Below are 44,682 nucleotides of genomic sequence, written 5' to 3' on the forward strand. Positions count from 1 at the left end.
GTCCAGCTTGTGGTCCAGGGCGTAGGCGTATTCGACATAGCTGATCGTGCCCATGGTGCCGGACATGATCTCGCTGATCCCGGCATTGCCCTTGCCGCCCAGACCGGTCGGCCAGTTCACCGTCTCGCCCGCGCCGGGGCCGGACTTCCATTCGGGGCTGACCGACGACAGGTAGCTGGTCAGCAGCAGGCTCATGCTGGCCGGGTCGTTGCGATGGGCCACGGTGATCGGCCAGTCGGGCAGCTCGAGGCTCGGATTGAGGGCCTTCAGCGCCGGGTCGTTCCACTTGGTGATCTTGCCCAGGAAGATCGCCGCCACGGCCGGGGCGTCCAGCTTCAGCTTGCCGCTCTCCAGGCCGGGGACATTGGTGACCAGCACCGTCCCGCTGATCACGAACGGGAACTGGCTCAGGCCCTTGGCCTTCAGGTCGGCGTCCGACAGCGGCATGGCGGTGACGCCGAAGTCGGCGGCCTTGCTTTCGATCTGGCTGATGCCGAAGGCGGAGTTCTGGCCCGTATAGGCGATCGGTTCGCCGCCGGCCTTCTGGTAACCGGCGATCCAGGCCTTGAACAACGGCGACTGGATCGAACCGCCGGATCCTGTAAGCGGCGCGGGCGCCGTCTGGGCGGATGCGGAGCCGACAACGGCCAAACTCAACGCGAACGCCACCGACGCAAAAGCCGACTTCATGGGGTTTCCTCCGACCGCGACGGGTTCATCCCATCGTCAGGCGGCGGACAGTGGGCTCACAGTCCAGCTCGCGGGAATGTGGCGCGAGGCCGCATTACCTAGAGGAAGCTGTAGGGGTCCACATCAATCACAACGCGAACGGAGTTCGGAACCTTGGCCCGCGCCCGCCAGGCGGCCATGAAGCCTTGCAGGTCGACGGTGCGCTCGGCGCGGACCAGGAAGCGCTTGCGACGGCGGCCGCGCACCAGGGCCAGCGGCGCGTCGGCCGGGCCGAACACCTCCACGCCCTCGGCGTTGGGGATCACGGCCGCCAGGGCCTCGACATAGGCGTCCAGCGCCGCGCCATCCGGGCCCGAGGCGATCACCGCCGCCAGGCGTCCGAACGGCGGCAGGCCGGCGTCCTGGCGCATGCCCATCTCGGCCTCGATGAAGGCGTCGCGATCCTGGGCCTTCAGAGCCTGCATCACCGCGTGGTCGGGGGAATAGGTCTGCAGCAAGGCCCGGCCCGGTTTCTCGTGACGCCCGGCGCGGCCGGCGGCCTGGGCCAGCAGCTGGAACGTCCGCTCCCCGGCCCGCAGGTCGCCGCCGCGCAAGCTGAGGTCCGCATCGACCACGCCCACCAGGGTCAGGTTCGGAAAGTTGTGGCCCTTGGCCGCCGCCTGAGTGGCGACCAGGATGTCGATCTCGCCCGCCGCCATGGTCGCGACCAGGGTCTTGGCCGCCTCGGCGTCCATCACCGTGTCGGACGAGAACACCGCGATCCGCGCGTCGGGGAAGATGTGCCGCGCCTCTTCTTCCACGCGCTCGACGCCAGGGCCGATCGAGACCAGCGAGTCCTTGGCCCCGCAGTGCGGGCAGGCCTCGGGCTTCTTCATCGAGAAGCCGGTCAGGTGGCAGACCAGCCGCCCGGTGTAGCGGTGCTCGACCAGCCAGCTGTCGGTGTCGGGCGACTTCATCTTCTCGCCGCAGGCCTTGCACAGCACCAGCGGCGCATAGCCTCGACGGTTCAGGAACAGCATGGCCTGCTCGCCGCGCTGCAGGGTTACCGCCATCGCCTTGATCAGCGGCGGCGACAGCCAGCGGCCCGGCTCCGGCGGCGTCTGGCGCATGTCGACCAGATCGATGTCGGGCAGCTGCGCCGCGCCGTGGCGAGCCGATAGCCGCAGCCAGCGGTAGCGACCGGCCTGGGCGTTGAACAGGCTCTCCAGCGACGGGGTCGCCGAAGCCAGCAGCACGGAAGCGCCCTCGATCTTGGCGCGGGCCACGGCCAGGTCGCGGGCCTGGTAGATGAAGCCCTCTTCCTGCTTGAACGAGCTGTCGTGCTCTTCGTCCACGACGATCAGGCGCAGCTTGCGGAACGGCAGGAACAGCGCCGAGCGGGCCCCGACCACGATGCGGGCGTTGCCGCTGGCCACCGCCTCCCACACCTGCCGGCGACGCGGCGGCGAGACGCCCGAGTGCCACTCGGCCGGCAGGGCGCCGAAGCGCTGCTCGAAGCGGGCCAGCACGGCCTGGGTCAGGGCGATCTCCGGCAGCAGCACCAGGATCTGGGCCTCGGGGTCCTCCAGCGCGGCGGCGACGGCCTCCAGATAGACCTCGGTCTTGCCCGAGCCGGTCACCCCGTCCAGCAAAGCCGCCTGGAAGCCGCCGGCGTCCAGCATGTCCTTGAGCACATCGACGCAAGCCGCCTGGCCGGGGTTCAGGGTGCGCGGCGGCAGGGAGAGGTCCGGCTGCGGCAGGCCGCGCTCGGGCTCCACATAGTCGGCGACCAGCGCGCCTTCGTCGACCAGGCCCTTCACGACGCCGGCCGAGACGCCGGCGGCCGAGGCCAGGGCCGTGCTCGACAGCTTCACGCCCTCGGCGGCGGCCAGCACCTTCAGGCGCGCCGGGGTCATGCGGGCTGGCTGGGTTCCGCTCAGGACCAGCACCTTATCGGGCTTGGGCGGCGGATGACGCAGGCCGCGCAGGGCCATGGCCAGCGGCCAGCCGGGCAGGTCCACGGAGTAACGCGCCGCCCACTCGACGAAGGCCAAGACGCCCGGCGGCAGGGGCGGATCGTCCACCCGGCCCTGGATCACCTTCAAAGGCCGATTGCCGCCGGTCCCATCGCGCAGGGCGGTGACCACGCCGCGAATCACGCGGGGTCCCAGGGGCACGGCAACGTGGTCCCCGATGCTCAGATCGAGTCCGTCCGGCTCGGCGTAGTCGAAGGCCTCCGGCAACGGCATCGGCAGCAGGACGGAAGCGATACGGGACATGACGGGATGCTTTTGCCGCCAAACGCTCCCCAGGTCGAGAGCGGCGTCGCGGTCGTCATCAAGCGGACATTAACCGTCTTGCCCGCTTCATCCGGGTGGAGTGCTTTTTACCGTGGGGACGACGATGAGCGACGCGACGAACGCGAGCAGGAAACCGGTCGACGCCGACAGCGTGCGCGACTTCCTGCGCGTCCAGCCCGAATTCCTGCGCCAGAACGAGGACCTGCTGGGCGAGCTGGGCCTGCGGATCGACGCCGCCAATGTCGTCGACTTCGGACCCCGGGCCCTGGCCCGCGCCGCCGCCGCCCACAAGCGCGAGGCCAGCGTCCGCCAGGCGATCGAGGCCAATGCTCGCGCCAACTACTCGGCCCAGGCCCAGACCCACGCCGCGGTCATCGACCTGCTGGACGCCCGCAACCACTCGGACCTGGCCCGCCGCGTCGACGAGATGGCCCGCGCCCGCTTCGGCCTCGCGGCCGGTGTCGTGGCCCTGGAAGGCCCGACCCGCGTCCCGGCCGGCTGGTACATCCTCGCCGAAGGCCAGGTCGACATGATCCTGGGTGAAGCCCCGATCGCCCGCATGGGCTTCTTCGCTCCGGCCCTGCCGCTGTTCGGCGACGAAGCCGAGACCATCCGCAGCATGGCCCTGGTCCGCATGGCCCTGTGGGAACCGCGCCGCGAGGCCTTGATCGCCTTCGGTTCCAAGGACCCGGAAGGCTTCTCGGCCGACATGGGCACCGAGCTGGTGAACTTCCTGGCCCGCGTGGTCGAGCGCACCGCCGAACGCTGGCCGGTGTTGTGACCCAAGGCGTCGGGAGCGCCCGCCAGGCCTATGCCGCCTGGCTGGACTACCTGACGCTGGAGCGCCGGGCCTCGCCGCGCACGGTGCGGGCCTATGGCGACAACGTCCTGGCCTATCTGAACTTCCTGGAGCGACACCGGGGCGAGGCCGTCAGCCTGTCGGCCATGGGCGAGATCTCGGCCGCCGATCTGCGCGGCTATCTGGCCTTCCGCCGCCAGGGTGAGGACGCCCTGGCCCCGCGCTCGATCAGCCAGGCCCTGTCGTCGATCCGCGCCTTCCACCGCTATCTCGACCAGCGACACGGCGTGGCCAACGCCGCCGTCGAGCTGGTGCGCGGCCCGCGCCTGAAGGTCGGCCTGCCGCGTCCCGTCTCCGAGGACCAGGCCCGCGACCTGATCACGCAAGCCGCCGACGACACCGAGCGCGATCCCTGGGAGACCGCTCGCGACGAGGCGGTGCTGACCCTGCTGTGGGGCTGCGGCCTCCGCATCAGCGAAGCGCTGTCCTTGACCTTCGGCGCCGCCCCGCTTGGGCAGGCTATCCGCATCACCGGCAAGGGCGGCAAGACCCGGATCGTGCCGGTGCTGGACGCCGTGCGCGAGGCGATCGACGTCTATCTGAACGAGCTGCCGTTCGTGCTGACCGCCGACGAGCCGCTGTTCCGAGCCAAGCGCGGCGGGCCGCTGTCGCCGCGCCACGTCCAGGGCCTGGTCCAGACCCTGCGCGGACGCCTGGGCCTTTCGGACCGCGTGACGCCCCACGCCTTCCGCCACGCCTTCGCCACCCACCTGCTGGGCGCGGGCGCGGACCTGCGGGCGATCCAGGACCTGCTGGGCCACGCATCCCTGTCGACGACCCAGCGCTATACCCAGGTGGACGCCGCCGGACTACTGGCCGCCTATGCCGCGGCGCACCCGAAAGCTTGACCACTCGCGCCCAGGCTGCGTCAGTCTGTCGCGATTATTCATTCAAGCCTGAGCATTAACCGCGATTTTACGGCGTTGGGGTCTTGTAGCGGCGAAACGTGTGTTTTCGCCGGGCCCTCCCCCCGTCGCCCGCGCCGCATGAGGCTGTGATGAAGTTCGACGACCTGAAGATTTCCACCAAGGTTATGACCCCGGCGATCGTGCTGGCCCTGGTCGCCCTGGCTTGCGTCGGCGCCGGCGTCTGGCAGGTCAAGCGCGTCGAGAAGGCCGCCCAGATCCTGGTCAGCCAGCGCGCGCCCACCGAGCTGAACGCCGCCCGCTTCAACCGTCAGGTCGCCACCGTCGGCTACGCGGCCTACCGCACCGTCGCCAATGACGGCGCGTCGGAAGCCGCCAAGTCCGGCTCGGAAGACATCGAGAAGGCCTTCGCCGGCGGCAACGCCTTCCTCGACAAGGCCGCCCAGGCCGATCCGAGCGCGGCCAAGGACCTGAACGCCTTCCGCGCCCGCTTCAAGGCCGTCCACGACAACGCCCGCGCCGGCGCCGACATGGGCCTGCAGAACGCCAACGAAGCCGCCGTCATGATGATGGGCGGCATCGACACCGACATCGCCAAGCTGACCAAGGACGTCGCCGCCTGGATCGACCATCACAGCGTCGAGACCCAGGCCATGGTCGACAAGGCCAAGAAGGACGCCGCCTCGGGCGCGATCGTCCTGCTGCTGTTCGGCCTGCTCTCGGCCGGCGGGGCGCTGCTCTACGCCATGTGGGTCGGCTCGGCCAAGATCGCCAAGCCGCTGACCAACCTGTCCAAGACCATGGAAATCCTGGCCCAGGGCAGCGTCGACGTCGACGTCACGGGCGCCGAGCGCAAGGACGAGGTCGGCGCCATGGCCCGCTCGGTCCAGGTGTTCAAGGACAACGCCCTGGCCCTGCGCACCGCCGAAGCCGCCCAGCTGCGCGCCAGCGCCGAGACGGAAGCCGAGCGTCGCCGCAACCAGGAAATCGCCGAGGCCTCGGCCAAGGAACAGGCCTTCGTCATGGAAGCCATCGCCGGCGGCCTGGCCAAGCTGTCGGACGGCGACCTGACCTACCGCCTCGATCAACAGTTCCCGGAAGCCTACAAGCGCCTGCAAAGCGACTTCAACGGCGCCATCGCTCAGATGGAAGAGGCCATGGGCACGATCGTCCATGCCGCCAACAGCATCGGCGCGGGCTCGGACGAGATCGCCTCGGCCGCCGACGACCTGTCGCGCCGCAGCGAGCAGCAGGCCGCCAGCCTGGAAGAGACCGCCGCCGCCCTGGACGAGATCACCGCCACGGTGCGTCGTTCGTCGGCCGGCGCCCAGGAAGCTTCGAAGGTGGTCGGCTCGACCCGTGGCGACGCCGAGCGCTCCAGCATCGTCGTGCGCAACGCCGTCGAGGCCATGAACCAGATCGAGAAGTCGTCGCAGTCGATCAGCCAGATCATCGGCGTCATCGACGAGATCGCCTTCCAGACCAACCTGCTGGCCCTGAACGCCGGCGTCGAAGCCGCCCGTGCGGGTGAAGCCGGTCGTGGCTTCGCGGTCGTCGCCCAGGAAGTTCGCGCCCTGGCCCAACGCTCGGCCGACGCCGCCAAGGAGATCAAGACCCTGATCTCGACCTCGTCGCAGCAGGTCAACCAAGGCGTCAGCATGGTCGGCCAGACCGGCGAGGCCCTGCAGTCGATCGTCGGCAAGGTCAGCGAGATCGACGCCCTGGTTTCGGAGATCGCGGCCTCGGGCCAGGAGCAGGCCACCGGCCTCAACCAGGTCAACGCCGCCGTCAACCAGATGGACCAGACCGTCCAGCAGAACGCCGCCATGGTCGAGCAGTCGACCGCCGCTTCTCACTCGCTGAAGGGCGAGGCGGGCGCGCTGATGCAGATGATCGGCCGCTTCCGCGTCAATGGCGCGGTCGCCCAGACCACGACCACCAACCGCTCGACGCATCGCCCGGCCGCTCCGGTGCCGCGCGCGGCGGCTCCGGCTCCGAGCCGTGGTCCGGCCGCCGCCAGCGCGAGCAGCCGTCCGGGCGTCAACCCGGTCGCCGCCGCCCAGGCCAAGCTGGCCAAGGCCGTCGGCGCCAGCGATGACTGGGAAGAATTCTAAGACCCGCCCCAGCCCCCAAGGGATTGGCGGTGATCCGAGGTTCAGTAAGCGTAGCGTAAGCGCCTGCCCCCCTCGGGCGTTCCTCCCCTCTAAGACGCGTACGAGCCCCGCCGGTCCGCCGGCGGGGCTTTTTCTTGGGATGCGCCAGCCCCATCTCAGCAGGGATGCAGCCCGACCTGTTCGCGCCCGTACCGCCGCCCAACCTGCCGGCGGGATTTCGCTACCACCCCGACCTGATCACGCCGGACGAGGAACGCGCCCTCGTCGCCGCGTTCGAGGGTCTGGCGTTCAAGCCGTTCGAGTTCAGGGGCTATACCGGCCATCGTCAGGTCGCGTCGTTCGGCTGGCGCTACGACTTCAGCCGCCGCAGCCTCGATCCCACCACGCCGATCCCGGATTTCCTGCTGCCGCTGCGGGACAAGGTCGCCGCCTTCACCGGCCATGCGCCGGAGGCCTTCGAGCAGGCCCTGGTGTCGCTGTACGAGCCCGGCGCGGCGATCGGCTGGCACCGCGACCGGCCGGAATTCGACCAGGTGGCCGGCGTCTCGTTCCTGACGCCCTGCCGCTTCAGGCTGAGGCGTCCGGTCGAGGATGGCTGGGAGCGCAAGACCTTCGAGGCGGCGCCGCGCTCGGCCTATCTGCTGTCGGGCCCGTCGCGCACCGACTGGGAGCACAGCATCCCGCCGCTGGAGGCGCGGCGCTACTCGGTGACGTTCAGGACGCGGGCTTAGTGCAGCGGGTCGTTCTGGGCGATCAGCACGGAAACGGGACAGCCGTCGACCAGACGCGCCACGGCCCGTTCGCCATGGGCCTTGGGCAGCTTTGAAAGGGGCTGGGCTTTCAGGTCCTCAGGGTGGCCGGCCCGCTGCATCGGGTTGCTCCCGCAGCCCGTTATATAAGGCATACGGACAACTCGCTTCTTGGGTGGCGGCGCGGAGGTCCGGCCGATACGCGGCGAGGTGCTCCACGGGATCGAGCCGCGTTCCGCCTCGTCCATGATCGGCTTGGCCTTCTTAGGGAACGGCATCCGCAGCTGATCCACCCGCTCGTCCGTTGCAAACGGCTTCTGCTGCAGCAGGTAGCCCTTCTGGCCGGCCACGGGCGCGGCTTGCAGCAGGGCGGCGAAGGTCAGAGCAGTCAAAAGCATGGCGGGGCTCCCAAGGAACCCCGCCACTCTACGTCCGATTGACGAACGTGGGTATCAACTATCGTTAAGGCCGGTTACGCCGGCCTTAAGCCTGCCCAGTTACGCCTGCATCGTCCAGCCTTCGACGCCCATCGCCGCCTGGCGGAAGGCTTCCGAACGCGTGGGGTGCGGGTGGCAGGTGCGGGCCACGTCTTCCGAGGCGCCGCCGAACTCCATGGCCACGCAGATCTCGGCGATCATGTCGCCGACGTTCGGGCCGACGGCGTGGGCGCCCAGGATGCGGTCGGTCTTGGCGTCGGCCAGCACCTTCACGAAGCCGTCGGTCTCGTGGTTGATCTTGGCGCGGCTGTTGGCCAGGAACGGGAACTTGCCGACCTTGTAGGCGACGCCCGCGGCCTTCAGCTCGTCCTCGGTCTTACCGACCGTGGCGACTTCCGGCTTGGTGTAGATGACGCCCGGGATGATGTCGTAGTTCATGTGGCCGGCCTTGCCCGCGATCAGCTCGATGCAGGCCACGGCCTCGTCCTCGGCCTTGTGGGCCAGCATCGGACCCGAGGTCACGTCGCCGATCACCCAGACGCCGTCCACGCCGGTCTTGTAGTGGTCGTTGGCGATCATGCCGCGCTTGTCCGGCGTGATGCCGACCGTTTCCAGGCCCAGGCCTTGGGTGAACGGACGGCGGCCGATGGCGACCAGCACGTAGTCGGCCTCGATCGTCGTGGCCTCGCCGCCGGCGACCGGCTCGTGGGTCAGCTTCACGCTCTTGGCCGAGGCCACGGCGCCGGTGACCTTGGCGCCCAGCGAGAACTTGAAGCCCTGCTTGGTCAGGATCTTCTGGAAGGCGGTGGCGACCTCGGTGTCGGTGCCGGGGACGATGCGGTCCAGATATTCGACGACGGTGACTTCCGCGCCCAGGCGCTTCCACACCGAACCCAGCTCCAGGCCGATGACGCCGGCGCCGACCACGATCAGGCTCTTGGGCACTTCCGGCAGCGACAGGGCGCCGGTCGAGTCGACGATGCGCTTGTTGTCGATCGTTACGCCCGGCAGCGGGGTCGGCTCCGAGCCGGTGGCGATGACGATGTTCTTGGTCTCGAGCACGGTTTCGCTGCCGTCCTCGGCCTTCACGACCACCTTGCCGGGTCCGTCGATGCGGCCCCAGCCCTTCACGTAGTCGACCTTGTTCTTCTTCATCAGGAACTCGACGCCCTTGGTCAGGGCTTCGACGCTCTCGGCCTTCTGGGCCATCATCTGCACGAGGTTCAGCTTCGGTTTTACTTCGATGCCCAGCTTGGCGAACTCGCCACCGCTGGCGGCTTCGTACATTTCCGAGGCGTGCAGCAGGGCCTTCGACGGCATGCAGCCGACGTTCAGGCAGGTGCCGCCCAGCTTGCCGCGACCTTCGACGATCGCGGTCTTCAGGCCCAGCTGGCCGGCGCGGGTCGCCGCGTTGTAGCCACCGGGACCACCACCGATGATGACGACGTCGTACTGAGCCATGGGTCTTTCGCCTTCAGGACGCGCCGATAGCGGCGCCGGACAAAATATAAGGCCTCGCCGGCCATATTGTCAGACCTCTGGAGGCGGGTGTTCCTTAGAGGTAAGCGGCCCAAAACGGAACCCGCTTTCGACGCGCGCGGCCTTGAAAATCAAGGGAAATGGCCGGTTTGTCCAAACGGGCCGCCCCATGGCCGCGTCGCCCTGCCGCAGGCTTTGCCACAAGCTTGACATCAGACCGCCTGGAGAGCGTCACCGCTTGGTGGCGTCTTACCAGCATGACCTTGCGCGCCCGCCTCCTCGCCGCCTTCGCCGCCGTCGCCTTGAGCGGCGCCGCCGCCCTGCCCGCCGCTGCTCTCCCAGGCTTTGCCGGCGACCAGATCCCGGTGGCCAGCAGCAAGGCCGGCGACACCCTGGCGGTGTTCTATTCGGGCGACGGCGGCTGGGCCGCGCTGGACCAGAACGTCACCCAGTACCTGGCCGACAACGGCGTGCCGACGGTGGGCTTCAACTCGCTGAGCTACTTCACGACCAAGCGCTCGCCCGCCGGCGCGGCCGCCGACCTGGCCCAGGCCCTGCGCCAGTACGAGCGCCAGTGGGGCCGCTCGAAGGTGACACTGATCGGCTATTCGTTCGGGGCCGACGCCCTGCCGGCGATCATCCCGCAACTGCCGGCCGACCTGCGCGGCCACATCGGCCGCCTGGTGCTGATCGGCACGGGCCCGAACGGCGACCTGCAGTTCCATCCGACCAGCTGGCTGAACATCGCCACGCCGGACTCCTATCCGGTGCGCCCAGCGATCGCCGCCCTGGCGGGGATGAAGATCACCTGTGTCTACGGCGACAAGGAGAAGGCTGACATCTGCGCCAGCCTGCCCGACGCCCAAGTCGAGAAGGTCCGCCTGGCCGGCGACCACCACTTCAACCGCGACTACGCCACGCTCGGCGCGGCGGTGCTGAAGGCCAGCCGCTAGGGCCCGTTCCCAACGCTTTGAGACCATGACCACCCGCGTTCCTTTCTCCGCCGCCCTCTTCGCCCTCGCCCTGACCGTCGCCGCGCCCGCCTCGGCCAAGACGGTGGTTGTCACCCCGAGCGACCGGGCCAGCGACAGCCTGGCGGTGTTCTACTCGGGCGACGGCGGCTGGGGCCCCTTGGACCAGAAGGTCGCCAAGCGCCTGGCCGCCGACGGCGTGCCGACCGTCGGCATCAACTCCCTCGCCTATTTCAGCGCCAGGCGCTCGCCCCAGGCCGTGGCCGACGACCTCGCCGCCGACCTGCGCGACTATGGCCGCCAATAGGGCCGCTCGAAGGTGGTGCTGATCGGCTATTCGTTCGGCGCGGCCGCCCTGCCGGCCATCATCCCGCGCCTGCCCGAAGACCTGCGCGCGCAGATCGGCCACGTGGTGCTGATCGGGACCGTGCCCCACGGCGACCTGCGGTTCCACCCGGCCAGCTGGCTGAACCGAGCCAGCCACGATTCCTTCCCGGTCGTCCCCGCCATCGCCGCGCTGAACGGTCCGAAGATCACCTGCGTCTACGGCGACAAGGAACGACACGACGTCTGCCCCGACCTGCCCTCCACAGAGGTCGCCAAGGTCCGCCTGCCCGGCGGCCACCACTTCAACGGCGACTACGCGGCCCTGGGTGAAGCGGTGGCGAGGGCTAGTCGCTAGGCGGACCAGTCTTCGAGTTGGAGACCCGGCACACGAGAGAACTCCCGGGTGTTGGACGTCACCAGCGTCCATCCTCTCGCCAAAACCTGACCAGCGATGAAGGAATCGGCCACCCCAATGACCTCGCCACGCCGCCGAAGGATCGCGCGCACCTCGGCTGCGACCCGAGCGTCATCGGTCGTCCAGTCTTCCAATCGAAACAGCGCGGCGAGCGCGAGCAGCCTTTCGCGCTGATAGTCGGGTCGGGCGCTAACCTCGACCCCGAGCATCAACTCATGGAACACAACAGCTCCCAGGTGAAGGGTCGTGTCACCACCGGCAAGCGCCTGTAGCCGCCCACGCAATCCCGCCTGGCGCTCCCTGAGAATATCGACCAGGACGCAGGTGTCGAAAGCCAGGGCCATCAGTCGAGGTCGATGATGTCGCGTTCGAAAGACGGCTGAGGCTCGCGCTCGGGGAATGGCTCATCGGTCATCGCGTCGATACGGTCCCAGAACGCCTTCCATTGCTCAGGTGTCTGGGGGCGCGTCGGGATTGGCTCCAGAATGACCTTGTCGCCTTCGCGGCGGACCGTCACTTCCGATCCTTCAAGCCGGAAAGCCTTGGGCAGGCGCACGGCCTGGCTACCGCCATGCATGAAGAGTTTGGCCCGAGTGGGCGTGATGTCGAGCTTTCCCATGGAGATGCCTCGTATCTATGAATTATAGATACATCATTTCCAGCCGAACCTCAACGTGGCCAACCGCTAGAGCGGCGCGGGCAGTCCGTACTTCGCCGCCAGCCAGCGCGTGATCGGGCGGGCGTCGCTCAGGAACGACAGGCCGTTAGCGGACTGGATTTCGCCGTGCGGGCCGGCGTCGGGCGCGGCCTGCGCCAGGATCAGGGTCGGGGCGTTCTGGTGCTCTTCGCCCAGGCGCTCGACCAGGGCCGGGCGCGGCTTGGGGTAGTCGACGCGGACGATGTCGAGCACGTCGCGCAGTTGCGGATAGGCGGCGAGGTAGCCTTCCATCATCGCGCAGTCGGGGCAGAAGCGTTGCTGGCCTTCTTTATCGAAGCCCATCGCCAGCAGGTAGAGGGTGTCCTTGGCCATCACCGGCTCCAGAAGCGAAGAAGCCCGCCGGTGAGGGCGGGCTTCTCGTTGGTTCTTAAAGGGTCTCTTAGAGGTCCAGCAGCAGGCGCTGCGGGTCTTCCAGGGCTTCCTTGACCTTGACCAGGAAGGTCACGGCGCCGGCGCCGTCGACGACGCGGTGGTCGTAGGACAGGGCCAGGTACATCATCGGGCGGATCTCGATCTTGCCGTTGACGACCATGGCGCGTTCCTTGATCGCGTGCATGCCCAGGATGCCCGACTGCGGCGCGTTCAGGATCGGGGTCGACATCAGCGAGCCGTAGATGCCGCCGTTGGTGATCGTGAAGGTGCCGCCCTGCATGTCTTCGATCGACAGCTGGCCGTCGCGGGCCTTCTTGCCCAGGGCGCCGATGGCCTTTTCGATCTCGGCCAGGTTCAGCGTGTCGGCGTCACGGACGACCGGAACCACCAGGCCCTTGTCGGTGCCGACGGCGACGCCGACGTCGTAGTGGTTCTTGTAGACGATGTCGGTGCCGTCGATCTCGGCGTTGACGTCCGGGATCGCCTTCAGCGCGGCCACGACGGCCTTGGTGAAGAACGACATGAAGCCCAGCTTCACGCCGTGGCGCTTCTCGAACACGTCCTTGTACTGGGCGCGCAGGGCCATGACCGCCGTCATGTCGACCTCGTTGAAGGTCGTCAGCATGGCGGCCGTGTTCTGGGCTTCCTTCAGGCGACGGGCGATCGTCTGACGCAGGCGCGTCATCTTCACGCGCTCTTCGCGCTCGTGGATCGGACGCGGCGCGGCCGGGGCGGCGGCCGGAGCCGGGGCGGCCGAGCGGGCTTCCAGGGCGGCCAGAGCGTCGCCCTTGGTCACGCGACCGTCCTTGCCGGTGCCCGCGACCTTCGACAGGTCGAGGTTGTTCTCGGCGGCGACGCGGGCCGGAGCCGGGCTGACCGGCGCGGCGGTCGGGGCGGCGGCGGCGACCGGAGCCGGCGCGGCAGCGGCCGGAGCCGGGGTCGGCGCGGGCGCGGGAGCAGCGGCCTTCGGCGCGGCGGCGGCCGGAGCGGCCGACGCGGTCGCGCCTTCGGTCACGACGCCCAGGATCGTGCCCGGAACGACGGTCGCGCCTTCTTCGGCGCCGATGGCCGACAGCACGCCGTCAGCGGGCGAGGCCACTTCCAGCGAAACCTTGTCGGTTTCCAGCTCGACGAGGATCTCGTCCTTCTTCACGGCCTCCCCGACCTTCTTGGTCCAACGGGCGACCGTCGCTTCGGTGACGGATTCGCCGAGGGCGGGGGTGTTGATGTCGGCCATGGGGCTTTCCAGGTCTCTCTTGTTTGGTCCGGCGGATGTCTAGAACGAGGGCGCGACGCTTACGCGAAGGCCTCGTTGAGGAAGGTCTCGAGCTCTTTCAGGTGGCGGCTCATCAGGCCCGCGGCGGTGGACGCCGAGGCCGGACGACCCACATAGCGGGCGCGCTTGGCCTTGATGTCCAGCTTGTCGAGCGTCAGCTCCAGCCACGGATCGACGAAGGTCCAGCCGCCCATGTTCTTGGGCTCTTCCTGGCACCAGACCAGGTCGGCATTCTTGAACCGTCCAAGCACGCCCATCAGCGACTTCAGCGGCCACGGATAGAACTGCTCCAGGCGCAGTAGATAGACGTCGTCGCGGCCGTTCTTGGCGCGCTGGTCGACCAGGTCGAAGTAGACCTTGCCCGAGCAGATGATGACGCGCTTGATTTGATCGTCGCTCTTCAGCGTGATCCCGCCCACGTCGCAACCGGCTTCGGCGCCGTCCACCATCACGCGGTGGAAGGTCGAGCCTTCGGCGAAGTCGTCCAGGTTCGAGACGGCGCGCTTGTGGCGCAGCAGGCTCTTGGGGGCCATCACGACCAGCGGCTTGCGGAACTCGCGGTGCATCTGGCGACGCAGGGCGTGGAAGTAGTTGGCCGGCGTCGTGCAGTTGACGATCTGCATGTTGTCTTCGGCGCACGACTGCAGGAAGCGCTCCAGGCGCGCCGAGCTGTGCTCGGGGCCCTGGCCTTCGTAGCCGTGCGGCAGCAGCATGACGAGGCCGCTCATCCGCAGCCACTTGCGCTCGCCCGAGCTGATGAACTGGTCGATGACCACCTGGGCGCCGTTCACGAAGTCGCCGAACTGGCCTTCCCACAGGGTCAGGGTGTTCGGGTCGGCCAGCGAGAAGCCGTATTCGAAGCCCAGCACCGCCTCTTCCGAGAGGGCCGAGTCGATCACTTCATAGTGGGCCTGGCCGGCGCGGATGTTGTTCAGCGGCGTGTAGTGCTCTTCGGTCGTCTGGTCGATGACGTCCGAGTGGCGCTGGGTGAACGTGCCGCGCACCGAGTCCTGGCCCGACAGGCGGACCGGGAAGCCCTCGTCGAGCAGGGTGGCGAAGGCCAGGTGCTCGCCCAGGCCCCAATCGATGCCCTCGCCCTTCTCGACCGCGTCGCGGCGGTTGTCGATGGCGCGCTTGACGGTCTTGTGGGCGTTGATGCGGTCCGGAACCGTGGTGATCTGACGGCCGATTTCCAGCAGGCGGGTCTTGGGGAAGGCGGTCTTGCCGCGACGCTCTTCGTCGCCCGGCAGGGCCAGGCCCTTCCACTTGCCGTCCAGCCAGTCGGCCTTGTTGGCCTTGTAGCTCTTGCCGGCGTCGAACTCGACGTCGAGGAACTTCTCGAACTCGCCGACCCAGGCGTCGGATTCTTCCTGGGTGATCAGGCCTTCGCCGATCAGGCGGTTGGCGTAGAGCTCGCGGGTCGGCAGGTGGCCCTTGATCTTGGCGTACATGATCGGCGACGTCATGGTCGGATCATCGCCTTCGTTGTGACCGAAGCGGCGATAGCAGACCATGTCGATGACCACGTCCTTGCCGAACTTCTGGCGGTACTCGGTCGCGACCTTGGCGGCGAAGACGACGGCTTCCGGGTCGTCGCCGTTCACGTGGAAGATCGGGGCTTCGACCATCAGCGCCATGTCGCTGGGATACGGCGAGCTGCGCGAGTAGCGCGGGCTGGTCGTGAAGCCGATCTGGTTGTTGACGATGAAGTGGATGGTGCCGCCGGTGCGGTAGCCCTTCAGGCCCGACAGGGTGAAGCACTCGGCCACCACGCCCTGGCCGGCGAAGGCCGCGTCGCCGTGCAGCAGCAGCGGCAGCACGTGGCCACGGCCGGCGTCCGGCTGTTCGCGCAGGGTGAAGGCCTGCTTGGCGCGGGCCTTGCCGATCACGACAGGGTTGACGATTTCCAGGTGCGACGGGTTGGCCGTCAGCGACAGGTGGACCTTGTTGTCGTCGAACTCACGGTCCGACGAGGCGCCCATGTGGTACTTCACGTCGCCCGAACCCTCGACGTCCGAGGGGACCGACGAGCCGCCTTGGAACTCGTGGAAGATGACGTGGTAGGGCTTGCCCATCACGGCGGCCAGCACGTTCAGGCGGCCACGGTGCGGCATGCCCAGGACGATGTCCTTCACGCCCAGCGCGCCGCCGCGCTTGATGATCTGCTCCATGGCCGGGACCATGGATTCGCCGCCGTCCAGGCCGAAGCGCTTGGTGCCGGGGAAGCGCTTGTGCAGGAACTTCTCGAAGCCTTCGGTCTCGATCAGCTTCTTCAGGATGGCGACCTTGCCCTCCTTGGAGAAGGTGATCTCCTTGTCGCGCCCCTCGATACGCTCCTGCAGCCAGGCCTTCTCGGTCGGATCCGAGATGTGCATGTACTGCACGCCGACATTGCCGGCGTAGGTGCGGCGCAGGATCGACAGGATCTCGCGGATCGTCGAGGTCTCCATGCCCAGCACGAAGTCGAGGAAGATCGGGCGATCGTAGTCAGCTTCCGAGAAGCCGTAGGTGGCCGGGTCCAGTTCCGGAGCGGCCTTCGGCGGCTCCAGGCCCAGCGGGTCAAGGTTGGCGGCCAGGTGACCGCGCATCCGGTAGGCCCGGATCATCATGATGGCGCGCAGGCTGTCCAGCGTGGCGGCGCGGACGGCTTCGGCGGAAGCGCCGGCGGCCTTGCCCTCGACGGCCTTGGCGATCTTGGCTTCGACGGCGGGGGCGACGCTGGCCCACTGGCCGTCCAGGGCCGACAGCCAGTCGGGACGGACCGACGGCACCTTCTTCGGCGTCCAGGCCGGGTCCTGCGCGGCGCGCTTAACCTGGTCGGCCTGCTCGGCGAGGCTGGCGAAGAAGGCGTTCCACGAGGGTTCGACCGATCCCGGGTTCTCCGCCCACTGGGCGTAGAGGTCTTCCACGAAGGCCGCATTGGCCCCGTAGAGGAAGCTGGTCTCGGTCAAGACCTGGTTGATGATGCCTGCGTCGTCCGCCATCGTTCTGTGCCTTCGGATCCGGTGCTCTACGGGAGCGCTACCGCACTGCCCGTAAATATAGTCTCTCAATCACCCGAGCGCCCGTCCGCTTGGCGGGGCCCAGGTGATTTTTTCGGATCGTCGACTGGCGGTCGCAAAAAACCTGGGCCCCGCGCGGGGCGGGGTTTCGGTGTCTAGTTAGCCCTTCAGGACTTCCAGCAGGGTCTCGCCCAGCTTGGCCGGCGACGGCGAGACGCGGATGCCCGCCTCTTCCATCGCCGCGATCTTGTCCTCGGCGCCGCCCTTGCCGCCCGAAACGATGGCGCCGGCGTGGCCCATGTGACGACCGGGAGGAGCCGTGCGGCCGGCGATGAAGCCGACCATGGGCTTCTTGCGACCGCGCTTGGCTTCGTCCTTCAGGAACTGGGCCGCTTCTTCTTCGGCCGAGCCGCCGATTTCACCGATCATGACGATCGACTTGGTGGCTTCGTCGGCCAGGAAGAGTTCGAGCACGTCGATGAACTCGGTGCCCTTGACCGGGTCGCCGCCGATGCCGACGGCCGTCGTCTGGCCGAGGCCAGCATTGGTCGTCTGGAACACGGCTTCATAGGTCAGGGTGCCCGAACGCGACACGACGCCGACCGAGCCTTCCGAGAAGATGCCGCCCGGCATGATGCCGATCTTGCACTGGTTGGGCGTCAGGACGCCCGGGCAGTTCGGGCCGATCAGGCGCGACTTGCTGCCGGCCAGGGCCTTCTTCACCTTGACCATGTCCAGCACCGGGATGCCTTCGGTGATGCAGATGATCAGCGGGATTTCCGCGTCGATGGCTTCCAGGATCGAGTCGGCCGCGAAGGGCGGCGGGACGTAGATCACCGAGGCGTCGGCGCCGGTGCGGTCCTTGGCTTCGGCGACGGTGTTGAACACCGGCAGGCCGATGTGGGTCTGGCCGCCCTTACCGGGCGTGACGCCGCCGACCATCTTGGTGCCGTAGGCGATGGCCTGTTCGGAGTGGAAGGTGCCTTGAGCGCCGGTGATGCCCTGGCAGATGACCTTGGTGTGCGAACCGATCAGAACCGACATTAACGGGCGCCCTTCACAGCGGCGACGATCTTCTCGGCGCCGTCAGACAGATCGTTGGCGGCGATGACGTTCAGGCCGCTTTCCGAGATGATTTTCTTGCCGAGTTCGACGTTGGTGCCTTCCAGACGGACGACCAGCGGAACCTGGAGACCGACTTCCTTCACGGCGGCGATGACGCCTTCCGCGATGATGTCGCAGCGCATGATGCCGCCGAAGATGTTGACCAGGATGCCCTTCACGGCCGGATCGGCGGTGATGATCTTGAAGGCCGCGGTGACCTTCTCCTTCGAAGCGCCGCCGCCGACATCCAGGAAGTTGGCCGGCTCGGCGCCGTACAGCTTGATGATGTCCATGGTGGCCATGGCCAGGCCCGCGCCGTTGACCATGCAGCCGATTTCGCCGTCGAGGGCGATATAGGCCAGGTCGTACTTCGAGGCTTCGATTTCCTTGGGGTCTTCTTCGCTCTCGTCGCGCAGCGCCTTGATGTCCGGGTGACGGAACAGGCTGTTGCCGTCGAACGACAGCTTGGCGTCGAGGACCTTCAGGTGATCGTCAGCGGTGACGATCAGCGGGTTGATCTCCAGCATGGCCATGTCCTTGGCCATGAACGCCGTATACAGCTGGTTCAGCAGCGCGGCGGCTTCCTTGGCCAGACCGCCGGTCAGGCCCAGGGCGTTGGCCAGGGCGCGCGCGTGGGTCGGCCACACGCCGGTCGCCGGGTCGATGGTGAAGGTGTGGATCTTCTCGGGCGTCGAGTGGGCGACGTCTTCGATGTCCATGCCGCCTTCGGTCGAAGCGACCACCGAGACCTTGCTCGAGGCGCGGTCAACGAGAAGCGACAGGTAGAATTCCTTGGCGATCGCCGCGCCTTCTTCGATGTAGAGGCGGTTGACCTGCTTGCCCTTGGGGCCCGTCTGGTGGGTCACCAGCACGCGGCCGAGCATTTCCTCGGCGTTGGTGCGGACTTCCTCGACCGACTTGACGACGCGGACGCCGCCCTTGGCGTCGGGGCCGAGGCCCTCGAACTTGCCCTTGCCACGGCCACCGGCGTGGATCTGGCTCTTCACGACGAAGACGGGCGTGCCGAGCTTTTCGGCGGCTTCCGCGGCTTCGGCGGGCGTGAAGGCGGCGAAGCCGCGCGGCACAGGAGCGCCGAACTCGGCGAGTACGGCTTTGGCTTGATGTTCGTGGATGTTCATGAGGGCCCGGTCTCGACGACGGCTTTCTGAAATGTGGCCGGGTTATAGGAGCGCTGTTTCGCAGGCGCAACCGCGCGAAGACGATAAGGTGAAGGCTTGCGCCGATATCTTGTCCAACAAGACACCCGGACCGGGCATCTGCACGCTCCGGGCACGGGAAGCCCTTGACCCGACGGAACTGTTACCGGTCACAGCTTTTGGAGCGTGAACAGCTGTCTACCGGTGTCAAAAATCGCCTGTGCCGTTGACGCGAAGGTCAACGCTGGCGGCCAGGGTCCTTGAAGAAGATCAGGATCAGCGACAGCACCGCGACCGCGTCCCGGTCCTTGGCGCCCTTGGGCGGCAGGTAGGCGGTGGGCTGCATGCCGCCGATATCCACGGCCCCGACATCGACCCCGTCGCGGCTGAAGACGTAGCCGATGGGCGTGCCGCCGCCGATCGGCATGCCGCCGACCTGCTCGGTGCGGGCCCGCACGTTAAGTCCGCCGAAGCGCAGCTCGGCCGCGCGCTGCGGCTGCTGCAGGTTCTTCAACAGGCCGCCGCCCTTGGCGCTGGCCAGGGCGAACGCAGCGTCCGAGCCCGCGCCGGGGCCCGACAGCGTGCAGAGGAACTGCAGCTTGTCGCGGTCGAAGGTGATCCAACCCAGGCCCAGGCGGCTCTGGCCGCCGCCGCAGGCCACCTCGACAGGGCCGAGGCCCGGGCCGTTGATCGTCATCTCGACGCTGGCCTTGTTGCCTTGGAAGACGCCGGTGACCGAAGAGCTGCTGCTCTTGACCGTGGCGTTGCCGTCGTACTCGCCCAGCTGGAAGCCGGGACGGAACAGGCTGGGCCCCTTCTTGCCCGACAGCTTGACCTTCTCGGTCCCGGCCGGCGGCGCGGCCTGTGCCGGAGCGGTCGCGATCAAAGCGACGGCAAGCGAAACGGCGATGGCGATGGTCTTCATGGCAAGCTCCCCCGAGCGTCGGCTAGGCGACGCGGCGGAGCTTGCCACAGATCGACGTTATCTCAACCTCTCGGTGCGGTCGGGATCGGCGCGGGCGGCTTGGAGCCTGGTCGAGCCACCGCGTACATCTCCCAGGCGATCGTCTTCATCAGCGCCTGGCGATCGTCGCCCACCGCGTAGAGATCGCCGTGGGTCTTGTCCTTCAGGTAGCGGAAGTCGGTCTTGGCCCCGAGACCCTGCATCACCGCCTCCAGCTTGTGGGCGGCGCCGTCCAGATAGAAGGTGTCGGCCGTGCCGACGATCAGGCGGACCTTGCCGTCCAGGTCCGGCTTCAGCGCCGGCCAGTTGGCCTTCAGACGGGCGGCGATGTCGTAGTGCTGGCTCCAGTAGGCGACGACGGCGGGATCGACCGCGCCGGTCGCCCGGTCGAACATCGGCACGGGCCGGCCGGCGGGACCGCGCGGCGAGAACACCCAGTCGAACGAGCCGAACTGGCCGCCGTACTCACCCAGCACCTCTTCCAGCGCGACCATGTCCTTCAAGCTGGCCAGCACCTTGCCCTTGTCGCGGGCGATCGGGCGCAGGGAGCCGTCGGACTTGTAATAGACGTTGGCGTTGGGCGCGTAGAGATCGACGCCCGTGAAGTCGTGGAAGTCGCTGGGATCGGGCGAGGTCGACCACGTGCCGCCGAACACCTTCGGATAGCGGGTCTGCAGCCACAGGGTCGCCCAGCCGCCGGACGAGTGGCCATTGAGGAAGCGACCGCCGACCTTGGCGTCCATGCGCCAGGACTTCTCCAGGCTCGGGATCAGCTCCTCGGTCAGGGCCTTGCCCCACGGACCGTTGTTGAGGCTGTCGGCGAACTCGTGGGTGCCGGTGGCGCTGCTCTCGTCGAGATAGACCCAGATCATCGGCGGGGCCTCGCCCTTGGCCATCAGGTCGTACATCCGGGTGGCCTGGTTCACAAGGTACTCGTTCGAGCCGCCAAAGCCGTGGGTGTAGTAGGCGGTCGGATAACGGTCCTTGCCCTTCTCGTAGCCGGGCGGGGTCAGGACCCAGCCCTTCATGGTGATCGAGCGGCCGAAGAAGGCGCTCAGCGCGGGGCTGACGAAGTTCACCGGCGCGATATGCGGCTTGGCCGCCGCCAGGCGATCGACGGCCGCCTTGGGCGCGTCGGCCGGCAGGTTGAACGGGTCGTAGGCTGCCTCGACCTTGTCGAGGACCAGCTTGGTCCCGGCCGCCAACGGCAGGGTCACGGTGGTGACCGGGCTGACCAGGTCGCCGCCGCCCCGGCCGTTGTAGTTGTAGCTGTGGTTCTGATCGAGCACGGCCTGGACCGCGTACTGGCCCGGCGGCAGCTGCGAGAACAGCTTGGGCGCGGCGATGCCGTCCAGGTCGATGTCGATGGTCGCGCCGGCCTTGATCGTGCCAACCTCGCGCGCCGCGACCTGGCCCTCACCCGAGAACGGGTCGGCCTCGACGCTCTCGATCACGCCGCCCTTGGCGGCGGCCTTGGCCGCGTCCAGCGGCTGGGCGAAGACCAGCAGGCGGCCCGAGACGCCGCCCGCGATCTGCGGCCCGACCTGGACCTGCAGGATCGGATGGCCGTCAGCCGCCCAGGCTTGAGTCCCGCCTACCGCCAGCAGCATCGCCGCCGTAATCATCGCCCGCATGGTCGCTCCCCCGTAAAACAGGGCGGGAGATTGGCTACGACCGCATCGGCTGGCAAGCGCCCCCTCCGTCTCGCTGCGTATCCGCAGCGATCCACCTCCCCCGCAAGCGGGGCAGGAGGGAGTGTCTTCTCCTCACCCGTGAAACGGGGGAGGTGGCGCGGCGCCGATAGGCGACGTGACGGAGGGGGCGCTCAGCCGAAACTCAGCTACTCTTGCCCACGGACGCCGACCCGCGCCGCTCCAGCCTGCCCCAGCCGACCCGGCCGCCGCGGATGGCGGTGACCACCGACTTGACCACGACGTAGTACATCAGCTGGCGATAGCCGAACCGCTGCACGGGCAGGAACGGCAGGTCGGCCCACGGCGCGCGCTTCTCCAGGGCCATGCCCAGGGCGCCGGCCGACAGGTCCACGGCGATGAACACCGCCCAATAGACCAGGCCCAGCAGCATGTCGTCGGGACGCCACTCCACCGGGTGGGCCACCGCGCCATAGAGGCCGGCGATCAGGCTCCAGACCACAGCCAGGTCGACCAGCGGCGCGGCCACGGCCAGGATGATCTGGAACAGCCAGATCTGCGGCAGGGCCACGAAGCCCAGCACCGGGGTCTTGGCGCTGAACATCGCCTTGCGGTGCTTCCACACGCATTGCAGCGTGCCGAACGACCAGCGGAAGCGCTGCTTCAAGAGGCCGCCGACCGTGTCGGGCGCCTCGGTATAGGCGCGGGCCTCGGGGTCGAAGGCCACCTTCCAGCCGGCGCGCTGGCAGGCGATGGTCAGATCCTGGTCCTCGGCCAGGGTGTCGGCCGGATAGCCGCCCAGGGCGTCCAGCACGCTCTTGCGCCAGGCCCCGACGGCGCCCGGCACCACGGTCACCGCGCCCAGGGCCGAGAGCGCCCGGCGCTCCAGGTTCTGGGCGGTGACATATTCCAGGGCCTGCCAGCGGGTGACGATATTGACCCGGTTGCCGACGATGGCGTTGCCGGCCACGGCGCCGACGTCCTCGTCCTGGAACCAGCGGGCCAGGCGGCCGATGGTCTCGGGCGGGAACAGGGTGTCGGCGTCCAGGGCCACGACATAGTCGCCCTTGGCCACGGCCAGACCCCGATTGACCGCCCGCGCCTTGCCGCCGTTCTCGAAGCTCAGCAGCGTCACGCGCGGATCATCGGCGAAGTGGTCGCGGACCTCCTGGGCCGTTCGGTCCTTGGAGCCGTCGTCCAGGACCAGCACCTCGAGGTTCTTCCAGTCGCTCTCCAGGATACGCGCCACCGAGGCGGCGATCACCTTCTCCTCGTTGAAGCAGGGGATCAGCACGGAGACCAGCGGACCGTTCTCGCTGTCCAGATCGGCCGGCTCCTCATGCGTCCAGAAGCGATGGACCAAAGCGAGGCTGGCCAGGAACACCAGCCGCGCGACGCCGAGGAAGATCGCCGTGATGAACAGCGCCACCATGCCCGTCTGGGCCCAGCGGAAGAAGTCGAAGCCCAGGCGGTCCAGGAACAGGTCGGCGGCCGTGCGCGAGGTCGGCGGCATCACCTGCTGCGGGGTCATGCCGGCCAGCTCGCCGATGGTCACCAGGCGATAGCCGCGGGCGCGGATCTGGTCGATCAGCTGCGGCAGGGCCGCCACGGTGCGGCTGCGGTCGCCGCCGGCGTCGTGCAGCAGCACCACCTGGCCGGGACGGTTGCCAGGGTTGTCCAGGCGATCCAGCGTGCGGTCGATGATCTGCTGCGGGGTCGGCTTCTGCCAGTCGTCCGGGTCGATACGCAGGCCCACGGTCATGTAGCCCAGGGTCTGGGCGATCACGAGCGGGGCCACCTCGTGCGGGGTCGAGGGCTCGGCGTCGCCGAAGAACGGCGGCCGGAACAGGCGCATCGAACGGCCGGTGATCACCTCGAACAGACGCTGGGTGGCGTTCAGCTCGACCTGCACCTGCGGCAGCGGCGTCTCGCCGATATTGGGGTGGGTCCAGCTGTGGCCGCCGACATTGTGGCCCTCGTCCACCTCGCGCTGCACCAGGTCGGGGCGGCGCTGCATGTTCTGGCCGATCACGAAGAAGGTCGCGGGCGCGTTCTTCTTCTTGAGGATGTCGAGGATCTTCGGCGTCCAGCGGCCGTCGGGGCCGTCGTCGAAGGTCAGGGCCACCAGGCCCTTCTTCTGGCCATAGCGCTCGATCACATAGTTGCTGGGGATGACGTCGTAGCTCTCGCCCGAGACGAGGCCCGTGTCGGGATCGAACTCCAGCGAGCGCTTGCCCGGCGTCGGCAGCTGGGCCACGCGCAGCACCTCGCCGCCGCCGTCGAAGTCGACGCCCTGGCCGTTGGCCAGGCTGGTCAGGCCCGCGGCCGAGGCCTGGCCATAGGGCTTGCCCAGCAGCGACCAGACGCCCGGATCCTCCATGCCCATCCGCCACAGGCCATAGCCGCGCGGCTTCCACGGATCGGAGACCTTGATCTGGTTGAACAGGGTGACCGCGTCCAGGAACCAGACGACGTGGTTGTCGCCATTGTCGTCAGTGTACTGATAGGTCGGGTTCAGGGCGTTGTCGTCCATGCGGATCGTCGCCCCGGCGTCCTGGGCGTTGCGCATGGCCTCGTGGAAGGTGGCCGGCGCGCCGGACGACCGCGAACCGTCCTTGTTCAGCGTCCAGTCGTAGCCGTAGGCGCCGAGCGCCAGCACGGTGTGGTTGGGGTCCAGCTGCTTGGCGAAGCGCTTTTCCAGCTCGCTCTCGTACCAGTCCTGGCCGGTGTTGGGGCCGGGGTCGCCCAGGGCGTAGTGCTCGTCATAGGCCATCAGCACCAGGGTGTCGGAAGCCTGCTCCAGGCGCTTGAGCGGCCAGCCTTCCTCGTCGAACGGGGCGGTGACCCAGACCTCGCGGCCAGTGCCGGTCAGGGCGGCGCGGGCCTCGTTCAGGAACAGCGGATAGGCGTTGAGGCCCTTGGCCGACAGGTTCTCGAAGTCGAAGACATAGCCGCCATAGCCGCGCTGGTCGGCCAGGGTCTTGAGGTTGTTGATCAGCTTGGCGCGGGCGGCGGGATCGGTCAGCAGCGCATCCGCCAGCGGGCCGTTGAAGGCGGCGTTGGCCGAGTTGTGGACCAGCGGCAGCACGGCCGGCTTGTTGGGGGCGTTGGCGATGCGCGCCGCGCCTTCCGGATCGTCGACCAGGCTGATGTCGCCCTTGGCGCCGTTGATCGCCACCCACTGGGGCGAGACCACGTCCAGCTTGTCGATGTTGCGGCGCAGGCTCTCGCGGCTGTCCTCGTCCCAGGCGACGTAGAAGCCGACGGACAGCGGATGGGCGGCGGCGTCGTTGGGCGCGGCCTTGGGACGCGGCACCCGGCGCCAGGATTTGACGACCTTGGTCTTGCGCGGCGTGTCCTGGTGCAGCGACGTCAGGATGTGCGGATCCTTCAGCGGCGCGTCGGGCAGGCGCGGGGCGAAGGCCAGGGTGGCGACGAAGCCGGCCACGATCGCCGCGACCAGGGAAATGACGATGCCGAGGACCAGCTTGGCCCGGCGCTCGCGCTTGCCGGTGGGGTCGTGAAAGATGTGGCGGTCTTCGGGTGTCATTCGGGCGCTCTGGTTTGGCCGCCCTTTGATACCCGAAATTGACCGAACCGTGGCGCTATACCTGAGTGTGGTCGGGGGTGCGGCGAGTCGCCGCGCCCTACTCCACCCAATCCTTGTCCAGACGGCGCGAAGCCAGGAAGAACAGCAGGGCCGCCAGCAGGTAGAAGCCCATGCCGGTATAGATCGCCCAGCGCAGGGATTCCGCCCCGAAGGTCGGCTTCAGGAAGTCGGCCATGGCCCCGAAATAATAGACCCCGACGGCGATGCCGAGGAGGTTGTTGATCAGCAGGAACAGGGCCGAGGCCGTGGTCCGCATCGGCGCGGGGGCCAGGTGCTGGACGGCCGCCGTGATCGGTCCCAGCCACGCCAGGTTCAGGCCCGTCGGGACCAGGAAGATCACGAAGGCCAGGGCCAGGGAGGCCGTCCCACCCAGCCCACCGACCAGCGATCCGCTGTTCATGGCCAGCAGGAAGCATGGCACCGAGATCAGGAAGGCCACGGCTGGGGTCAGCGGGTAGCCGGCCTTGGACTTGGCGCCCAGGCGATCGGCCATGACGCCGCCCATCCAGATGCCGACCACGCCGCCCAGGAAGGCGATGCCCGAATAGTACCAGGCGGTCTGGGACAGGGTCAGGCCCAGGCTGCGCATGAAGAACGACGGCAGCCAGGCCGCGACGCCATAGCCACAGACCGACGACGACGCCGCGCCCAGGGCCAGCAGCCAGAAGCTGGGCTTGCGCCCCAGCAGGCCGGCGACCTCGCGCAGCGGCGCGGCGGGGGCCGGGACGACCGGCGGCGCTTCCGGCGCACGGTCGGCGCCGCCACGCGGCGGGTCACGGACGACCAGGCGGAAGATCGGAGCCAGAACCACGCCCAGCGCGCCGACGACGATGAAGGCGGTGCGCCAGCCGTAGTGCACGGCCAGCAGGCCGCCCACCAGCGTGCCGGCCGCCGTGCCCAGCGGGATGCCGAAGGCGTAGGCGGCGAGCGCCCGGGCCCGCTGGTGCTTGGGGAAATAGTCCGAGATCAGCGAATAGGCCGGGGCCACGCCGCCCGCCTCGCCGATGCCCACACCCATCCGGGCCAGGAAGAGGTGGCCGAAGCTGCCGACCACGCCGCACAGGGCGGTGAAGCCGCTCCACAGGGTCAGGGCCGCGGTCATGATCCAGACGCGGCTGAAGCGATCCGCCAGCCAGGCGATCGGGATGGCCAGGGTCGTATAGAGCAGGGCGAAGGCCAGGCCGCCCATCAGGCCGAACTGGGCGTCGGTCAGGCCGAACTCGTCCTTGATCGGCTTGGCCAGGATGCCGAGGATCTGCCGGTCCAGGAAGTTGAAGGTGTAGGCGAGGATCAGCATCGCCAGGACCACGTAGCGATAGCCCGACCCTTGGGTCTTCGTCGCCGTCTGTTGCTGCTCGCTCATCGCCGCCCCCCCGTTACGCTACCGCTTACATAAAGAAAGGGCGGGACTTGTTGCAGCAAGTCCCGCCCCAGCGTTTCGCCTAGATAATTAGAACGCCACCTCGATCGAGCCGGCGAAGGTGCGCGGCGGACCGTAGAAGCCGATCACCGAGTTGTTGTAGGTGGCCCCCGCGAAGTTGTAGCCGCCGGTGCGGTACTTCTCGTTGGTCAGGTTCTTGCCCGTGAAGGCCAGCTTGTACTTGCCGCCCGGGGCGGTCCAGATCGCCGTCAGGTCGATCAGGGTGAAGGCCTTCTGGTCCAGGGCCGGCAGCGGTTGTTCGAACTGCTGGTACTTGTCGCGGTAGCTGACCATCGGGGTGATAGCGATGTCGCCGCCCGCCAGGTCCGTGCGCCAGGTCAGGCTGGCGTTGGCCGTGATCTTCGGCGTGTTCTGGAAGCCGTAGAGGTCGGCGACGTTGATCACCTGGCCGGTGGCCAGGGTCGTCGACGGGTTCAGCGGGTTGGGCGCGCCGGCCGGCACGAAGCGGCTGAAGGTGTCGTACTTGGCGTGGATGTAGCCCAGCGCGACATTGCCCGAGAGGTGCTGGCTGAACTTCGTCGAGGCTTCGAACTCGGCGCCGTACAGGGTCGAGGCGCCGGCGTTGTCGACCGAGCTGGCGATGCCCGAGGGCACCACGACCTGGGTCGTGACCTGCTGGTTCGTGTACTTCGACAGGAAGATCGCCGACGAGAACGACACGCGGCGGTCCAGGGCGTAGCCCTTCAGGCCGGCCTCATAGGTCTTCACGACTTCCGGCAGGTAGCCCTGCGTCGTCTGCGGGGTGATGAACGCGTCGCCGCGCATGTCCCAGCCGCCCGACTTGTAGCCCTTCGAGAACGAGGCGTAGGTGTTCAGGTCGTCGGAGAGCTCGTACGAGACCGAGATGCGCGGCGTGAACTGCTCGAAGGTCCGCTCGGCGTTGTAGTTGGTGCGCACCTGCAGGATCGGACGGTTGGCGCCGCCCTGATACGGCGACGGCGTGGCGCCCAGGTAGAAGAAGCGGAACACGTTGGCGCGCTTGTGGTCGCGGGTGGCGCGGGCGCCCAGCGAGACCTTCAGGCGGTCGGTCAGGTTGGCGCTGAAGTCGAAGAACGCCGCGAAGCTCTGGGTGTTGACCTTGCCGCCGTCGGCGATCGAGACGCCCAGGTTGCCGGCGATGGTGTCGAACTCGCCCGAGGCCTGGCTGTTCATGTAGTACAGGCCGAAGACGCCCTGGACGTTCTCGTCCGAATAGACCGCCTGCAGCTCCTGCGAGAACGAGCGGTCGTCATAGGTGGCCGGCACGTCCAGGGTCGGCAGCGGGGTGCCGTCGAAGTCGATCAGGGTCTGGGTGTGGCCCTTGCGGTTGGCGGTGATCGACTTGAACGTCAGGTTCTGGGTCGCATCCCACTGGCCGGTCAGCGACAGGCCCTCGGTCGTGACGTGGTTCTTGTCGCCGAGGCCCGCCTGCGTGTCATAGACGCCGAGGATCGGGTAGTTGCCGGTCGTCGGCAGGGTCTCGCGGTGGCCGTGGCGCGGGTTCGAATCGTCGGTGACCTTGTCATAGGCCAGGCGGAAGAACAGGTCGTCGGTGGGCTTGTACTCGGCGCTCAGGCGATAGGCCTGGACGTCCTTGTCGTAGTGCTCGGCGCCCGTGGTCAGATTCTTTCCGTAGCCGTCGCGCTTGTAGAGCGCATAGGCGCCGCCCACCGACAGGCCGCCGCCGACCGGCGTCTGGCCCGAGACCATCACGTCGGTCTGGTTGTAGCTGCCATAGGTGGCGCGGACCTTGGCCCCGGCTTCGTCGCCCAGCTTCTTGGTCACGTACTTGATGGCGCCGCCGATGGTGTTGCGGCCGTACAGCGTGCCCTGCGGGCCGCGCAGCACTTCGATGCGCTCGATGTCGAAGATGTCGAGCACCGCGCCCTGCGGACGGTAGATGTAGACGTCGTCGACATAGAGGCCGACGCCGGGCTCGTAGCCCCACAGCGGATCCTGCTGGCCCACGCCGCGGATGTAGCTGATCAGGGTCGAGTTCGAGCCACGGGCGGTCTGCACCGTGATGTTCGGGGTCGTCTGGGACAGGACGGTGATGTCCGTGCCGCCCGAGCGCTCCAACTTCTCGGCCGAGAAGGCCGAGACGGCCACCGGCACGTCCTTGAGGTTTTCCTCGCGGCGACGGGCGGTGACGACCACCTCGTCGACCGAGACCGTATTGTTCGCCGCCGGAGCCTCTTGCGCCGACGCTACGCCCGCGATCGTGCTCCACGCCGCGCCAGCCAGCAGCGCGGCCTTCCACATCGAAGTCATGGGATTCCCCTTCCCTTTGCGTTCCGCCCTTCCCGAGCCGGATCCGTCTGAAGCGGAGGCGTGCGCGGGACGTTCGCCATTTCATCGAACAGCGAATTGCAAGCACCATCACCTGAACCGGCGACGAGCGCCAGAACTTTTTCATCAAGTGATGAAAAAGAGCGGTGGGCGGATGGTCTGGGGTCGGAGAGCGCCCCCTCCGTCACGATGCGTATCCGCATCGCGCCACCTCCCCCGCTTCGCAGGGGAGGAGAAGACACACCCTCCTCACCCGTAAAACGGGGGAGGTGGATCGGCGCCGATAGGCGACGAGACGGAGGGGGCGCTACGCCTAGCGCTTAGCCTTGGCGATCACCGCCTCGAAGCCCGCCGCGCAGTACGAGAACAATCGCTGGCGGACCGCTTCCAGGTCGGACGAGTGGCACTCGCCTTCGGACAGGCTGTCGATCCGTCCGGTCTCGGACAGCGACAGCATCATCGATCCGGTCAGGAACTGGTAGCACCAGTAGAGGTCGCGATACTCGGCCTGGGGACGGACGGTCTTCAGGGTCTCGACCAGCTGGTGGACCACGGGATCGAAGAACCGGGCCATGGTCTCGCCGCCCCAGGCCGGCGTGTTGTTCACCTGGGCGACCAGGGCGAAATAGCTCTTCCAGCCCGGCCCGCCGTCCTGCGAGATGCGCAGCAGCGGGTCGATGAAGGCCTCGATCACGCCCTCGACGGTCATGGTCGCCGCATCGTGGGCCGCCACATAGGCGTTCATCGACGCCTCGCGCGCCAGGTTCAGGATCTCGGCCCGGCGCACGAACACGGCGTCGAACAGCTCGCGCTTGGCCCCGAAATAGTAGTGGATCAGCGCCGTATCGACGCCGGCCTCGGCCGCCACCTGGCGCGTCGTCACCCCATGGAAGCCGTGACGGGCGAACAGCCCCTCGGCGGCGTCGAGGATGGTTTCCTTCAGGTCCAGGCCCTTGGCCTTGGACGGTCGGCCCCGGCCGACGGCGCGGGGCTTGGCTGCGGTCATGGAGTGGGAGGTCCGCCGTGGTTGCGCTCCGTCCTCGGATAGGCGCATCCCGGCAGACCTGGCAAGTGACCCTCGTTAGATGAAGACACCGTGGAAGGTCACCGGCAGGGCCACGGGAGCCCGCCAGGAGACCACGGGGCCTTGCTGGACAAGGCGCGCGTCGAACACGTGCAGCTCGGTGGCCTTGGCGTCGAGATTGACGGTCGTGCCGACCAGCCAGCCGTCCAGTTCCGCCGAAGAGCCCGGACGCGGCACGAACACGACCTCCTCGACCAGGTGACGCGGACCGAAGTCGAACACCTGGTCGCGGTCCTTCTTCCAGTCGCGGACGGCCACGCCCTGGAACAGCGGACGATCGGGGCGCTCACCCGTGACGTGGACGGAGTAGCGGCGCGCGAGGCCGGCGAAGCGGGCGTCGCCGCGCGGGAACTCGGCGCTGACGGCCTCCTTGGCGATCTCGCCACGGCCATTGGCATGCAAGGTGATCAGCGCCCGGCGCGGCGGGGCCGCCCGCAGCTGCTCGCCGCGCAGGATCGCCCCGCCATTGGCGGCCGTGCCCGACGGGTCCTCGTCGACACAGGCGTCGAAGCGGATCGTCCCGTCGGCTTCCTCCCAGGCGTCGCCCAGGTGGAAGAAGAAGAACGGCGGCAGCTCGAACACTCGGCGCTTGGACAGGTCGTCCTTATCGAGCACCAGAACCTGGGTCCCCAACTCCGGCTTCCAGCTCATGGAGGCGGTGACCGGCACGGCGAAGTGGTCCTGCACCCAGGGCTGCAGCACCAGGATCAGGTGGCGCGCCGTGGCGGTGAAGTCGTGCATGTAGCTGGCGCGCGGCAGGCCGATCATCTCGGCCTTCTGCAGCGCGCCGTCGGGGGCCAGCTTCCAGACCACAGCCTGCTTGCCGCCCAGGCCGATGTTCCACACCGTCCCGTCCGGCTGCACGCGCGGGTGGGCCGAGAACGGCATGCCCTTGAGGTCCGGCCGCAGGGTCTTGAAGCCCTTGGTCTCCAGGCTGACGGGGTCCAGCGCGGTGGCCGAGCCGCTCTCCCACAGGGCCCACAGCTCGCCGCCGGCCATCATCACCGAGGTGTTGGCGGCGTTGGCGTCGTCGGGACCGGTGATCACCGAACCCTTGCCCGGCAGGGTGCCGAAGCCGGGGGTGATCGCGGCGTTGGCGGCCGTGTCGTTGCGGCGCTTCACCGTATCGACAAAGCGGGCGCTCATCCGCGCCTGACCGCCGGCGATCTGGAACTTACGGACCAGGCCGTCGCCGTCGAACCAGTGGCCGACATTGCCGCCCGACCGGCGGAACTTGGCGGGGCCGTTGCGGAACAGGGTCCCGGTGAGGTCGGCCGGGGCCTTGCCGTGCAAGCGGGTCAGGCCCGTCGGCGCGATATCGGCCTCGACATCGGCCAGGCCCAGGGCCCAGTCGTTGGCCGCCGCCGCCCAGACGGCCTCGGGGGTCAGCAGGCTCGCGCCGCCCAGCAGGGCCGCGCCGCGCAGGATGTCGCGCCGGTTCATCGCTTCCGCTCCCTAGTGCAGGTGGATGGCTTGGGTGGCTGGGCCGGCCTTCACCGCGAAGGCGGCGGCGTCGAAGCTGGGCGGGCCCATGTTCGGCTTGGCGTCGTTGGAAAAGCCGTAGGGCTCGACGGGCATGCCGAAGGGGTTGGCGCCCATCTTGCCGTCGCCGTCGACGTCCTGGAACGCGCGCACCGCATAGGTCCCCGGCGGCAGGGCGACGATCTTGGCCGAGGGCTCGGCGTCGGCGGCGTCGGCCTGGGCGATGCGGGCCGGCTTGCCGGCGCTCCAGCCCTGGGCGCTGTCATAGACGGCGATCATCACCTTGCCCTGCTTGGCCGCCAGGGCCGGGAAGGTCAGGGTCAGGTCGGCGTCCTGGGCGTGGGCGGCCGAGGCGAAGAGGACGGCGGCGAGGGCCAGAGAAGAGGCGAGGGTCTTGAACATGGTGGGATCCTTTCGAGGAGAGGGGGTCAGCCGAAGAACACCGCCCACATCAGGCGGCCGGGAATGAAGGTGAACAGGCCCGCGACCAGCAGGCCGCCGACGAACATGCCGGTCATGGCCCGGCGGTGGTTCGCGACCTTGCCGCGCTTGATGGCGTAGACCGCGCCCGGCAGGCCGACGATCGTCCAGCCCGACAGCAGGTGGATGAAGCTGAAGTGGCCGGGATTGATCTCGTGGATGAACAGCGAGCTGACCGCCGTCGTCCCCATGGCGATCACCCAGGTCCAGCCCAGCAGCTTGTGCAGGGCCGTGCCCTTGACCCGCATCATCAGCACGATCCCGATGGCGAGGGCGATCAGGGCGGCGGTCAGGTGGACCTGGATCACGGTCGGAGCGGCGGCGATCCGCGAGACGTCCGGGGCATGGGGTCGGAAACTGGCGTGCGTCAGGGCGCCGCCAACCACCTTCGGCGCCGCGATGACGACGGTCAGCACCGCCAGGACGACGCCGACGATGGCGTTGCGCAGACCATCGCCGCGCATGATTGACTTGCCGTCCGCATCCATCTTCCCTCACTCCCGCTTCGAGCGGGGCGGTTCGCCTCGCCGTCGAGACCTTGAGTGGAGTGGGCTGGCCTGTGTCTCAATCGTCGTTGCGCCAGTCGCCGGCCTCGTTTCGTGAACGGCTGGGGGACGCCGTTCACGCTTCGCGAACGACCATGACCCGCAAGGAGGCCCTGCGTGGCTTCGCGGTCTCGGCCGTGGCCGGCGCGTTCCTGGCGCTGCTGGGCGCGTTCGGGACCAACGCCCTGCCGATCGGCATCCGCCTGGCCTACTGGGTGGGGCTGTGCCTGGCCGGCGCGGTCGTGGGCACGGCGGTCAGCCAGATCATCGGCCGCGACGGCCGGGCCGATGCGAGGCCCTGGCTCTATGGCGGTCTGACCGTGGTCGGCGTCACCCTGCCCTTCACCGTGGTGGTCTGGCTGGTCAGCGAGCACGTGTTCTACGGCCATCTGCGGCCGGAGGCCCTGCCGTTCTACCTGGCTCCGGTGCTGATCGTGACCGTGGCGATGACGGGCCTGAACTTCCTGGTCCAGCGCGAGCCGGTGGCGACCCACGCCGCGCCCGTCGGGGCGCCCGCGCCCCGCTTCATCGACCGCCTGCCGGCCAAGCTGCGCGGGGGCGAGCTCTATGCCGTCGAGGCCGAGGACCACTATCTGCGCCTGCACACCTCGCGCGGCCAGGACCTGATCCTGATGCGGCTGTCCGACGCGGTGGCCGAACTGGAAGGCATCGAAGGCGCCCAGACCCACCGCTCATGGTGGGTGGCCAAGGGCGCGGTCGAGGGCGCCCAGCGCGGCGACGGCCGCGCGACCCTCCAGCTCAAGGGCGGCGTCGAGGCCCCGGTCAGCCGCGCCTACGCCAAGGCGTTGCGCGCGGCCGGCTGGTTCTAGGCGGCCCGGCGCCCCGCAGCGCGAGCGGTCTGCCCCACACTGAACTGGCCCATCAGCTGGGTCAGGTTGTCGGCTTCACGCGAGAGGGCGTGGCTGGCGGCCGTGCTCTGCTCGACCATGGCCGCGTTCTGCTGGGTGGCCTGGTCCATCTGGGTGACGGCGACATTGACCTGCTCCAGGCCGGTGGCCTGTTCCTGGGCCGAGGCGGCGATCTCGACGACGACGCCGTTGATCTGGCCGACCTGGGCGACGATGCGCGCCAGGGCCTCGCCAGTCTTGCCGACCAGGTCCACGCCCGCGTCCACCTGGTCGGTCGAGGCGGTGATCAGGGCCTTGATCTCCTTGGCCGCTTCGGCCGAGCGCTGGGCGAGCGCCCGCACCTCTTGCGCCACGACCGCGAAGCCACGGCCAGCCTCGCCCGCGCGCGCGGCTTCGACGCCGGCGTTCAGGGCCAACAGGTTGGTCTGGAAGGCGATCTCGTCGATCACCCCGATGATGTTGCCGATCTGGGCCGAGGACTTCTCGATCTCGCCCATGGCCGCGACGGCGTCGGCGACGACCTGGCCGCCGGTCTCGGCGTCGGTCTTGGCCGCGCCGACCACGCGACGAGCTTCCTTGGCGCCCTGCGCGGTGCGCTTGACGGTGGCGGTGATCTCTTCCAGCGCCGCCGCCGTTTCCTCCAGGCCGGCCGCCTGCTGCTCGGTGCGCTTGGCCATGTCGTCGGAGGCGTTGGTGATCTCGCGGCTGCCGGCGCGGATGCCGTCGGCGTTGCCGATGATCACCGTCATGGTGTCCTGCAGGCGGGTCAGGGCGGTGTTGAAGTTGGCGCGCAGCGTCTCGTACTCGACCGGCAGGTCGTCATTGACGCGATAGGTCAGGTCGCCGCCGGCCAGGCGGTCCAGGCCGACGCCGAACGACTGGACGACCAGGTCCTGCTGTTCGGCGATGGCCTTGGCGGCGATGGCCTGGCGCTCGGCTTCCGAGCGGGCCTTGGCCTCGGCGGCGGCTGCGTCGGCGGCCAGCTTGGCGATGGCGTTGTCCTTGAACACCTGGACGGCCCCGGCCATCTGGCCCAGCTCGTCCTGGCGGCCCACGGCGGGGATGGCGACGGCGTTGTCTCCGCCGGCCAGGCGCAGCATGGCGGCGGTCATGGCCTGCAGCGGGCCCGAGACCTTGCCGATCACGACATTGGTGGCGAAGGCCATCAGGCCGGCGGCGACCAGGGCGATGACGCCCATGACGGCGGTGGCGATGTTCCCGGCGGCCTTGGCGGCGGCGCCGTCCTCGTGCGCCACGCGGGTCTGCAGATCGACCAGCGCCCCGACATTGGCCGTGACCGGGTCGATGCTGGGATAGAGCTTGCCGTCGACGAAGCCTTGCAGGCCGGCGGCGTCATGCGCCTTGAGCAGGCCTTCGAGGGTGTCGACCGAGGCGTCGGCGGCCGGCAGGGCGGCGGTGACCTTGTCGGCCAGGCCCTTTTCCTCGTCGGTCATGTCGGTGACGGCGTAGGCCTGCCAGTTCTGGCTGATCGTCGACTTGGCGGCCTGGACGTTCTCCAGCGCCTTGTCCATCGACAGCTCGCCCGACCGCGCCTTGTGGGCGCTGTCGACGATGTTGACGGCGTACATGTCGCTGACGGCCTTGAGCTGCTGCATCGGCTCGACGCGGTCGCTGATCACCGACTGCATGCGCTGGTTGGCGACGTTGTTGGCCACGAAGCCGGCCAGACCGATCGCCGCCATGCCCACGCCCAAGGCCGCCAGGCAGCCCAGCAGTCTCGTCTTGATGGTCCAGGTCATCGGTCGTTCCCGCGTCGTTTCAGCGGGTGATGCGCCAGCGATCGTTAACCAAAAGCTTCGCCGCAACCGGGCGTAGGACCCTTGCCGCGCCGAAGGGCCGAACAGCGTTCTTGGTCGACCAAGGTTCGGAGAAAATCCGTTCCTTAAACCTGTCGGGCGCGCGCCCGTTTCGGCGCGCGGACGAGTGAAATGGAGGGAAAACTCTCCGGGTGGCGGCGAGATCTCCCTCCATGCGACGGATTGGCGCACGCACGTCGTGCGTGTCGTTTCCTAGCCGTAGTGCCTAGCCGTAATGGATGTCGGCGACGGTCGCGCCGGTCCCGACGGTCAGACCCGTGACGCCGACCAGCTTGATCAGGCCGTCGCCGTTGTTGACCCCGACGGTGGCGTCCTGGTGGTAGATGTAGGTGTCGCCGTTCCACTCGAACACGCCCGTGCCGTTGGCCGACACCTGGCCGGAGGCGTTGATCAGCGCCTGCTCCAGGGTCGTGGCCGAGCCCGCGCTGACGCCGGTGGTCACGGTCGGGATCGCGACGCCCAGGTCGACGTGGTCCACGCCCTTGGCGAAGTCGGTGATGGTCGCATAGGCCGACAGCTTGCCGTCCTGGATCAGGAGGTTCGCGAACCGGGGCGGCTGCTGGCCGTCCTGGAAGATCGAGAAGGTGTCGGCCCCGCCGCCCAGGGTGTAGTTCTGGACGCCCCAGCCGCGCAGGTCGGCGGCGACCTGGTCATTCCCGCCGGACAGGACGAAGGTCTGGGCGGCGGCGGTGAAGTTGGTCACGCCGATGCGGGTGATCGTGACCCCGGCCGCGCCCGAGGCGTCCAGCGAGACCCCGTCGAACGCCGCGGAAAGACGGCCGGTCCCGGTGACCACCACCGGAGAATAGTCCGTGCCCCCCGCAGCGCCGTCACGCTGGGAGTGGATCGTCCCGAGCACGCTGTCGCTCTGCACGTGCAGGTAAAGCGGTCCGTTGTTGCCGGTCACCGTCAGGTTCGACGCCGCGCCGGCGCCGCCGGACACGCCCTTCAGGTAGACGTGCGAGGAATCGGCCCCGACCACGCTCGAGGAATGGCCGACGATGATCAGGTCGAGATGGTAGTTGGCGGTCAGGTTGCCGACGGCGCCCTCCATCTTCAACGCCACCCCGTTGGCGATGTCGCTGACGGTCACGGCGGCTGCCGAACGGGTCGTGATGTCCTGCAGGCCGGTATAGCCGGTGACGGTGAGCGGCGAGACCGTGGTCGTGCCCAGAGTCGGGGAGGTGACCGACAGCTTGAAGTTATCGAGCACCAGATGCTCGACATTGGTGATCTTGGTCTTGTCGAACAGGTCGGTGTCGGCGCCCATCACCAGGGTGTCGTCGCCCGCGCCGCCGTCGATGATGGCGCCGTTGATCATCTTGCCGACCGTGATCAGGTCGTTGCCGGCACCGCCGCTGATCTTGCCGTTCGGGGCGCCGCCCAGGACCTCCACCGCCGCGTTCAGCTGGCCGACGGTGATGGTGTCGTTGCCGTCGCCGCCGTCGATGTAGCCGCCGACCGTTCCCGAGAAGGTCACGGTGTCATGGCCGCCGCTGGTCAGGATCGAGCCGCTGTTGGTCGTCCCCGTGACCGTGTCGTTGTTGGTCGTCGAGCGCAGGGCGGCGTTGGTCGCGTCGGGCGCGACGCTCTGGGTGTCGGTCACCGCGATGGTCGCGCCGGCCGTGAAGGCCGGCTGATCGCCATAGGTCCCGATCAGGCTGGTGTTGAACTTGGCCTGGCCGTCATTGGCGAGGTCGGCCAGGAAGGCGTCGTTGGCCTTGGCGTAGACGCCGATGTGCTCGTTGGCGGCCGCCGTCAGCAGGAAGCCGACCATCGCGGCCTTGGTCCCCGCCCCGTTGGCGCCGTCGCCGCCGTAGTAGGCGAAGTACTCGGCGCGGGTGAAGGTCCCGCCCAGGCCGTTGGGCACCTGGTCCGTCAGGATGGTGTTGATCTGGCCGGCCGCCGGGGCGAAACCGAAGATCTCGGTGTAGGCCTTGGTCGCCGCGTCGGCCAGACTGAGCGAGCCGTAGGCGGCCGCGAAGCCGTCCTTGCCCGCGCCGTTCTTGCCGAGGTTGACCGCGAAGTTGATGAAGCGGTTCTGGACCGAGAACGACTGGTAGTAGGCCGAGTTCAGATTGTTGGCATTCCCACCGGTCGGCGAGACCAGGTAGTCCAGGCCGCCCGCCGTCGGCGTCGCGCCCGTGAAGAAGTTGTACGAGAGATTGGCCACCGTGGTGGACGCGGTGACCAGCTTGGCGATCTCGATCCGGGCGTCGGCCAGGGTCAGGGTCGAGGCGTCGACGCGCCCGGCCAAGGTCTGAAGCGTGGTGAGGTCCGCTGCGGGGATGCCCGAGAACGGCAGACGCGAAACGTCGCTATAGGCGGATTTCAAAACTTGAAGCGTAGCCATGACTCAACCTCCGGCACTTGTCGCCGGCAGTGGTATTGAGTTTGCTGTACTAACGCAAGCTGAGCCGTGAAATTTAATGATCCCGGCCGCCGAAGCGACCGGGATCAAGATGGGCCTTAAGCCTTCCAGCCGCCGCCCAGGGCCTTGTAGATGGCCACGACGTCGGTGTTCACCCCGGTCTCGGCGACGCTGAGGGCGTCCTCCGCGGCCAGCAGGGTGCGTTCGGCGTCGAGCAGGACGAGGAAGTCGATGCCGCCTTCCTTGTACTGGATGCGGGCCAGCTCGGCCGCGCGGCGCGAGGCGGCCGCCTGGTCGGTCAGGCTGGTCAGCTGGGCCTGCTGCTGACGGTAGGAGACCAGGGCGTTCTCCAGGTCCTCCAGCGCGCGCAGCACCGTCTGGTCGTAATTGGCCAGGGCGGCGTCGTCGCGAGCCCTTGCCGCGCGCAGGCGGGCGTGGGCGCTGCCCAGGTCGAGAGCCGGCCAGCTGACGCTGGGGGCCACCGACCAGGCCTTGCTGGCCCCGTTGCCGAAGCCCGCCGAGGTCCCCGACAGGAAGCCGACGAAGCCGGTCACCGAGACGCGCGGGAAGAGGTCGGCCGTGGCCACCCCCACCTGGGCGGTCTGGGCGGCCAGGCGACGCTCGGCCGCCTGCACGTCCGGACGCCGGCGCAGCAGATCGCCCGCGTCGCCGATCGGCAGGGCGGTGACCAGCGGACGGGTGTCGGCGTCACGCGGGACCAGCAGGGCGTCCAGCGCGCCCGGCCGCTGGGCGGTCAGCACCGCCAGGCGGTAGTTGGCGCGCTTCTCGGCCGTGATCAGGCCCGGGATCGCCGCCTCGGTGGCGTTCAGGCGGGCCTGAGCGGACGCGACATCGATCGGGCTGCCGGCCCCGGCGTCGAACCGCACCTTGGTCAGGCGCAGGGTCTCGCGCTGGGTCTCGAGGTTGCGGTTGGCGACCTTCAGGCGAGCCTGGGCGCCGCGCAGTTCGAGGTAGTTGCGGGCCACCTCGGCGGCGACCGTGACCTGGGCGTCGCGCAGGTCGGCTTGCGCCGCCCCGGCTTCGGCGCCCGCCGCCTCGACGCCACGACGGACGCGGCCGAAGAGGTCGATCTCCCAGCCGGCGTCGAAGCCGGCCTGGTAGCTCTGGTTCTCGACCCGGTCGGTGGTGAAGCCCGGCTGTTGCTGCTTGCTCTTGGTGTAGGTCCCGTCGGCCGTGACGTGCGGCAGCAGGTCCAGCTTCTGCTCGGTGAACAGGGCGCGGGCCTCGCCCACCCGAGCGACCGCGATCTTCAGATCGAGATTGCCGGAGAGGGCCTGGCCGACCAGCTGGTCCAGCACCGGGTCGCCGAACGCCTTCCACCATTCCGCCTCGGGATTGGCGGTGGTGAAGACGGCCGGGTCGGCGTTCTGGAAGGCCGCCGGCGGGGTCGCCGGCGCCTTGTAGTTCGGGCCCACCGCGCAGGCGGCGGCCGTCAGGGAGACGCCGGCGATCAGCGCGGCGCGCAGGGTGTTAGCGAAGAAGGACATCAGTGCGCCTCCACGGGCGAGGTCAGAGCCGCCTTGGCCGCGGCCTTGCGGGCCGTGTTGCGACGGATGACGTAGTAGAAGATCGGCGTCAGGATCAGGCCGAACACGGTCACGCCCAGCATCCCCGAGAACACCGCCACGCCCATGGCGCGGCGCATCTCGGCCCCGGCCCCGTGCGACACCACCAGGGGGTAGACCCCCATGATGAAGGCGATCGAGGTCATCAGGATCGGACGCAGGCGCAGGCGGCAAGCTTCCAGGACCGCCTGGAGCGCGCTGTCGCCGTGCTCCTCGCGTTCCTTGGCGAACTCCACGATCAGGATGGCGTTCTTACACGCCAGCCCCACCAGCACGATCAGGCCGATCTGGGTGAAGATGTTGTTGTCGCCCTTGCTGATCCACACGCCGGCCAGGGCCGACAGCAGGGTCATCGGGACGATCAGGATCACGACCAGCGGCAGGCTCCAGCTTTCGTACTGGGCGACCAGCACCAGGAAGGCCAGCAGCACGCAGAGCGGGAAGATGAAGACCGCCGTGTTGCCCGCCAGGATCTGCTGGTAGGTCAGCTCGGTCCACTCCGAGCCCATGCCGTTGGGCAGCTCGGACTTGATGATGTCCTCAAGCGCCTTCTGGGCCTGGCCGGTCGAGTAGCCGGGCGCCGGGCCGCCGTTGATCTCGGCGGTCAGGTAGCCGTTGTAGTGACTCTCACGGTCGGGACCGGTCGCCTCCTTGAAGGAGACGAAGGCGCCCAGCGGGATCATCTGGCCCTGGCCGTTGCGGGTCTGCAGGCGCAGCATCTGCTCGGGTTGCAGGCGGAAGTTCTGATCGGCCTGGACGTTGACCTGGTAGGTGTGGCCGAAGCGGTTGAAGTCGTTGACGTACAGCGAGCCCAGATAGACCTGCATCGTCTCGAACAGGTCGGTCAGGGACACGCCCTGGGCCCGGGCCTTTTCACGGTCGATGTCGGCCTGGATCTTCGGCACGCTCACTTGATAGCTGGAGAACACCCCCGCCAGCGCCGGGTCCTTCTGGGCCTTGGCGATGATGTTCTGGGTGGCGTTGTACAGCTCCTGCGAACCCAGGCCCGCCTTGTCGACGATCTGCATCCGGAAGCCGCCGATGGTGCCCAGCCCCTGCACGGATGGCGGCGGGAAGACCGCGATCTGGGCGTCGGGGATGGCGGCGAACTTCTGGTTCAGCTCGGCCACGATGGCCGGGGCTGACAGCTCGTGACCCTTGCGGTTCTTGAAGTCGTCCAGCGGGAAGAACACCGCGCCGGAATTGGGGCTGTTGATGAAGCCGTTGGCCGACAGACCAGGGAAGGCCACCGAGTGCTTGATGCCCGGCATCTTCATGGCGATGTCGCCCATCTGCTTGATCACCGCCTCGGTGCGATCCAGCGAGGCCGCGTCGGGCAGTTGGACCACCGCCACGACATAGGCCTTGTCCTGCTGAGGCACGAAGCCGCCCGGGGTCTTGCTGAAGGCGAAGATCGTCAGGATCAGCAGGCCGCCGTAGAGGGCCAGCGCCGCGGTGGACCGCCCCAGGGTCTTGGCGACCCCGGCGACATAGCCGTGCGAGGCCTTGGCGAAGAAGCGGTTGAACGGGTTGAACAGCCAGCCCAGGGCCGCGTCGATCAGCTTCTGGAAGCGATCCTTGGGCGCGTCATGCGACTTCAGGAGCACCGCGGCCAGGGCCGGCGACAGGGTCAGGGAGTTGAAGGCCGAGATCACCGTCGAGATGGCGATGGTCAGGGCGAACTGGCGATAGAATTGGCCCGACAGGCCGCTGATGAAGGCGGTGGGGATGAACACCGCGCACAGCACCAGGGCCGTGGAGATGATCGGGCCGGTCACCTCGGTCATGGCCTTGCGCGTCGCCGCGGCCGGCTCGAGGCCGTCGGTGATGTTCCGCTCGACGTTCTCGACCACGACGATAGCGTCGTCGACCACGATGCCGATGGCCAGCACCAGGCCGAACAGCGTCAGGGCGTTGAGGCCAAAGCCCAGCATCAGCAGGATGGCGAAGGTGCCGACCAGCGAGACGGGCACGGCGATCAGCGGAATGATCGAGGCGCGCCAGCCCTGCAGGAACAGCACCACCACCAGCACGACCAGGATGATCGCCTCGATCAGGGTGTGGACCACCGAGTCGATGCTTTCCTGAACGAAGGCCGTGGTGTCGTAGATGATCTCGTAGTCGACGCCTTCGGGGAACTCCTTCTTGAGCTCCTTCATGGTCTTCTTGACTTCGTTGGCCATCTCCAGGGCGTTGGAGCCCGGGCGCTGGAAGACCGGCATGGCGACGGCGGACTTGTTGTCGAGCAACGAACGCAGGGCGTAGTTGTCGGCGCCCAGCTCCACGCGGGCCACTTCGCCCAGGCGGGTGATCTGGCCGTTGTCGCCCGAACGGACGATGACATCGCGGAACTGCTGCTCGTCGGTCAGGCGGCCCGGCGCGTTCACGGAAAGCTGGAATTCAGCGCCCGAACCGGCGTTGGGCGGCGCGCCCAGCTGGCCGGCGGCGACCTGGACGTTCTGTTCGCGCAGGGCGCGGACCACGTCGCCGGCGGTCATCTGCAGGGCGGCCAGCTTTTCAGGATCCAGCCACACGCGCATCGAATACGCGCCCGCGCCGAAGATCTGCACGTCGCCGACCCCGTCGATCCGCTTCAGGCGGTCGCGGACGTTCAGCTGCGCGTAGTTGCTGAGATACAGCATGTCGTAGCGGTTGTTCGGCGAGATCATGTGCACGACCAGGGTCAGGTCGGGCGAGGCCTTGTTGGTCGTCACGCCGATGCGCTGGACCTCCTGCGGCAGCTTGGGCAGGGCCTGGGCCACCCGGTTCTGCACCTGAACCTGGGCCTTATCCAGGTCGGTGCCGAGCGCGAAGGTGACGGTGAGGATCATGGCCCCGTCGGAGGCCGACTGGGACGACTGGTAGATCATCCCCTCGACGCCGTTGATGGCCTGTTCCAGCGGCGCGGCCACCGTCTCGCCGATGACGGACGGGTTGGCGCCGGGATAGGCCGCGCGCACCACCACGGTGGGCGGCACGACTTCGGGATATTCCGAGATCGGCAGGTTCGGCAGCGAGACGATGCCGGCGATGAAGATGATGATGGAGAGCACGGCCGCGAAGCGCGGTCGGTTCACGAAGAACTTCGAGAAATTCATGACGGTCGTTCCGGGGAGGAGCCGATGGGGTGCGCATAGGGTGCAAGCGGCCCTCCCCCGCCATCCGGCGGGCGAAAAGAACCGCGAAAACCCTTGAAAAAGACGCCCGGCTCAGCCACGCGAGCCGGGCGTTACGCTTCGGGTACGAACTTAGTTCTGACCGGCGGACCGACCGACCGGGATCTGGCGGCCGCCGACCTCCAGCTGGGTCAGGGCGGCCAGGTCGGAGGTGTCGGTCTTGACCTTGACCGGAGCGACGGTGTCGCCCGGCTTGACCTTCTGCAGGCCGCCGACGATCACCCGGTCCCCGGGCTTCAGGCCCGTGCGGATGATGCGCAGGTTGCCGGCCAGCGGCCCGATCTCGACCGGGCGGTACTCGGCCTTGTTGGCGCCGTTGACCACGACGACGAAGCGCTTGCCCAGGTCCGTGCCGATGGCGCGGTCAGGGGCCAGGGCGACGGTCTGGCTTTCGGCGCTGACCATGCGGATGCGGGCGAACAGGCCGGGGGTGAAGCGACCGTCGGCATTGGCGAAGATCGCCCGGCCGTTGATCGTGCCGCTCTTGGCGTCCAGGGCGTTGTCGATGAAGGCCAGCTTGCCCTCATGCGGATAACCGTCCTCGGTCATCAGGCCCATATAGACCGGGCTGCCCTTGCCGCGTTCGGCGGCGGCGTACTTCAGGAAGGTCTGCTCGTCGGCGTTGAACTCGGCGTAGATCGGGGTGTCGGACACCACGGTCGTCAGCAGGCTCGTCTGGGTGACCAGGTTGCCCCGGGTGATGATGGTCTTGGAGACCCGGCCGTCGATCGGCGAGGTCACCCGCGTCCAGTCCAGGTTCAGGCGCGCGGTCTGATAGGCGGCCTGGGCGGCCGAGACGTTGGCCTGGGCGGCCTTTTCCTCGGCCGAGAGGCGATCGAATTCGCTCTGGGCCAGGGCGTTCTGCTCGATCAGGCGACGACCGCGCTCGCGGTTGACCACCGCCAGGTCCAGCTGGGCCTTGGCGCGAGCCACCTCGGCCTGGGCGCGGTTGGCTTCGGCCTGGTACGGGCGCGGGTCGATCTGGAAGAGCACCTGGCCCTTCGAGACGCGCGCGCCTTCGGCGAACTGGGCGCCATCGACATAGCCCGAGACGCGCGGACGGATCTCGACGGTGTCGATCGGCTCGAGGCGGCCGGTGAAGTCGTCCCACTGGCGGAGCGACTTGAAGGCGACGTCGGCGACGGTGACCTGCACCGGCGGCGGGGCGGCGGCTTCCTGCTTGGCCTGGGCCGAGCAGGCGGCCAGCACGGCGACGGCGGCCAGGCCGGCGAAGGACGTGATGACGGGTTGGATACGCATGGAGGAAGACCCTCTCGGAAGGTGAAGCGGGGAGGAGGACAGGGAGGTTCTTGTTGTCATTCCCAGACGGGCCGCCGGGCGGAGCGTCGGGTGTCGGACCAGGTGTCGCCCAAGGCGCGGACGGTTGGCCCATGGGAGAAGGGACCCATCCAGCGCCGGCTGGAACCGGCCTGAGATTTGAAGAAACCCAGCAAACCCTTGGCCGGCTTGGCTTGGGGCGCGTTATCGTAAACGTTTGTTTGCGGGGGCATTGGCGCGCGCTCCATTTTTGAGGTTTAAAGGGTCAAATGTCGCAGGGTCTGTTACTTGACCCGGACGACCGGAAGGACGATCTAGTGATGTGACGAGACCGTTCGGTATCATCGCCACGAGGCGAGAGATACTGACCGGTAACTCCCACGTCAAGGAGAGCACTGCCAAAATGGCGACGAGAAATTCTGGGGACGTTGTCGGGGGCGACACGGAAACGGCTGCGGGGACCAGTCCCGGCGGAGCCGTGTCCAAGCGTCCCGCGCGGGACCGGATCTTCGAGACCGCCCGCGAGCTGTTCTATCAGCACGGCATCCGCGCGGTCGGCGTCGAGACCATCGCGTCCGAGGCCGAAGCCACCAAGATGACGCTCTATCGCAACTTCCCGTCCAAGGACGAGCTGGTCGCCGAGGTGCTGCGCGAGCAGGAGCGCGAGTACTGGGCCTGGTGGGAAAGCATCACGGCCTGCTGCTGCTCCGAGCCCCGCGCCCAGCTGGAAGCGATCTTCGACGCCTTCGAGACCAAGGCCTGCAATGCCGACGTCCTGGGCTGCCCGCTGTCGAACGCCGCCATCGAGCTGCACGAGGAGACCCACCCGGCCCAGGTGGTCTCGGTCAACTACAAGAAAGAGCTGTACCGCCGGATCAACGCCCTGACCCGCGCCGCCGGCGCCAAGGACGACGACCTGGCCGATTCCCTGATGCTGCTGATGGAAGGCGCCTCGGGGGCCCGTGTGACGCTCGGCGCCGGTGGTCCGGTCAAGGCCGTGGCGCGCTCAGCCAAGGCGCTGATCAAGTTCCACCTGGATGGCTGTTGAGTTTCTCGGAACACTAAACCCTTGTCATCCCGGAAGCGCGTAGCGCTGTCCGGGACCCAGGGGCCACTGCACCGCCACTTGCCCCTGGGTCCCGGCTCTCCGCTTCGCTGCGGCCGGGATGACAAGCTTTGGGTTGGCTTTGAAAAGCCTCTAAACGCCCGCCCCGATATACCCC

General features: G+C 68.3%; 32 protein-coding genes and 3 pseudogenes (1 of these 35 running past the window's edge). 9 read left to right on the forward strand and 26 right to left on the reverse strand.

Annotated features, from left to right (window positions below; translation table 11 throughout):
- On the reverse strand, window positions 1-690 hold the 5' portion of the coding sequence (pstS, locus tag AC07YH_RS10215; RefSeq protein ID WP_494746886.1) for a phosphate ABC transporter substrate-binding protein PstS. The gene continues 318 nt to the left of window position 1, outside the view; only the first 690 of its 1,008 coding nucleotides appear in the window; its start codon is at window positions 688-690; the stop codon falls past the left edge of the window.
- A 98-nt stretch (window positions 691-788) separates the two neighbouring features.
- The gene (locus AC07YH_RS10220) at window positions 789-2,948 is read right to left on the reverse strand and encodes a primosomal protein N' (protein WP_494746887.1); all 2,160 of its coding nucleotides are present in this window, start codon (window positions 2,946-2,948) and stop codon (window positions 789-791) included.
- Window positions 2,949-3,072: 124 nt separating this feature from the next.
- Between AC07YH_RS10220 and AC07YH_RS10225 the strand changes: the two genes are divergently transcribed.
- The 4 genes from AC07YH_RS10225 to AC07YH_RS10240 all read left to right on the forward strand — a co-directional run bounded on the left by AC07YH_RS10225 (window position 3,073) and on the right by AC07YH_RS10240 (window position 7,539).
- Entirely contained in the window at window positions 3,073-3,750 is a 678-nt protein-coding gene (locus tag AC07YH_RS10225; protein WP_494746888.1) for a DUF484 family protein, read from the forward strand.
- A complete protein-coding gene (locus AC07YH_RS10230; RefSeq protein ID WP_494746889.1) occupies window positions 3,747-4,676 on the forward strand; it encodes a tyrosine recombinase XerC in 930 nt (309 codons plus the stop codon). Before AC07YH_RS10225 ends, AC07YH_RS10230 begins: the two co-directional genes overlap by 4 nt.
- Before the next feature lie 149 nt (window positions 4,677-4,825).
- Window positions 4,826-6,808 carry a methyl-accepting chemotaxis protein gene (locus AC07YH_RS10235; RefSeq protein ID WP_494746890.1) on the forward strand — a complete coding sequence of 661 codons (1,983 nt, stop codon included), beginning with the start codon at window positions 4,826-4,828 and terminating at the stop codon, window positions 6,806-6,808.
- Window positions 6,809-6,972: 164 nt separating this feature from the next.
- Window positions 6,973-7,539 (forward strand): alpha-ketoglutarate-dependent dioxygenase AlkB, encoded by a 567-nt coding sequence (locus AC07YH_RS10240; RefSeq protein WP_494746891.1) that lies wholly within the window; start codon window positions 6,973-6,975, stop codon window positions 7,537-7,539.
- On the opposite strand, the gene AC07YH_RS10245 is transcribed toward AC07YH_RS10240, so the two are convergent.
- Window positions 7,536-7,955: a hypothetical protein gene (locus AC07YH_RS10245; protein WP_494746892.1), complete on the reverse strand. Its 420-nt coding sequence runs from the start codon at window positions 7,953-7,955 to the stop codon at window positions 7,536-7,538. The genes AC07YH_RS10240 and AC07YH_RS10245 overlap by 4 nt on opposite strands.
- Before the next feature lie 99 nt (window positions 7,956-8,054).
- Complete coding sequence (gene lpdA / locus AC07YH_RS10250) at window positions 8,055-9,455, reverse strand: dihydrolipoyl dehydrogenase (RefSeq protein ID WP_494746893.1); 1,401 nt, start codon at window positions 9,453-9,455, stop codon at window positions 8,055-8,057.
- Between the two features lie 275 nt (window positions 9,456-9,730).
- Between lpdA and AC07YH_RS10255 the strand changes: the two genes are divergently transcribed.
- Both AC07YH_RS10255 and AC07YH_RS10260 read left to right on the forward strand, forming a co-directional pair.
- Window positions 9,731-10,426 carry an AcvB/VirJ family lysyl-phosphatidylglycerol hydrolase gene (locus AC07YH_RS10255; RefSeq protein ID WP_494746894.1) on the forward strand — a complete coding sequence of 232 codons (696 nt, stop codon included), beginning with the start codon at window positions 9,731-9,733 and terminating at the stop codon, window positions 10,424-10,426.
- 25 nt (window positions 10,427-10,451) lie between these two features.
- A pseudogene (locus tag AC07YH_RS10260) lies at window positions 10,452-11,126 on the forward strand (AcvB/VirJ family lysyl-phosphatidylglycerol hydrolase).
- Here the strand turns inward: AC07YH_RS10260 and AC07YH_RS10265 are convergent.
- From AC07YH_RS10265 to AC07YH_RS10305, 9 genes are all read right to left on the reverse strand, one after another.
- Window positions 11,123-11,530 (reverse strand): PIN domain-containing protein, encoded by a 408-nt coding sequence (locus AC07YH_RS10265; RefSeq protein WP_494746895.1) that lies wholly within the window; start codon window positions 11,528-11,530, stop codon window positions 11,123-11,125. The pseudogene AC07YH_RS10260 and the gene AC07YH_RS10265 sit on opposite strands and share 4 nt — an antisense overlap.
- Entirely contained in the window at window positions 11,530-11,805 is a 276-nt protein-coding gene (locus AC07YH_RS10270; protein ID WP_494746896.1) for an antitoxin, read from the reverse strand. Before AC07YH_RS10270 ends, AC07YH_RS10265 begins: the two co-directional genes overlap by 1 nt.
- Window positions 11,806-11,871: 66 nt before the next feature.
- Window positions 11,872-12,216: a DUF3088 family protein gene (locus tag AC07YH_RS10275; RefSeq protein ID WP_494746897.1), complete on the reverse strand. Its 345-nt coding sequence runs from the start codon at window positions 12,214-12,216 to the stop codon at window positions 11,872-11,874.
- A 67-nt stretch (window positions 12,217-12,283) separates the two neighbouring features.
- A complete protein-coding gene (gene odhB / locus AC07YH_RS10280) occupies window positions 12,284-13,513 on the reverse strand; it encodes a 2-oxoglutarate dehydrogenase complex dihydrolipoyllysine-residue succinyltransferase (protein WP_494746898.1) in 1,230 nt (409 codons plus the stop codon).
- A 59-nt stretch (window positions 13,514-13,572) separates the two neighbouring features.
- Entirely contained in the window at window positions 13,573-16,536 is a 2,964-nt protein-coding gene (locus tag AC07YH_RS10285; protein WP_494746899.1) for a 2-oxoglutarate dehydrogenase E1 component, read from the reverse strand.
- 177 nt (window positions 16,537-16,713) lie between these two features.
- On the reverse strand, window positions 16,714-17,598 hold the full coding sequence (gene sucD, locus AC07YH_RS10290; protein WP_492815608.1) for a succinate--CoA ligase subunit alpha: 885 nt from the start codon (window positions 17,596-17,598) through the stop codon (window positions 16,714-16,716).
- Complete coding sequence (sucC, locus tag AC07YH_RS10295) at window positions 17,598-18,797, reverse strand: ADP-forming succinate--CoA ligase subunit beta (RefSeq protein ID WP_494746900.1); 1,200 nt, start codon at window positions 18,795-18,797, stop codon at window positions 17,598-17,600. Before sucC ends, sucD begins: the two co-directional genes overlap by 1 nt.
- 256 nt (window positions 18,798-19,053) lie before the next feature.
- Window positions 19,054-19,740, reverse strand: coding sequence for a hypothetical protein (locus tag AC07YH_RS10300; RefSeq protein ID WP_494746901.1), 687 nt, complete (start codon window positions 19,738-19,740; stop codon window positions 19,054-19,056).
- Between the two features lie 62 nt (window positions 19,741-19,802).
- The gene (locus AC07YH_RS10305; protein ID WP_494746902.1) at window positions 19,803-21,413 is read right to left on the reverse strand and encodes an alpha/beta hydrolase; all 1,611 of its coding nucleotides are present in this window, start codon (window positions 21,411-21,413) and stop codon (window positions 19,803-19,805) included.
- 52 nt (window positions 21,414-21,465) lie between these two features.
- Between AC07YH_RS10305 and AC07YH_RS10310 the strand changes: the two are divergent.
- Window positions 21,466-21,583, forward strand: a pseudogene (locus AC07YH_RS10310) (hypothetical protein); the annotation flags it as partial.
- A gap of 32 nt (window positions 21,584-21,615) precedes the next feature.
- Here AC07YH_RS10310 and AC07YH_RS10315 read toward each other — a convergent pair.
- From AC07YH_RS10315 to AC07YH_RS10345, 7 genes are all read right to left on the reverse strand, one after another.
- The gene (locus tag AC07YH_RS10315; protein ID WP_494746903.1) at window positions 21,616-24,981 is read right to left on the reverse strand and encodes a glycosyltransferase; all 3,366 of its coding nucleotides are present in this window, start codon (window positions 24,979-24,981) and stop codon (window positions 21,616-21,618) included.
- A gap of 97 nt (window positions 24,982-25,078) precedes the next feature.
- Window positions 25,079-26,404, reverse strand: a complete 1,326-nt coding sequence (locus AC07YH_RS10320; RefSeq protein ID WP_494746904.1) for a spinster family MFS transporter — start codon at window positions 26,402-26,404, stop codon at window positions 25,079-25,081.
- 87 nt (window positions 26,405-26,491) lie between these two features.
- Window positions 26,492-28,732, reverse strand: a complete 2,241-nt coding sequence (locus AC07YH_RS10325) for a TonB-dependent receptor (RefSeq protein ID WP_494746905.1) — start codon at window positions 28,730-28,732, stop codon at window positions 26,492-26,494.
- Window positions 28,733-29,063: 331 nt separating this feature from the next.
- A complete protein-coding gene (locus tag AC07YH_RS10330) occupies window positions 29,064-29,756 on the reverse strand; it encodes a TetR/AcrR family transcriptional regulator (protein ID WP_494746906.1) in 693 nt (230 codons plus the stop codon).
- Between the two features lie 75 nt (window positions 29,757-29,831).
- The gene (locus AC07YH_RS10335) at window positions 29,832-31,277 is read right to left on the reverse strand and encodes a carotenoid oxygenase family protein (protein ID WP_494746907.1); all 1,446 of its coding nucleotides are present in this window, start codon (window positions 31,275-31,277) and stop codon (window positions 29,832-29,834) included.
- A gap of 12 nt (window positions 31,278-31,289) precedes the next feature.
- On the reverse strand, window positions 31,290-31,718 hold the full coding sequence (locus tag AC07YH_RS10340) for a DUF2141 domain-containing protein (protein ID WP_494746908.1): 429 nt from the start codon (window positions 31,716-31,718) through the stop codon (window positions 31,290-31,292).
- A 26-nt stretch (window positions 31,719-31,744) separates the two neighbouring features.
- Window positions 31,745-32,284: a DUF2306 domain-containing protein gene (locus tag AC07YH_RS10345; RefSeq protein ID WP_494746909.1), complete on the reverse strand. Its 540-nt coding sequence runs from the start codon at window positions 32,282-32,284 to the stop codon at window positions 31,745-31,747.
- A gap of 152 nt (window positions 32,285-32,436) precedes the next feature.
- On the opposite strand from AC07YH_RS10345, the gene AC07YH_RS10350 reads away from it, so the two are divergent.
- Window positions 32,437-33,171, forward strand: coding sequence for a LytTR family DNA-binding domain-containing protein (locus AC07YH_RS10350; RefSeq protein WP_494746910.1), 735 nt, complete (start codon window positions 32,437-32,439; stop codon window positions 33,169-33,171).
- Here the strand turns inward: AC07YH_RS10350 and AC07YH_RS10355 are convergent.
- From AC07YH_RS10355 to AC07YH_RS10375, 5 genes are all read right to left on the reverse strand, one after another.
- The gene (locus tag AC07YH_RS10355; RefSeq protein WP_494746911.1) at window positions 33,168-34,970 is read right to left on the reverse strand and encodes a methyl-accepting chemotaxis protein; all 1,803 of its coding nucleotides are present in this window, start codon (window positions 34,968-34,970) and stop codon (window positions 33,168-33,170) included. The two genes, AC07YH_RS10350 and AC07YH_RS10355, sit on opposite strands and share 4 nt — an antisense overlap.
- A gap of 283 nt (window positions 34,971-35,253) precedes the next feature.
- Complete coding sequence (locus tag AC07YH_RS10360; protein ID WP_494746912.1) at window positions 35,254-37,401, reverse strand: hypothetical protein; 2,148 nt, start codon at window positions 37,399-37,401, stop codon at window positions 35,254-35,256.
- Window positions 37,402-37,517: 116 nt separating this feature from the next.
- Window positions 37,518-38,927 carry an efflux transporter outer membrane subunit gene (locus AC07YH_RS10365; protein ID WP_494746913.1) on the reverse strand — a complete coding sequence of 470 codons (1,410 nt, stop codon included), beginning with the start codon at window positions 38,925-38,927 and terminating at the stop codon, window positions 37,518-37,520.
- Window positions 38,927-42,103, reverse strand: coding sequence for an efflux RND transporter permease subunit (locus AC07YH_RS10370; RefSeq protein ID WP_494746914.1), 3,177 nt, complete (start codon window positions 42,101-42,103; stop codon window positions 38,927-38,929). The genes AC07YH_RS10365 and AC07YH_RS10370 overlap by 1 nt, the downstream gene beginning before the upstream one ends.
- Window positions 42,104-42,253: 150 nt before the next feature.
- Complete coding sequence (locus AC07YH_RS10375; protein WP_494746915.1) at window positions 42,254-43,441, reverse strand: efflux RND transporter periplasmic adaptor subunit; 1,188 nt, start codon at window positions 43,439-43,441, stop codon at window positions 42,254-42,256.
- Window positions 43,442-43,862: 421 nt separating this feature from the next.
- On the opposite strand from AC07YH_RS10375, the gene AC07YH_RS10380 reads away from it, so the two are divergent.
- Window positions 43,863-44,507, forward strand: coding sequence for a TetR/AcrR family transcriptional regulator (locus AC07YH_RS10380; protein WP_494746916.1), 645 nt, complete (start codon window positions 43,863-43,865; stop codon window positions 44,505-44,507).
- 48 nt (window positions 44,508-44,555) lie between these two features.
- On the opposite strand, the pseudogene AC07YH_RS10385 reads toward AC07YH_RS10380, so the two are convergent.
- Window positions 44,556-44,637 (reverse strand): annotated as a pseudogene (locus AC07YH_RS10385) (hypothetical protein); the annotation flags it as partial.
- Window positions 44,638-44,682 lie beyond the last annotated feature (45 nt).

The organism is Caulobacter sp. GW456-12-1-14-TSB4 (assembly GCF_059424195.1).

Excerpts from the sequence above, each read along its gene's own strand:
- AC07YH_RS10355 (WP_494746911.1), bottom strand. The coding sequence starts at position 34,970 with ATGACCTGGACCATCAAGACGAGACTGCTGGGCTGCCTGGCGGCCTTG.
- AC07YH_RS10340 (WP_494746908.1), bottom strand. The coding sequence starts at position 31,718 with ATGTTCAAGACCCTCGCCTCTTCTCTGGCCCTCGCCGCCGTCCTCTTC.
- AC07YH_RS10240 (WP_494746891.1), top strand. The coding sequence starts at position 6,973 with ATGCAGCCCGACCTGTTCGCGCCCGTACCGCCGCCCAACCTGCCGGCG.
- AC07YH_RS10325 (WP_494746905.1), bottom strand. The coding sequence starts at position 28,732 with ATGACTTCGATGTGGAAGGCCGCGCTGCTGGCTGGCGCGGCGTGGAGC.
- AC07YH_RS10380 (WP_494746916.1), top strand. The coding sequence starts at position 43,863 with ATGGCGACGAGAAATTCTGGGGACGTTGTCGGGGGCGACACGGAAACG.
- odhB (WP_494746898.1), bottom strand. The coding sequence starts at position 13,513 with ATGGCCGACATCAACACCCCCGCCCTCGGCGAATCCGTCACCGAAGCG.
- AC07YH_RS10350 (WP_494746910.1), top strand. The coding sequence starts at position 32,437 with ATGACCCGCAAGGAGGCCCTGCGTGGCTTCGCGGTCTCGGCCGTGGCC.
- AC07YH_RS10255 (WP_494746894.1), top strand. The coding sequence starts at position 9,731 with ATGACCTTGCGCGCCCGCCTCCTCGCCGCCTTCGCCGCCGTCGCCTTG.
- AC07YH_RS10305 (WP_494746902.1), bottom strand. The coding sequence starts at position 21,413 with ATGCGGGCGATGATTACGGCGGCGATGCTGCTGGCGGTAGGCGGGACT.
- AC07YH_RS10330 (WP_494746906.1), bottom strand. The coding sequence starts at position 29,756 with ATGACCGCAGCCAAGCCCCGCGCCGTCGGCCGGGGCCGACCGTCCAAG.
- AC07YH_RS10375 (WP_494746915.1), bottom strand. The coding sequence starts at position 43,441 with ATGCGTATCCAACCCGTCATCACGTCCTTCGCCGGCCTGGCCGCCGTC.
- AC07YH_RS10285 (WP_494746899.1), bottom strand. The coding sequence starts at position 16,536 with ATGGCGGACGACGCAGGCATCATCAACCAGGTCTTGACCGAGACCAGC.
- sucD (WP_492815608.1), bottom strand. The coding sequence starts at position 17,598 with ATGTCGGTTCTGATCGGTTCGCACACCAAGGTCATCTGCCAGGGCATC.
- AC07YH_RS10265 (WP_494746895.1), bottom strand. The coding sequence starts at position 11,530 with ATGGCCCTGGCTTTCGACACCTGCGTCCTGGTCGATATTCTCAGGGAG.
- AC07YH_RS10370 (WP_494746914.1), bottom strand. The coding sequence starts at position 42,103 with ATGAATTTCTCGAAGTTCTTCGTGAACCGACCGCGCTTCGCGGCCGTG.
- AC07YH_RS10275 (WP_494746897.1), bottom strand. The coding sequence starts at position 12,216 with ATGGCCAAGGACACCCTCTACCTGCTGGCGATGGGCTTCGATAAAGAA.
- lpdA (WP_494746893.1), bottom strand. The coding sequence starts at position 9,455 with ATGGCTCAGTACGACGTCGTCATCATCGGTGGTGGTCCCGGTGGCTAC.
- AC07YH_RS10315 (WP_494746903.1), bottom strand. The coding sequence starts at position 24,981 with ATGACACCCGAAGACCGCCACATCTTTCACGACCCCACCGGCAAGCGC.
- sucC (WP_494746900.1), bottom strand. The coding sequence starts at position 18,797 with ATGAACATCCACGAACATCAAGCCAAAGCCGTACTCGCCGAGTTCGGC.
- AC07YH_RS10335 (WP_494746907.1), bottom strand. The coding sequence starts at position 31,277 with ATGAACCGGCGCGACATCCTGCGCGGCGCGGCCCTGCTGGGCGGCGCG.
- AC07YH_RS10345 (WP_494746909.1), bottom strand. The coding sequence starts at position 32,284 with ATGGATGCGGACGGCAAGTCAATCATGCGCGGCGATGGTCTGCGCAAC.
- AC07YH_RS10360 (WP_494746912.1), bottom strand. The coding sequence starts at position 37,401 with ATGGCTACGCTTCAAGTTTTGAAATCCGCCTATAGCGACGTTTCGCGT.
- AC07YH_RS10225 (WP_494746888.1), top strand. The coding sequence starts at position 3,073 with ATGAGCGACGCGACGAACGCGAGCAGGAAACCGGTCGACGCCGACAGC.
- AC07YH_RS10220 (WP_494746887.1), bottom strand. The coding sequence starts at position 2,948 with ATGTCCCGTATCGCTTCCGTCCTGCTGCCGATGCCGTTGCCGGAGGCC.
- AC07YH_RS10270 (WP_494746896.1), bottom strand. The coding sequence starts at position 11,805 with ATGGGAAAGCTCGACATCACGCCCACTCGGGCCAAACTCTTCATGCAT.
- AC07YH_RS10300 (WP_494746901.1), bottom strand. The coding sequence starts at position 19,740 with ATGAAGACCATCGCCATCGCCGTTTCGCTTGCCGTCGCTTTGATCGCG.
- AC07YH_RS10320 (WP_494746904.1), bottom strand. The coding sequence starts at position 26,404 with ATGAGCGAGCAGCAACAGACGGCGACGAAGACCCAAGGGTCGGGCTAT.
- AC07YH_RS10235 (WP_494746890.1), top strand. The coding sequence starts at position 4,826 with ATGAAGTTCGACGACCTGAAGATTTCCACCAAGGTTATGACCCCGGCG.
- AC07YH_RS10245 (WP_494746892.1), bottom strand. The coding sequence starts at position 7,955 with ATGCTTTTGACTGCTCTGACCTTCGCCGCCCTGCTGCAAGCCGCGCCC.
- AC07YH_RS10365 (WP_494746913.1), bottom strand. The coding sequence starts at position 38,927 with ATGTCCTTCTTCGCTAACACCCTGCGCGCCGCGCTGATCGCCGGCGTC.